Raw genomic sequence first — 55750 nt, 5'->3', positions numbered from 1 at the left:
CCAAAAGGTGCGCCATTCCCGCAACATCCGGCCGAAACGGCGGGCGGGCCTAGAGTCCCAGGAGATGGGAACGGTGGGCGCTTTCGACGATGGCGCGAAGTCCGGGCGTCAGCTTCTGCTGTTCGGCCAGGGCCTCCAGCTCGGCCACCTCGACGAACCGGCAGGCGAGCGCATCGTCCCCGGCGACGGGATCCTGCCCGACCGGGATCTCCCGGGCGCCGCGGTGCACGGCGATGACGGCGTGGAAGTCGGGCTCCACCACCTCGTGCAGGCAGAAGAAGGGATAATGCGGCAGGTCGAGTCCGGTCTCTTCCAAGACCTCGCGCCGCACCGCCGCCTCCAGCCGCTCGCCGAAGTTCAGGCTTCCGCCGGGAAGGCTGAGGAGGCCCGCATAGGGCGCCGCGCGCCGCTCGACGAGCAGCACCTTGCCGGCGCGGAACAGGCAGGCGGAAACGCCGAGGATGGGGTGCGTGTCGGTCATGAGGATCGAGGTAACACGGCGGCAGGGATTGGCAAGGGCGCGCCTTGCGCCGAATGGCCTCACCGGGCGTTCCGGCCGGCCCGGGACGATGTCCGGACCGGTCTGCGACGGCTTGACATGGTGGGCTCCCGCGGGCTGATCGGAGCCATGTGTCCGCGCTTCTGCCTCACCGCCACGCCCCGCGAGACCGCGGATCTTCTCGGCCTTGCTGCGCTCGACGGCTTTCCGCCGCGCTACAACATCGCGCCGGCGCAGCCGATCCTGGTCGCCCTCGGCGGCGCGGAGGACCGGCCCGATGCCGGCCGCCCCGGCCGGGCCGGGCTGCTGGTGCGCTGGGGCTTCATCCCGGCCTGGGTCAGGGATCTCAAAGGCTTTCCGCTGCTGTTCAACGCTGCGGCCGAGACCGCGGGCGAAAAGAACGCCTTCCGCGCCGCGCTGCGTTATCGCCGCTGCCTCGTGCCGGCGAGCGGCTGGTACGAATGGCGCCGGGACGATCGCGGCCGCAAGCACCAGGCTTTCTTCATCCGGCCGCGAACGGCCGGACCGATCGCCTTCGCCGGCCTGATGGAGACCTGGCTTTCGCCCGACGGCTCGGAACTCGACACGGCCGCCATCCTCACCACCACCGCCAACCGCACGCTCCGGCCAATCCGCGACCGCACGCCCGTGGTGCTCGAAGAGGCCGATTTTCAGCGCTGGTTGGATTGCCGCAGCCATGATGGGGCGGATGTCGCAGATCTCCTGCGCCCCGCGCCGGACGCGCTGGTCGAAGCCGTGCCGATCTCCGACCGGGTGAACCGCATCGCCGATACCAGCCCCGAGATCCAGGCTCCCATCAAGCTTGCCGAGACGCCGTCCGGCGGCGATAAGACGAGGGACCCGCCGGATCAGCCGAGCCTCTTCTGATCCGCCCCCCCCTCACTTCGTGGAGCCGCCCCGTGAACATCGATCTGCTCAAGCGCCTGTGTGAGACCCCCGGCGTCGCCGGCCGCGAGGAGCGCGTGCGCGACCTGATCGAGTCGGAGGCGAAATCGCTGTTCGACGAAATCCGCACCGATGCGATGGGCTCGCTCGTCTGCACCCGGAAGGGCAAGGGCAAGAACCCGGAAAAGATCATGCTCGCCTGTCATATGGACGAGATCGGCTTCATCGTCAGCCATGTCACCGACAAGGGATTCCTGCACGTCCAGCCGCTCGGCGGCTTCGACCCGCGCAACCTGTTCTCGCGCCGCGTCCTCGTCGTCACCGACAAGGGCGATCATCGCGGCGTCATGAATCCCGAGGGCAAGCCGATCCACATCCAGGCCGCCGAGGACCGCAAGAAGGTGCCCGAGCCCGGCGACTTCATCATCGACACCGGCCATGGCGCTTCGGCCAAGGACATTTTTCGCGTCGGCGATACCGTGGTGATGGACGAGCCCTTCATCGAGATGGGCGACAAGCTGGTGTCGAAGGCGCTCGACAACCGCGTCGCCTGCTGGCTCGGGCTGGAAGCCGTGCGCCGGCTCGTCGCCAAGGGCCGCAGCCATGATTGCGAACTCACCGTCGCCTTCACCGTGCAGGAGGAAGTCGGCCTTCGCGGCGCGCGCACCGTCGCCTTCCAGGTGAAGCCCGACATCGGCATCGGCGTCGACACTACGCTCTGCTGCGACACGCCCGGCGTGCCGGAGAAGGACCGCACCACGGTCAGCGGCGCCGGCTTCGGCCTCCACATCAAGGACGGCTCCTTCATCGCCGACACAAGGCTCGTCGCCGAGTTCGAGACGCTGGCCAAGCAGAAGGACATCCCCTTCCAGCGTACCGTGCTGGCGAGCGGCGGCCAGGATGGCGCGGCCCTGCAGCAGGCGGCGAGCGGCGCCCGCGCCATCGGCATCGTCGTCGGCACCCGCTACATCCACACCGTGACGGAGATGGTCGATCGCACCGACCTGAAGGCGGCGCGCGACATTTTGACGGCGTTCATCGCGGCGCATTGAAGAAGCGGCGCAAGCCGGGCATCGGCCCTTTGACGGCGGCTACACCGATGTCCGCGCCGGCCGGCGATCCAGGTCCTTGGCTCGGGCATCCCGGACGGGCGGCAGGCCGAACAGCCGCCCATACTCTCGCGTGAACTGAGGCACGCTCTCGTATCCGACGGCATAGGCCGCCGTGCTGGCGGAGGCTGCTTCGGACACCATCAATCGCCGGGCCTCGATCAACCGAAGCTGCTTCTGGAACTGAAGCGGCGACAGCGAGGTCACTGTGCGAAAATGGTGGTGGAAGGAGGATTCCCCCATTCCGGCCTCCGCTGCGAGCCGCTGGATCGACAGCGGTCGTGCGAATTCGGTGCGGATCAGCGCGACGGCGCGCGCGATTCGGGCGACATGGCTGTCCGGGAGTCCGAGCTGACGAATGGCCTGTCCGTGCCGGCCGGCGAGAAGCCAGTAGTGCATCTCGCGCATCAGGGAGGCCTGGAGGATCGGGACGGAATGCGGTCGCTCGAACAGCCGCATCAGTCGAAGGGCCGCGTCGGCCACCTCGGCATCGGTCGGATAAACATGCACCGGCGCGGCCTCGGACACCGCAACCGCCGTCATCTCGAGCGCCAGCTCCGCAATGACCGTCCGGTCGAGTTCCATCACCAGCGCGTAGTAGGGCACGGCCAGGCTAGCCCGCGTGATCTGGCTGACAGTCGCGACATCCGCGGTAATCAACAGCGACTCGCCTGCCGAGAAGGCGAATTGCCGCGTCCCCATGGTCACCGTCTTGCTGCCTTGCACGACGAGACAGACCAGCGGGCGGGCACAATCATGCAACAGGCCGCTGGGTGTCGTGGCGCGGACCGTCGACAGGCCGTCGATGGGCGTCGGCGCTATTCCGGTCTTGGAGCCATGCGCGTCGGCATGATGGCGAATGACGTCGAGAAGCGGGTTCATGGCGATGACGATAGGCGCGTCGCGTGCCGGCGCCTATCCCCCTTGGAGTTTCAGGCAAGAGTCGGCGACCTTCAGGCAACAACGGCCGGCGGTCCGGCGCGATAACGGCGCCATGCCACGGAGACGTGGCGATCCCGCCATCGCACCCAGGAATTTGCACCATGTCCAAGATCACTCTCGTCACCGGCGGCAGCCGCGGCCTTGGTCGCAGCACCGCGCTCAGCATCGCCCGCCATGGCGGCGATGTCGTCGTCACCTACCAGAGCCGGGCGGAGGATGCCGAGGCCGTCGTCGCGGACATCCGCGCGCTCGGCCGCAACGCCGTCGCCCTGCAGCTCGACGCCGGCAAGGTTTCGACCTTCGCCGCCTTCACTGAACACCTGAAACAGGTTTTGCGCGACACCTGGCAGCGCGACACCTTCGACGGCCTCGTGAACAATGCTGGCCATGGCGACTATGCCCTGATCTCCGAGACCACCGAGGCGCAATTCGACAGGCTCGTCGACGTGCATTTCAAGGGCGTGTTCTTCCTGACGCAGGCGCTGCTGCCCCTGCTCGAAGATGGCGGGCGCATCGTCAACCTGTCATCGGGCCTGACGCGCGTTTCCGCCCCGGGCTGGTCGGCCTACTCGGCGGTGAAGGGCGCGATCGAAGTTCTCAGCGTCTACATGGCAAAGGAATTCGGCAGCCGCGGCATTGCGGTCAACACGGTCGCGCCGGGCGCGATCGAGACCGACTTCTTCGGCGGCGCCGTCCGCGACACGCCGGACTTCAACAAGTTCTTCGCCGGCATGACGGCGCTTGGCCGCGTCGGCCTGCCGGACGACATCGGCCCGATGATCGCCAGCCTCCTCTCCGAGGACAACCGTTGGATCAACGCACAGCGCATCGAAGTCTCCGGCGGCCAGGGCATCTAAAGCTCTCCGACCTGCCGGGCCGCCCCTGCCATCGGGCGTCCCGGCCTGGCCCGTCACCGGATCCTATCCGGTAGCTTTCGTCGCCCGATGCGTCTTGACCGCAGGTCGCACGGCCCCTAGAGCGGCCTTCGTCGGGAACGGGTTCGTCTCCCCGGGTTGCGCCCTGAAGGAGACCAAGCATCGTGTTGGAAGCGGGTCTGCGCGGCTTTGCGCTGGGTCTCAGCCTGATCGTCGCGATCGGCGCGCAGAATGCCTTCATCCTGGAGCGGGGGCTGGTGCGCAGCCACGTCTTCGTGCTGTGCCTCGTCTGCGCGCTGGCCGATGCGCTGCTGATTGCCGCCGGCGTCGCCGGACTCGGCACGCTGATCGCGGCGAGGCCGGGACTGATTTTCGCGGTGACGATCGGCGGGGCGCTGTTTCTGGCGGCCTATGCCGCGATCGCGCTGCGCCGGGCGCTCAGGCCGGACGCCATGGTCGTGCGCGGTGGCCGCGCCATGTCGCTGAAGACGGCGCTCGCCACGGTGCTGGCGCTGACCTTCCTCAACCCGCATGTCTATCTCGACACGGTGGTGCTGCTCGGCAGCCTGTCGGCGCGCTACCCGGAAGAAATACTACGCGTTGCTTATGGAAGCGGCGCCATGGCGGCGTCCTTCCTGTGGTTCTTCGCGCTCGGCTACGGGGCGCGACTGCTCGCCCCGCTGTTCGCCAGACCGTCCGCCTGGCGCATTCTCGATGCCGTCATCGCCGCCGTGATGGCGCTCCTGGCACTGTCGCTGCTGGCCAGCCTCCTGTGAGGCGCGCCCGGAACAACGGCAGAATCAGACGCCTAGCGGCTCAGTCGGCATAGGCCTCGACGGCCGGGCGGCGGACCTCGGTCTTCTTCGCGGCCGTGCCACGGAAGGACTGGTTGGCGGCCGCGATGGCCGCGATCCCGATCGCGCTGTATTTCGCCAGGAGATCGACTTCCCCGGCGCGGTCGCGCTTGGAGCGGAATTGGGTGGAGGTCTCGGACATGTTGCTTTCCATTCAACTTAAGGCACTGACCAGATAAGACGGCAATTGAGACAGATTAGCGGCGGAAGCCAACTAAAACTCGCGCACGATTTTTTACAGTCAGTATTGATTCCGTCAAGTTGCCGAAAAGCGACAATTGTCTGTATTCATGGTGAACGAAGCCTGAACGAGGGCGGACCTGCCCGACAGCGCCGAATTGTCAATGCCGAGAATTCAGGGTAGCGGCTGCAGCGACCGACCCGCATGGCCGATCGCCCGAAGGCGGGTGGCCGGGGGCACGAGAAGGAATTGAGGCGATGGACGACGGATTTCGCGGCCTGCGGCTGACGAACACGATGACCCGGGTGAAGGAGGAGTTCCGGCCGCTCGACTGGCAGGACGAGAGCATCCCGGCGGCGGACAGACGCGTGCGCCTCTATGTCTGCGGCCCGACCGTCTATGATTTCGCCCATATCGGCAATGCGCGCCCGGTGATCGTGTTCGACGTGCTGTTTCGGCTGCTGCGCCATCTCTATGGCGAAGCGGCCGTCACCTATGTCCGCAACATCACGGACGTCGACGACAAGATCAACGCCCGCGCCGCCCGCGATTTTCCCGGGCTGCCGCTGAACGAGGCGATCCGCCGCGTTACCGAGGCGACCGCCGCGCAGTTCCAGAAGGATGCCACGGCGCTCGGCAATCTCGCCCCGACGCACCAGCCGCGGGCGACCGATTTCGTCGCCGCGCGCGGCGACGGGCTGCCGGACATGGTGTCGATGATTTCGGCGCTGATCGAGCGCGGCCATGCCTATGCCGCCGGCGGCGAGGTGCTGTTCGACGTCGGCTCGATGCCGGACTATGGCCGCCTGTCCAACCGCAAGCTGGACGAGCAGCAGGCCGGCGCGCGCGTTGCCGTCGACGCGCACAAAAAGAACCCCGCGGACTTCGTCTTATGGAAGCTCTCGGACGCCGACGAGCCCGGCTGGGACAGCCCCTGGGGCCGCGGCCGGCCGGGCTGGCACATCGAATGCTCGGTCATGTCGGAAGCCTATCTCGGCCAGACCTTCGACATCCATGGCGGCGGGCTCGACCTCATCTTCCCGCACCACGAGAACGAGATCGCCCAGTCGCGCTGCGCCCACGGCACCGCCGCGATGGCGCAGATCTGGATGCACAACGGCTTCCTGCAGCTCGAGGGGAAGAAGATGTCGAAGTCCGACGGCAATTTCATCACCATTTCCGAGCTCTTGGAGACGGAAAAGTTCGGCGGCCGGAAATGGCCGGGCGAGGTGCTGCGGCTGGCCATGCTGATGACGCATTACCGCGAGCCGATCGACTTTTCGGTGAAGCGGCTGGAGGAGGCCGACGAGGCGCTCGCCGCCTGGAGCCGCGCGGCCGAGGGCGTCATGCCGTCCGAACCCTCGCAGCGTTTCCTCGACGCCCTTGCCGACGATCTCGGCGGCTCGGCCGCCATCGCCGAGCTGCACGCCCTGCGCAAGAGCGATCCCTCCGCCCTGAAGGCCTCAGCCGCCCTGATCGGCTTCACCCTCGCGCCCGTCGCGGCCGTCGCCCCGACGGTCTCCGCCGACACTATCGCGGCCCGAATCGCGGAGCGACTGGAATTGTTCAGGGTGAAGGATTTCGCGCAGGCCGACGCCATCCGCGACGCCCTCCTCGCCGAAGGCATCCAGCTGAAGGACGGCAAGGACCCGACGACCGGCGAGCGCATCACCACCTGGGAGGTGAAGCGCTAACGCCAACGCCGATTTTCTTCTCCCCTTGGGGGAGAAGGTGGCGCGAAGCGCCGGATGAGGGGCCGGCGCCAGACCAGCCTGGTGTCGGCGCCGCCCCTCTCCCGTCTGCTCGCTCCGCTCGCATCCACCCTCTCCCCTCCGGGGCGAGGAATGGCGCCAGGCCGACTGCCGTCCACTCACTGACAGACTGCGGCGCCCTCGCTTCACTGAGCGATCCACGCGCTTTGAAGGATATGCTCCAACGTCAATGCCGATTTTCTTCTCCCCTTGGGGGGAGAAGGTGGCGCGAAGCGCCGGATGAGGGTCGGCGCCGCACCAGCCGGCGCCGCTCCTTACGCCGGCAGGCGCTGGTCGTAGTCCGCCTTCAGCCGGGTCCACCCGTCCCAGAACGGCCCGGGTTCTCGGCCCGTCATGCGGGCGACGAGGATGTCGAGATGGGCGTGCCAGCCGGCGCTGACGTTGAGGAGCGTCGGGCGGTCGCACAGGCGGTGGTGGACCAGCGTCAGGAGCACCTTGTCGCCCCGCGGCTCCAGGGTGAAGGAGACGCCGCCGGTGCTCCCCCAGCTGATGGCGAGGGTGCGGGGCGGGTCCAGTTCGGTGATGCGGGATTCCAGCCGGTGTTCGTCGGTCGCCCAGGCCGGCCGCTGGCCGGGCGGGTCGGTCAGTTCGTCGTTGCGCCAGACGAGCTCGAAGGGCGCGCCGACCTCCATCGGCATGTCGCCCGAGGCCAGCCACTGACGGCGAAGCTCGCTCTTTACGAGATAATCCCAGACCCGTTCGATGGGGCCGGGCAGAATGCGCTGGATCGTCAACGTGGCAGGCTCGGTGAGAACGCCATAGGCATCGAGGGGGGCAAGCTCGTTCATGGGTCTTCTCCTTTCACAGGTTGGGATTTGCGGGCGTCTTCCTCGCAAAGGCGCCGCTCCAGTTCATCCAGACGCTCTGTCCAGAAGATTTCGTAGAAGCTCAGCCAGTGATGCGCGCTGGCGAGCGGCCCGGGTTCGAGCCGGCAGAGATGCACGCGCCCCCGCACCTCGCGGCGGATCAGCCCGGCGTTTTCCAAAGTCTTGATGTGTTTCGAGGCGGCGGCGAGCGAGATCGCAAACGGCTCGGCCAGTTCCCCCACCGTCCGCTCGCCGGCGGCCAACGCGGCGATCATGCGCCGGCGGGTCGGGTCGCCGAGGGCCTGGAACAGGGTATCGAGTTCGGGGGCGCTATATTCAACCATGGGGTTGAATATAGTCCCATGGCGGATGGATAGTCAACCGATCGGTTGAATGATCATGATCTTTTTCTCTTCGCCGGAGCGGGCAATTGCGCCATGCTCGGTGACGTCTCTTCAGAACGCGACCGTCTCTCTGCATGCGCGCACGAGCAGGCGACTCCATCGACGATGACGTGCAGACGCCAATGCCAATTTTCTTCTCCCCGCCGGGGAGAAGGTGGCGCGAAGCGCCGGATGAGGGGGCGACGCCGAACCTGTCTGGCGCCGGCGCCTCCCCTCTCCCGTCTGCTCGCTCCCGCTCGCAGCCACCCTCTCCCCTGCGGGGCGAGGAATGGCGCCCGGCTCGCTGACCCCGCTTTCCAACTCCAACGTCTCTCTGCATGCTCCGCCGAGCAGGGGGCGACGCTGAACCATCTTGGTATCGGCGCCGCCCAGCGCGCCCTCACTCCCGCGGCAGCGCCTCGCCGAACCGCAGCGCCTCGCCCTGCGCGGCCTCGACGATCTCGCCTTCCCACATCACCCGCCGCCCGCGGACGATGGTGCCGACCGGCCAGCCGGTGACGGACTTGCCGTCATAGGGCGTCCACTGCGATTTCGAGCCGATCCAGGCATTGCGGATGGTCTCGCGGCGCTTGAGGTCGACGACGGTGAAGTCGGCGTCGTAGCCGGCGGCGATCCGGCCCTTGCCGGCAATGCCGAAGATGCGCTGCGGGCCGGCGGAGGTCAGGTCGACGAAGCGCTGCAGCGACAGGCGGCCGTTGGCGACATGGTCGAGCATGATCGGCACCAGAGTCTGCACGCCGGTCATGCCCGAGGGCGAGGCCGGGTATTCCTTCTGCTTCTCTTCCAGCGTGTGCGGCGCGTGGTCGGAGCCGAGCACGTCGATCACCCCTTGCGCGATGCCCTGCCAGAGGCCGTCGCGGTGGCGGGCGTCGCGCACCGGCGGGTTCATCTGCAGGAGCGTGCCGAGCCGGGCATAGTCGCCCGACGACATCGTCAGGTGATGCGGCGTCGCCTCGGCGGTGGCGACGTCCTTGTGCAGAGCCAGATAGTCGATCTCCTCCGCCGTCGAGATGTGCAGGACGTGGATGCGCGCGCCGACCTCTTCGGCGATCGAGACCAGACGCTGCGTGCACATCAGCGCGGCGATTTCGTCGCGCCAGACCGGGTGAGACGACGGATCGCCGGGGACTCGCTTGTCCAGCCGGTCGCGGAGGCGAAATTCGTCCTCGGAGTGGAAGGCGGCCCGCCGCCGCGTCCTCTTCAGGATCTCGCGCACGCCAAAATCGTCCTCGACGAGCAGGCTGCCGGTCGACGAGCCCATGAACACCTTGATGCCGGCGGCGCCCGGCAGACATTCGAGTTCGGCGACGTCGGCCGCGTTCTCGCGCGTGCCGCCGACCCAGAAGGCGAAGTCGCCATGCATGCGGTGGTGGGCTCGCGCAACCTTGTCGGCGAGCGCCGCCTCGCTGGTCGTCAGCGGATCGGTGTTCGGCATCTCGAACACGGCGGTGACGCCGCCGAGCACGGCCGCGCGCGACCCCGATTCCAGGTCTTCCTTGTGGGTCGGGCCGGGCTCGCGAAAATGCACCTGGCTGTCGATGACGCCGGGCAGGATGTGCAGGCCCGTGCAATCGATCACCTCGCCGGCCGCTTCCGGCGCGATCGTGCCGATATGGGCGATGCGGCCGGCAAGGATGCCGATGTCGCGCAGGCCCTCGCCGTCCTGGTTGACGACGGTGCCGCCGCGCAGCACGCGGTCGAAGGTCGGAGTGGCCAAGAGCGTGATCCTTGCTTGTTCCTCGGGTGCTTGCGGCTTAGTTAAGCCAGGAGCCCCTGACAAGCCACGCGCGACAACGGCGAAAGCGAGTTTCATGCCCTACGCCCGACTGCAGGACCGCACGGTCCTCGACCTCACCGGCGAGGCGGCCGAGCCTTTTCTGCAGAACCTCGTCACGTCCGATCTCGACCTCCTCGGGCCCGGCGAAGTCCGCCCGTCGGCGCTTTTGACGCCGCAGGGCAAGATCCTGTTCGACTTCCTGGTCGGCCGGATCGAAGGCGGGCTGAGGCTCGACGTCGCCGCCGCCGCGCGCGACGCGCTGGTGAAGCGGCTGACGCTCTATCGTCTCCGGGCGAAGGTCGCCTTCGAGGCCGCGGACCTTCCGGTCTTCGCCGTCTGGGACGCGCCCGCTGTCGGCGTCTCGGTCGACCGACGCTTTGCCTCCGGCACGGTCGGCCGCACCTATGGCGAGGCCCCCGCCGGGCTGGAGGAGGTCGCGCCCACACATTTCGAGGCGCTCAGGCTGCGCGCCGGCGTCGCCGAGGCGGAGAGCGAATTTCCCGGTTCGGAGATGTTCCCGCACGACGTTCTACTCGACCAGAACGGCGGCGTGTCGTTCAAGAAGGGCTGCTATATCGGCCAGGAAGTGGTGTCGCGCATGCAGCACCGGGGCACCGCGCGCCGGCGCCTGATGCTCGTCCAGGCCGAGGGGCATCTGACGCCCGGCGCCGTGATCCTGGCCGCGGAGAGGCCGATCGGCACCGTGCTCTCGGCGGTCGCCGGCGAGGGCGGCGATGGCGGCGAGGGCATCGGCCTCCTGCGCATCGACAAGCTCGCGGCGGCGCTGGCGAACGATCTCGTTCTTTCGGCCGATGGCGTCCCGGTGGATATTTCGATCCCCGCCTGGGCCGGCTACGACCTGCCGATGCCGGCCGCCGCCTTGCTCGACGGGGACGAGGCGTGAGCCGGACGAAAGCCCCGCCGCGCGTCTGGCAGCGCATGCTGTCCGGCCGGCGGCTCGACCTCCTCGACCCCTCGCCGCTCGACGTCGAGATCGAGGACATCGCGCATGGCCTCGCCCGCGTCGCCCGCTGGAACGGCCAGACCGCCGGCGAGCATGCCTTCTCGGTCGCCCAGCACTCGCTGATCGTCGAGGCGCTGGTGGCGGAAAAGGAGAGCGACCCGCGCTGGCGGCTGGCGGCGCTGCTGCACGACGCGCCCGAATACGTCATCGGCGACATGATCTCGCCCTTCAAGAGCGTCATGGGCGGCGACTACAAGCTGGTCGAGGAGCGCTTGCACGTCGCCGTGCACCGGCGTTTCGGCCTGCCGACGACGTTGCCGCCAGCGATCGCCAAGGCGATCAAGGCCGCCGACCGGCTGTCGGCCTATTTCGAGGCGACGCTGATCGCCGGCTTCCGCGCCGACGAGGCCTCGGCCTTCTTCGGCGCACCGGACGGCGCCGCGCTGCCGGAAAGCGATTTCGCCGCCCGCCCCGCCGGCGAGGTCGGCCGGGCCTTCGTCGCCCGCTTCGAGGAACTGGACCGCCTGCTTCATCCCGCCACTGCCGCCGCCCGAAGGTCGCGATGACCTTTCCGCGGTCGTGCCGCTGACCCAGATACTTGCATTCGCCCGATCTCCACGCGCGCCGGCTTTCCCGGGCCGAGATCGGGCCGCCGGAGCCTCCCATGACCTATCTCGTCGTCTCTTCCCTCGCGGACCTGCCGGCCACCGTCGCTGAGCACGGCGCGCTCGACGTGGTGACGCTGATCAACATCGACACCCCCGTCGAACGGCCCGTGACCATCACCGCCGAGCGTCACCTGTTTCTCGGCATGAACGACATCGTCGCCCCGATCGACGGCATGACCGCGCCGGCCGAAGACCATCTCGATCAGCTCCTCGCTTTCGGCCATCGCTGGGACCGCGCGACGCCGCTCGCCGTCCACTGCTGGGCCGGGATCAGCCGCTCGACGGCCGCCGCCTACATCCTGGCGCTGGCGATCAATCCCGATCTCGACGAGGAAGCGCTGGCGAAGGAGCTGCGCCGCCGCGCCCCCTCGGCGACGCCGAACGCCCGCCTCGTGGCGCTCGCCGACGCGAAGCTGGCGCGCGACGGCCGCATGACCCGCGCCATCGCCGCCATCGGCCGCGGCGCCGACGCCTACAGCGGCACGCCTTTCATCCTGCCGCTGACGCTGTAGGGCAGGCCTGGGTTGATGCCGGGCTTTGTGCCGTTGCGCGTGTCGCGCCCAGCCAAGGTGCCACCCTCTCAGATTAGTTATCCCGGGCTTGACCCGAAACCCATGCCGAGGCGCTGTCCCTGCCCAATCGGGTCAGGATCGGGAATGTCCGCCGTCCTCGATCATGTTCAGCGATTTGGAATGGGTCCCGGATCAAGTCCGGGATGACGATTCGGAGAGGACGTGCTCTTCGTTCGGCAGGCGGTGACATCGTCTGCCACCCTACAAAATTCGTCATTGCAGGCTTCACCCAGTACCCATGCCCCAGCGATGACGCGGCATTTTGGTACCGGATTGGCGCGTTGAAGCCCCGGCATGGTTCCCCGGGGCCGGGGCCCGAGGATGACGAAACTGAGAAGTCTGCGGCTCGGGGAACGATGTAGAGCGCAGCCGCTCGACGAGATCGGCGTGCCTCGCGACATCGATGGACGTCCCTGCCGCCCCGCCCTCCGTGGCCGCAGCCGCGCGCCGGCGCGTCGGAGCCTGCCGTCAGGCCTCAGCCGGCCTTCGGCTGGTAGACGTTCGCCTCGCCTGGAAACGCCTTCGTGCGCACAGCCTCGGCATAGGCTTCGACGGCCGCAGTGACGGCCTCGCCGATGGCGCCGAAGCGGTGGACGAAGCGGGGCACGCGCGGCGAGAGGCCCAGCATATCCTCCAGCACCAGGATCTGCCCGTCGCACTCGGCCGAGGCGCCGATGCCGATGGTCGGGATGTCGAGGTTTTGCGTGATCTTCGCCGCCAGCGGCTCGACGACGCCCTCCAGCACCACGGCAAAGGCGCCGGCCTCGGCGACGGCGGCGGCGTCCGCCTCGATCGCCGCCCATTGCTCGCGTTCGCGCCCTTGCGTCTTGAAGCCGCCAAAGGTGTTCACGGCCTGCGGGGTGAGCCCGACATGCGCCATCACGGGAATGCCGCGGGTCGTCAGGAACCGAATGGTCTCGGCCATGTGCGCGCCGCCCTCGAGCTTCACCGCGCCGCAGCCGGTCTCGGCCATGAGCCGCGCCGCGTGGCGGAAGGCCGTCTCGGGGCTCGCCTCGTAGCTGCCGAAGGGCAGATCGACGACGACGAGCGACCGGGCCGAGCCGCGCACCACGCTGGCGCCGTGCAGGATCATCATCTCCAGCGTCGCCGAGAGGGTCGAGCCGAGGCCGTGCTCGACCATGGCGAGGCTGTCGCCGACCAGCAGCAGGTCGCAGAAGGGATCGACGAGACGGGCGGTACCGGCGCTGTAGCTGGTCAGCGCGACGATCTTCTCGCCGCCCTTGCGGGCCCGGATCGAGGGCGCGCTCTGGCGCTTGGTGATGATCTCGGCGCTCATGCCGTTTTCCTCTTCTGGTTTGCGCCGGCAGCGCCGGCCATCTCCCGCTGGTCGAGCAGGAGGACGCTGCCGAAGGGCACGGTGACGAGGACGACGACCGGCGCCGCGCCGATGACGTCGAGTTCGCCCAGCGTCGCCGCCAGCCGCACGTCGACCGCGGGCGTGCCGGCCCGGGATTCCCCGGCAATCGTCTGCCGCACGGCCTGTGCCACTGCGGCTGGATCGCGCTCGCCGCCGGCGACCATCGCCTCGGCGAGATCCAGCGCCCGCGACACCACGGCGGCGGCGGAGCGGTCTTCCGGCGACAGCCGGACATTGCGCGAGGAGGCGGCGAGCCCGTCGGCCTCGCGCACCGTCGGCACGCCGACGATCGCGATATCGAAGGAGAGGTCGCGCACCATCCGGCGCACCACCGTCAGCTGCTGAAAATCCTTCTCGCCGAAATAGGCGCGGGAGGGCTGGACGATGTTGAAGAGTTTGGCGACGACCGTCGCCACGCCCTGAAAATGCCCGGGCCGCTGCGCCCCGATGAGGATCGTCGAGAGCGGCGCCACGTCGATCGTGGTCGCCATGGATTCGGGATACATGTCGGCGACATCCGGCGCGAAGACGATGTCGACCCCATGCTCGGCGCAGAGTTTGAGGTCCCCTTCGAGATCGCGCGGATAGGTGTCGAGATCCTCGTTCGGGCCGAACTGCGTCGGATTGACGAAGATCGAGACGACGACGAGGCCGTTCTCGCCCCTCGCCTGGTCGACCAGCGCCATGTGCCCGCGGTGGAGATAGCCCATGGTCGGCACCAGCCCGATCGACTGCCCCTCGCGGCGGGGCGCAGACAGGGCCGCGCGCAGATCGGCGATGCGGGAAATCAGGATCGGTTTCATCATGCTGCCGTAGGGTGCCAAAGCTTTCGGCACGCTTTGCCATTTTTGCAGGCGTTCGTCACGCGGCAATGGCGGCGGGGGCGCTACCCGGCCGCGAAGGCGCTCCCCGATGGAGGGGGACTGACGGCTTTCCTGACGCTTTCTGTGAACCAGACCTTGGCGCCATCGCATGATGCAGGGCTGCCTTGCCGGAAAGGCTATGGAACGTCGGCCGTTCGCTCCGAAGAATTCTCGTTCCTCAAACCCAGGCTGGATGCCGATCTTCGCGCTTCCTCGGCCAGCGTCTCGAAGTGATGCCGTCGGCCACTGTTCTCGCGAAAATACAGGCCGATGGGGCGTGTCTCCCGCCAGTCCTCGATGGTGATCAGCCGCACGTCATCGGTGGGCCGGAACTCGGCACGGGCATAGAGTTCCGGAAAAAGCGAGCACCCCATTCCGATGGCGATCATCTGCCGGATCGCGTCGAGGCTTGTTCCCTGGTAATCGTCGACGATGACAGCGCCGGAAGCCTCCGCCAGATGCTGGACATTCTCCAGCAGGCGATTGCCGCTTCCCAAGGCCAGAAGCTGTTCACCCCTTAAGTCCCCGATGCCGACACGGCTTGCGGACGCCAGGCGATGGTCGGCCGGAACGCCGAGATACAGGCGCTCGACGCCGATTGCGATCTCGCTGAGGCCCGGCATGTCGCAGGCCGGGCCTATGCCGCAGTCGAGCGTGCCTTCAAAAACCGCGGACTCAATGGCGGCCGGACGGTCCTCCTGAATATGGATCCGGAGGGCGGGATAAGCACGGTGGATCGGCGGCAGGAAGGTGGGAAGGAAATAGGGCCCGAAGCTGGGGGGTGTGCCGATCCTCACCAGTCCGCCGAGGTTGCGGCGGTCCTTCCCTGCGGCATCCACAAGGTCTGTCAACGCGGCCAGCGTCAGGCGTGCGCCGCGGACGAAACGTTCTCCGGTCGGCGTGAGCAGGATCGCCGAGGGGGTCCGCTCGAAGAGCTGAACATCGAGCCCGTCCTCGACGCTGGCGATCTGAACGGAGAGCGTCGGCTGGGACACGTTGCAGCGTCGTGCCGCCTTGCCGAAATGGCCGCACTCGGCCACAGCGACGATGTACTCCAATTGCCGGAACGTCGGACGGAAAGGCATTGGCGATAGCTTCGGACTAACGCAGTCATTGGGACAATGAATTAGAACTATCGAGGCGCGATGCCGACATCAACCGTGTCTTCAACATGGAGGTTCCCATGGACACGTTCCTGGTTTCGCTACAAAAACACCGCGATGCCCTTCAGGACAAGATCGACGAGGAGCATGCGCGCCCGGCTCCCGATAGCCTTCGGCTCCGGAGCTTGAAGAAGCTGAGGCTGTATCTTCGCGAACGCATCGAGTTTCTCGAGCACCGCAGCCGCAGCGGCACCATACGAAAGATCCCGGTCGTGAGCCGCCGGTCGTTCCGCGTGCCCGTCGCCCCGTCATCGGCGTGACGATTCTCCACGAACGGCATCACCGGACGGCAATGTCGGTCGCCGTGGTTTCCTGGATCGGTGCGGCCTTGTTCGTCATCTGGACCGTCTCTGCGCTCGCGATCTATGCCGCCATCGCTTGGACTGACGAGCGAGCCGTCAGCGGTTTCTGGCTGGCGGGTTCGGCGCTCATTGCCCTCACCACGATGCTTCTTCGTCGCTTCGTGGTGCGTGTCGGCTGACGACGGGCCCGGCCGTTCGCGCAAGCTGCGAGCGGCCGGGTTCCGGCCCTCGGGTCCTTCTGACGAGAGCCGCCGGCTCTCGTCATATCGACCCTCGCCCCCATCGGCCGCGCGCTCGAACGCACCCCATCACCGCAATTGATCCCTCCCATCACCCAAACGCGCTTGCCCCGCCGCCGCCGGCGGCTCAACATCGGTCGTCGCCTTGCTGGAGCCCGCCCATGACGCTTTCCGCCACCCAGCGTGCCCCTGCGACCGTGCCGTGGCTGGCCATCGGCGCCGGCTGCCTGATCGCCATGCTGACCTTCGGGCCGCGCTCGGCGATCGGCTTCTTCCAGCTGCCGATGCTGGCCGACAGGGGCTGGAGCCGCGAGGATTTCGCCATCGCCATCGCCCTCCAGAACCTGTTCTGGGGCGCCGGGCAGCCTTTGTTCGGGGCGGTCGCCGACAAGTTCGGGACCGCGAAAGTGCTGGTCCTGTCGGGCCTTCTCTATGCGACGGGCCTTGCCGTCACGGCCTTTGCGCCCTCGCCGCTGTGGCTGACGATCGGCTCCGGCGTGCTCGTCGGCCTGGCCGTCGCCGCCGGCTCCTTCGGCATCGTGCTCGCGGCCTTCGCCCGACGGGTGGCGCCGGAGCAGCGCTCCTTCGTCTTCGGGCTCGGCACCGCCGCCGGCTCGCTCGGCATGTTCGTCTTCGCGCCGCTGAGCCAGGGCCTGATCGACACTTTCGGCTGGGCCGATTCGCTGCTCGTGCTCTCGGCGATGATGCTGCTCGTGCCGGTGCTCGCCATCGGCCTGCGCGGCAACGGTTCCCGGCCGAAGCTCGGAAAGGCCGAGATCGAGCAGACCATGGGCGCGGCGCTGCGCGAGGCGTTCGCGACGAAAAGCTATCTTCTCCTCACCTCGGGCTTCTTCGTCTGCGGTTTCCAGGTCGCCTTCATCACCGCGCATTTTCCCGCCTACATCGCCGATCTCGGCATCGCCCCGGTCTGGGCGGTGACGGCGCTGGCGCTGATCGGCTTCTTCAACGTCATCGGCTCGATCGCGTCCGGCATGATCGGCCAGCGCTATTCCAAGCCGATCTTCCTCGCGCTGATCTATCTCGGCCGCTCGGTGGTGGTGACGATCTTCCTGCTGGTGCCGGCCTCGCCGGCGACGGTGGTGGTGTTCTCGATTGTCATGGGCCTGCTCTGGCTCTCCACCGTGCCGCCGACGAACGCCCTCGTCGCGATCATGTTCGGCACGAAATATCTCGGCCTGCTCGGCGGGTTGGTGTTCTTCTCGCACCAGATCGGCTCGTTCCTCGGCGTCTGGCTGGGGGGAAAACTCTATGCGCAGACGGGCAGCTACGACGTCGTCTGGTGGCTCGGCGTCGGCATGGGGATTTTTGCGGCGCTCGTGCACTGGCCGATCCGCGAGGTGCCGGTCCAGCGCGCGCTCGGGCCGGCCTGAGGGCGAGGTTCACCCGGGGCGGTCCATCCCCTGCCCCGCCCGCCGCGCGCGGCATAGCTTCCGCCGAGCTGAACACAGGCCGGAGAGCGTCGGCGGGTCACGGGGCACCTGCGACGTCGCGGCCCGAAGGGCCAAAACCCTCAGCCCGGCAGGTCGGCCAAAACCTCATCGTCCCGCGGCAGCCGCGCCGCGCCGTTCTGCCGCGCGATGGCGGCGATCAGCGGCTCGCGCGAGGGCGGCTCGGCGATGGCGCGGGCCGACCAGACGTGGCGGGCGAGAAAATAGCGCGTCATGGCAAAGCCGTCGGCGAGCGCCGCGGCATCGGCCCGGCCGCCCGTCGCACCGAGAAAACCCGGCAGCGCCAGCAGCTTGTCGTGCCAGGGCAGGCCCGCCTCGGCCGAGACGGCACGGCCGGATTTCGGCGAGACGTAGACGAGATTGTCCCGCGTGCCCGTCGCCGCACAGGTCTCGAGGTCGAGGCCGAAGCCGAGCTCCTCCAAAAGCGCGATCTCGAAGCGCAGCACGAGTTCGCCCGCCTGCACGGGATCGTCGAGATGGTCGACGATGATCTTCAGCCCATCATAGAGCCGGGGATGGGCGTCGCGCTCGGGCAGCAGGCGGAGATGCGCGGCCAGCAGCTGGATGCCGTGCAGGCCGACGGGCGTCTCCATCAGGCGGGCGGCGCGCAGCTCGATCGGCTCGATGGTCATCGTGCCCATGTGCTCGTCGAGCCGGGCGTGCCAGGTCGCCTCGACCTGGTTGCCGGGCTGCAGCACCGGCTGCTGCTTGCGCGAGCGGCCGCCGCGCACGAGGCCGAGATGGCGGCCGCGATCGCGCGTCATCAGCTCCACGACGACGCTGGTCTCGCCGAGCTTGCGAACGCCGAGGACGATCCCCTGCTCACGCCATTCCATGGAAGGCCTTTCTCAGGTCGAGAAGTCGAGGCCCATTTCGCGGTAGCGCTCGGGGTCATCACCCCAGTTCTCGCGCACCTTGACGAAGAGGAAGAGGTGGACCTTTTCCTCCGCGACTTCGCCGATTTCGCGCCGTGCCGCCGAGCCGATGGCCTTGATGGTCTCGCCCTTGTGGCCGATGACGATCTTCTTCTGGCTCTCGCGCTCGACGAAAATGGTCTGCTCGATGCGGATCGAGCCGTCTTCGCGCTTTTCCCAGAGCTCGGTTTCGACATGGCTCGCATAGGGAAGTTCCTGGTGCAGGCGCAGGAACAGCTTTTCCCTAGTGATCTCGGCGGCGAGCTGGCGGATCGGCAGATCGGTGATCTGGTCTTCCGGATAGTACCAGGGACCGGGAGGCAGGCGGGTGGCGAGCCAGGCCATCAGGTCGGCGCAGCCAAAGGCCTTCAGCGCCGAGATCATGAACACTTTTTCGAACTCGACGCCGCGCTCGGTGAGATCCTTGGTCAGCGCCAGCAGCTTTTCGCGGGGAACGGCGTCGATCTTGTTGAGGAGGAGGACGACCGGGCGCTTGGATTCCTTCAGCCGGTCGAGGATGGATTCGACGTCGCCGGAAATGCCGCGCTCGGCGTCGATGATCGCCATCACGACGTCGGCGTCCTTGGCGCCGCTCCAGGCGGTCTTCACCATGGCGCGGTCAAGCCGGCGCTTGGGCTGGAAGACGCCGGGCGTGTCGACGAAGACGATCTGGGTGCGGTCCTCGATGGCGATGCCGCGCACCAGCGCGCGCGTCGTCTGCACCTTGTGGGTGACGATCGAGACCTTCGTGCCGACCAGCTGGTTGACCAGCGTCGACTTGCCGGCGTTCGGCGCGCCGAGGAGGGCGACGAAGCCCGAGCGCGTGCCGGCCTCGACGGCGGCGGCGGTCGCGGCTTCCGCGGCGGTTTCGGCGGGTTTTGCCGTTTCGCTGATGTCTGGTTCTTCGCTCACGTCTCGTCCTTCCAGACACCTTCGCGGATCAAGACCGCGGTCGCGGCCTCCTGCTCCGCCAGCCGCTTGGAGCGGCCAGTTCCCTCGGCGGGGTCGACATTCTCGATCACCGCCTTGACGGTGAACAACGGATCATGGTCGGGGCCGGTGCGCGCCGTGATCTCGTAGCGCGGCACCACGGTGGTGCGCGTGTGCACCCATTCCTGCAGCGCCGTCTTGGCGTCGCGCCGGGCCGATACCGCGGCGGCGAGCCTTGGCCCCCAGAGCCGGTGGATCACCGCACGGGCATCCTCCAGGCCGTTGCCGAGATAGATCGCCGCGATCAGCGACTCTACCACGTCGGCGCGGATGTTGCGGCTCTTCTCGCCCTTCACCTTCTTGACGTCGCCGCCATGCCGGATGAAGTCGCCGAGGCCGATCTCGTCGGCGACCTCGGCGCAGGCCTCGGCCGAGACCAGCGAGTTGAGCCGGAGCGACATCTCGCCCTCGCTCGCTTGCGGAAACATCTCGAACAGCTTTTCGGCGATGACGAGGCCGAGGACGCGGTCGCCCAGGAATTCGAGCCGCTCGTAGCTCGAGGCGGCGCCGCCCTGGCGCATGCTGGCATGCGTCAGGGCACGCTCCAGCCGGGGGCGGTCCAGCGGCTCGACGCCGAGGCGCCGCTCGAGTTCGTCGAGCCCCGGCCTCTGCTTCAGCTTAGCCATGAGAAGAAGCGGCTCGGGCGCAGCTCGGTCGGCCAGTCCCAGATCTTCAGCGGCGAGGAATTGCCGCCGATGGAGAAGAAGATGACCTGCGCCTTGCCGACGAGATTTTCGGCGGGCACGTAGCCGACGTCGAAACGGCTGTCGAGCGAGTTGTCGCGGTTGTCGCCCATCATGAAATAGTGGTCCGGCGGGACGACGAATTCGCGCGTGTTGTCACCGGTCGAATTGGGGCTGAGGTCGAGGGTGAGATAGGAGACGCCGTTCGGCAGGGTCTCGGTGAACTGCTGGACCTTGGAGCCATCCTCGGCGGTGAACTCGCCGGCGGCCTCGCGCGGCACCGCGACGTCGTTGAGGAAAAGAATGCCGTCCCGCACCTGGATGCGATCGCCGGGCAGGCCGATCAGCCGCTTGATGTAGTCGGTCTCCTCGTCGCCCGGCTTGCGGAAGACGATGACGTCGCCGCGCGTCGGCGCCATGGCGATGATCCGGCCCTCGAAGGGCAGATAGCCGATCCACGGCTTCAGCGAGGGAAAGGAATATTTGCTGTAGCCGTAGCTCCACTTCGAGACGAAGAGGTAGTCGCCCTGCACCAGGGTCGGCATCATCGAGCCCGAGGGAATCGAGAAGGGCTGGAACAGCACGGTGCGGATGACCAGCGCCAGCAGCAGCGCCTGGACGATGACCTTCACCGTCTCGCCGAAGCCGCCGCTCGTCTTCGTTTCGGCCTGATCGACCATGGACTTTCCTTCGATGTAACGGGCGGCGGGGCCGCTTTTGGCGCTGTACTAGCGGCTCAGCCCAGTCGGGGCAATGGAAACCGGCGGGGAGTGTCGGCCAGCCCCGCGCGGGCGCCGCCACGGCCTGACATCACGACGGCTCGCGCGCGGCCGCGGCAGCCGGCGCACGGTCCCGGCGCCGCAGTTCGGCGCGGGCCAGGAGGTTGCGCGTGCGCCGTTCCTGGAAGCTCTTGGCGGCGACATAGATGATGGCGTAGCTGACGACGCCGAAGAACAGGCCGAGCGGCACCGAGCCGACGAGCATCGGCTTGATGAAGGGATCCCAGACCGCCCAGAAGTCGCCATGCGTCAGCGCATGGCCGAGACCGACCGGCGCCGTCCCGTCGATCGTCTCGGCCTTCAGGAGATAGCGCCCGACCTCGTAGGTGCTGGCCCAGATCGCCGGAAAGGTCAGCGGATTGCCGACGATGCAGCCGAGCGCGGCCGCCGCCATGTTGCCGGCGATGACATAGGCGACCGCGAAGGACAAAAGGAAGTGGAAGCCGATCAGCGGCGTGAACGAGGCGAAGGCGCCGGCGGCGAACCCGGCGGCGATCGCATGCGGCGTCGCCTGCAGCCTGAGGACGCGCTTCTGCAGGTAGCGCAGCGAGCGCGCAAACGAGCGCTTCGGCCAGAACATTGCGCGTGTCTTGGCCCAGAAGCCGAGCTTTTCCCGTCGTCGAAACAGCATGGCGGTTCCTATCGCGGGACGGCGCTGCCAAAGCACCCGTCCCCTTTCCCAATTGCAGCGCGCGCGATCCGTCGCGAAAGCCCGCGGCCGCCTCCCGCGATCGCGTCCCGCCGCCGACCAGCCATCTTATAGTGGCGACGACGGGCCAAAGGCGCTTCCGATCTGGGCAGGCTCATCGATGCCACCGGGAAGATCCGTGAACTTGCGGGCATCGGACGCCGTCCGGCCCGGCAGCGTCGGATGGGTCATCGCCCGAACGATCTCTTCCGCCGACTCGATCACGCCGACCCTCTCCAGGCCATGGAGCATGCCGATGGTCGAGATCAGATGAAGATTGGGCGGCCTGTTGATCACGCGGAACCCCGAATCCTTGAACAGGATCGCCACAGGGTCGCCCGCGGCGACATAGGCCGACAGTCCGTCCTCGGAGGACATGAAATCGACGATCGCCAGTTCCCCTGCGTTTTTCTTCAGCTTCGCGCCTTCGGCGCGCTTGGTCCGCTCCATCGTGCCGATGTCGGTCGTCTCGACGATAAAGGGGGGCTGGTTGGTGTCGATGAAGGCCTTCACCTCGCGGTCCTTCAAATAGGCCGGATCACTGGTCATCTCGTCATAGACCGCATCCACCACGACGATGCGCATGTCGAGGCGGAGCAGGAGGTCGAGCCGGCCCGCGACCCAGAGACTGTTGAACGGCCCGGCATCCGCCATGACGATCGTGCAACGCTTCACCCCTGTCTCCAGAGCTTCTCGAACAGCGCGGCCTGATCCTCGATCTCCTGCGCGGAAGGACGCGGAATCGGGAGATCGGCATCGCCGAGCAGGATGAGCAATCCTGTGTAGTCGCGCAGCCCCAGGAGTTTGATCGCATCCCTTCTCGACAGCCTTCTCATGGAATAGGCGAGCAAGGGGTCATCGTCCGGCGGGGAGGTGCCGCCGCTCGTGACCGCCTCGAGATGAGAGCGCACGAGCGCGGTCATCGTCGTTCCATGCGAGGCGGCGTAGGCCTCTGCCTTCGAGACCAATTCTTCGGGAAGGTTCAACGTCGTCTGGCGCATCACGCTTCCCTCCGTCCACCGTCCGTATCCTGTATAGGCGAGCGCGGGGGAGCCGCAAACGCGCCGACGCACGGCGCCGCTTCCGTTGCCCGTCAGAGCGAGCGGCTACCCGGCTTGATCGGCGAAATTGCGGCGAGTTCGGGCGGCAGGTCGTCCGGCGCATAGGACGGCACGGCATGTTCGGCGAGCGCGATCAGCGGCACGCCGACATCGGCGACGCCGGCCGAGCGGTCGATGATGCAGGCGGCGGCCAGGACCTCGGTGCCCAGCGCCTTCATGCAGGTGATCGTCTCGCGGATCGACAGGCCTGTCGTGACGATGTCCTCGACGATCACCACGCGCGCGCCCTTGGGCACCTCGAAGCGGCGCAGCTGGAAGACGCCGTTCTCGCGCTCGACCCAGATCGCCGGGACCTTCAGGTGGCGCGAGGTCTCGTAGGCCGGGATGAGACCGCCGACGGCCGGGCCGACGACATAGTCGATCTCGCCGGGGATCTCGGCCCGGATGCGCGCCGCCAGCGCCCGGCAGAGCGTCTCCGTCAGGTCGGCATGCATGAAGACCCGCGCCTTCTGCAGGAAGACCGGGCTGCGGCGGCCGGAGCTCAGGATGAAATGCCCCTCCAGATAGGCGCCGGCCTGGCGGAAGATGTCGAGCACCTCGGCGCTGGTCATCGGGCTGCCGGTCGGGGCGCTGCTCATCGGGGCGCTGGTCGGGGGGATGGCGGTCACGCGTCTTCCTTTCGGGGCAGGTCGGGCTTTCGGGCCAGGTCGGCTTTCGGCGCAGGGTCGGCCGGAGCCTCAGTCGTTCATCCGCACGGCCTGCGAGACGCAGGCCTTGGCGCGCAGCTGGTTCAGCGTGCGCGTCAGGTGCTGCAGGTCCCACACCTCGAGATCGATCACCATGGTCGTGAAGTCCGGCGCCGTCTTGACGGTGGAAAGGCTGTGGATATTGGCGTCGTTGGCGGCGATCGTCTCGGCGATCTCGGCGAGCGTGCCGGGCTCGTTCGAGACGGAGACCTGGATGCGGGCGGGAAAGCGGATGTTCATCTCGGCATCGAGATCCCAGCGCACGTCGACCCAGCGCTCCGGCTCGTCGTCGAACAGGGTCAGCGCCGGGGCGTGGATGGGGTAAATGGTGATGCCCTTGCCGGGGTCCAGAATGCCGACGATCCGGTCGCCGGGCACGGCGCCTTCGGGGCCGAAATGCACGGGGGTGTCGGTACCGCCGCCGCGGATCGGTATGGCGAGCCCGCGCTTTTCCGCCTCGGCGACACTCGGGATGCGGAACATCATGCCGACGCCCGAGCGCAGGTTGAACCAGCCGTCCTCCTCGCCGCGCGGGGGCAGCCGCGTGACGCGGCTGTCCTGAAAATCGGGATAGACCGCCTTCAGGACATCGCCGGCGGCCAGCTCCCCGCGCCCGACCGCCGCCATGGCATCGTCGACATCCTTGTGCCCGAGCTTGCCGAGATAGGGTTTTAGCGCCTCGCGGGTGAAGGTCTTGCCGGAGCGGGTGAAGCTGCGCGTCAGCATCTGCTGGCCGAGGCCAGAATACTGCCGGCGGATCGCCAGGCGCGTCGCCCGCCGGATGGCCGAGCGCGCCTTGCCGGTGACGGCGACGGTCTCCCAGGCCGCCGGGGGCGTCGCCCCCTTGGAGCGGATGATCTCGACCTCGTCGCCATTGGCGAGTTCGGTCACCACCGGCATGATGCGGCCGTCGATCTTGACGCCGACACAGGTGTCGCCGACGTCGGTATGGACGGCATAGGCGAAATCGATCGGCGTCGCGCCGCGCGGCAGCGCGATCAGCCGGCCCTTCGGCGTGAAGCAGAAGACCTGGTCCTGGAACAGTTCGAGCTTGGTGTGCTCGAGGAATTCCTCCGGATTGTCGCCCTCGGCGAGGAGATCGATGGTGCGCCTGAGCCAGGCATAGGCGTTGCTTTCGGTCGACAGGACGACGCGGCCGTCCGCGCCCTCCGTCTCCTCGAAGGCGCCGTCCTTGTAGAGCGCGTGCGCCGCCACGCCCTGCTCGGCGATCTGGTGCATCTCGTGGGTGCGGATCTGCAGCTCGACGCGCTGGCGCGACGGCCCGACGATGGTCGTGTGGATCGAGCGGTAGTCGTTCTGCTTGGGGATCGAGATGTAGTCCTTGAACCGGCCGGGCACGAGCGGCCAAGTGCGGTGGACGATGCCGAGCGTGCGGTAGCAGTCGTCTTCAGTGGCCACCAGCACGCGAAAACCGAAGATGTCGGAGAGCTGCTCCAAGGACAGCGCCTTGCGCTGCATCTTGTTGAACACCGAATAGGGCTTCTTCTGCCGGCCCTTCACGGTCGCGGCGATGCCCTTCTCGGCCAGGCGCTCGGCGAGGTCCTTCTCGATCCGGGCGATGGTGTCGGCATGCTTGTCGCGAAGGTCGGCGAGGCGCGCCGTGATCGTCTCGTAGGCCTCGAAATTCACATAGCGGAAGGACAGGTCCTCCAGTTCCTCGCGCATGTCCTGCATGCCCATGCGCCCGGCGAGCGGGGCATAGATGTCCATGGTCTCCTGCGCGATGCGCTCCTGCTTGTCGGAGCGCATGTGGCCGAGCGTGCGCATGTTGTGCAGGCGGTCGGCGAGCTTGACGAGGAGGACGCGGATGTCGTCGGCGATGGCGAGCAGCAGCTTGCGCAGGTTCTCGGCCTGCTCGGCCTTCTTGGAGACGAGGTCGAGGCGCTTCAGCTTGGTCAGGCCCTCGACGAGCTGGCCGATCTTGGCGCCGAAGAGCTGTTCGATCTCCTTGCGGGTGGCGTCGGTGTCCTCGATCGTGTCGTGCAGCAGAGCGACGGCGATAGTCGCCTCGTCGAGCCGCATCGAGGTGAGGATCGCCGCCACTTCCAGGGGATGCGAGAAATACGGATCGCCCGAGGCACGCTTCTGGGCACCATGCTTCTGCATGGCATAGACATAGGCGCGGTTGAGGAGCGCTTCGTCGACATCGGGCTTGTAGCTCGCCACCCGCTCGACGAGTTCATATTGACGCATCATGGTTTCAGGAACGGGTCCTTTGGGGCATGCCGGGCCATGGAATGGCAAAAGGGCGCTTCGCAACTGCGAAACGCCCTTTCAATATAGGTGCTAAACCCCGTCAGCCGAAAGGCTGAACTGCGGATGCGCTTTAGAAATCGTCGCTTTTCTCCGGCGCGATCAGGCCTTCGATGCCCGAAAGAAGCTCGTCCTCGCTCATGCGGTCGAAGGCGATGTTGTCGTCGCCATCGTCCGCGGCGATCGCGGCGCGGCTGTCATCGGCGCGTTCGGCCGAGGTCGGGGCCTGCGGCTCCGGCTCGTCGACCTCGACATGCTTCTGCAGCGAATGGATCAGGTCTTCCTTCAGGTCGCCCGGCGACAGCGTCTCGTCGGCGATCTCGCGCAGCGCGACGACGGGGTTCTTGTCGTTGTCGCGATCGATGGTGATCTGCTGGCCCTGGGCGATCTGGCGGGCGCGATGACTGGCGAGCAGGACGAGCTCGAACCGGTTCTCGATCTTATCGACGCAATCTTCTACGGTGACGCGGGCCATGCCTGTCTCCTCAACGACAATTTTGAGCAATGAAGCTCGTGCCATAGCGGTTTCGCCGGCGGGGCACAAGGCACCGGCGGCAAGTTTGCCGCACCGCCCTCGCCGCGCCGCGCCGTCCCAGCGGGCGGATTTCGGCGTTGCGGCCTTGCCCGGCTACGGAAACAACGCGATTGGCATATTGGCCATCCATGCTTATGATCGCCGCCGTAGATCGACGCATGACGATGGCCAGTCACCGCATGCAGAACTGACCAGTTGCGAGATTCTGCCGAATACGATATTCCGTAGCTATGACTTGTTTAGACAGAGCGCAACTGCATTTCAGCTCCATTCATTTCCTTTGAAAGACCCTGATGTTCGACTCACGAGAAAAGATTGCCCTGTTCATCGACGGGGCCAATCTTTATGCCGCCTCCCGCAGCCTCGGTTTTGATATCGACTACAAGAAGCTGCTGCTTGCTTTTCAGAAGCGCGGCTATCTCCTGCGCGCCTACTATTACACGGCGCTGCTCGAAGATCAGGAATACTCCTCGATCCGACCGCTGATCGACTGGCTCGACTATAACGGCTACAGCCTGGTGACCAAGCCGGCGAAAGAGTTCACCGATGCCAGCGGGCGCCGCAAGGTCAAGGGCAATATGGACATCGAGCTCGCCGTCGACGCCATGGAATTGTCCGACACGGTCGACCATTTCGTCCTGTTTTCCGGCGACGGCGATTTCCGCTCGCTGGTCGAGGCGCTGCAGCGCAAGGGCCGCAAGGTCTCCGTGGTGTCGACGCTGACGACCAATCCGCCGATGATCGCCGACGATCTGCGCCGCCAGGCCGATCATTTCATCGACCTCGTCAGCCTGAGGACCGAGATCGGCCGCAGCCCTGCCGAGCGCGAGGCGCGACTCGCCCGCCGCGCCGAAGCCGATTCCGAACCGGGCCCGGATGCCGACGACGATTACTGAGCCGTCGCGCGACTGCCCGCTCTGCCCCCGCCTTGCCGCCTTCCGTGAGGCCTGGCGGGCGAAGGAGCCGTCCTGGCACAACGCGCCGGTCCCCGCTTTCCTGCCTTCAGCCGGCGCCGATGCGGTGCGGCTGGCGATCGTCGGCCTCGCGCCCGGCGTGCGCGGCGCCAATCGCACCGGGCGGCCGTTCACCGGCGACTATGCGGGCATGCTGCTCTATCGCACGCTTTCGGACTTCGGCTTCGCCAACGACCGCTTCGACGCGCGGACGGACGACGGGCTGGAGCTCTTCGGCACGGCCATCGTCAACGCGGTGCGCTGCGTGCCGCCGGAGAACAAGCCCGTGCCGGCCGAGATCCACACCTGCCGGCAGTTCCTGACGCCGACGATCCTCGGCTTCCCGAAACTCGCCGTGATCGTCACGCTCGGCCGCATCGCGCACGAGTCGACGCTGCGGGCCCTCGCGACCCCGCTCAAGGCCGCCCCGTTCTCGCATGGCGGCGGCCACGACGTGGGCGGCATAAGGATCATCTCGAGCTATCACTGCTCGCGCTACAACACGAACACCGGGCGACTGACCGAGGAAATGTTCCGCAACGTCTTCGCCGCGGCGGCCGAGCATCTGGCCGGCTGAAACGGGCCCTGTCCTTCCCGGGCAAGCTGACGCCGCCGCGAACCACCGGGTGCCCTTGCGCTCCCTAACCCTTTATTCAACATAATCGGCCAACCTCCCGGCATAAAATACGGGGGGGAATAGCACATGCTCGGGATGTTCAAGAAAACCAGGACCTATCGCGAGCAGTTCGCCGATGCGGTCATCCAGATATCGCCCGACGGATACTACGTGCTCCAGGACGGCGTGATCCGGGACTGCAATCCGGCGACGGAAGCCATGCTGCGCGGCAGCCGCGAGCAGATCGTCGGCCTCACCCCGAATGCGATCTCGCCCGATGTCCAGTCCTGCGGCAGCCGCAGCGACGCGCGCACGCTCGAGGTTCTGGCGGAGGCGGCGAAGAACGGCTGCGCCCGCTTCGAGTGGACGACCCAGCGGCTCGACGGCTCGACCTTCCCCGGCTTCGTGACCATCATGGCGACCGAAATCGACGGCAAGCCGGCCTTCGTCACCTTTCTCGTCGACCTCAGCGTCATGGTCGCCATGCGCGAGGAAGGCGCCAAGGCCAGGGCCGCCGAGGAAAAGGCCGCGGCCGAGCAGAACCAGGCGATCGACACGCTGGCACAGGCGCTGAGCCGCGTCGCCAAGGGCGACCTGCGGGCGCGGCTCTCGGGCACGCTGCCTTCGGGCTTCACCAAGATCGGGACGGATTTCGACACCGCCATCGGCGCGTTGGCCGAGGCCATGGCCGACGTCGCCTCGACGGTCGTCAACGTCGAGGCGGCCACCAACGGCATCGCCGCCTCCTCCGACGATCTCGCCCGCCGCACCGAGCAGCAGGCCGCCTCGCTGGAGGAAACGGTCGCCGCGCTCGGCGAGGTCACCGGCGCGGTGAACCAGACGGCCGACAGTTCCAGCCACGCCCAGAAGGTCGCGACCTCCGCCCGGCTGAAGGCCGAGAAGGGCGGCCAGATCGTCGCCCAGGCCGTCGAGGCGATGAGCCGCATCGAGAGCTCGTCGCATGAGATCGGCAACATCATCGGCGTCATCGACGAGATCGCCTTCCAGACCAATCTCCTGGCGCTGAATGCCGGCGTCGAAGCGGCGCGGGCGGGCGAGGCGGGCCGCGGCTTCGCCGTGGTGGCGCAGGAGGTCCGTGGCCTCGCCCAGCGCTCGGCCGAGGCGGCCAAGCAGATCAAGAGCCTGATCTCGACCTCGGGCAACGAGGTCCGCACCGGCGTCGATCTGGTGACGGCCTCCGGCCAGAGCCTCGAGGAGATCGTCGAGGAGGTCTCGACCATGACGAACGTGATCGCCCGGATCGCCGAATCCGCCAAGGAACAGGCCAGCAGCCTGAAGAGCGTCTCGTCCGCCGCCGCCCAGATGGACAAGGCGACGCAGCACAATGCGGCCCTGGTCGGCGAGACCTCGGCCGCCGTCCAGGCGCTGGCCGACGACGCAAGGCGCCTCGGCGAGATCGTCGAGCGGTTTTCGATCGACGGCGCGCCGACGTCCCGCCACCCGGCAAGGGCGGCGTCCTGGGGCCGGGCGGCCTGACAGGGCAGCGACCCTTCCCCGCGGCGGGCCGACCGCCGCGGCACACTCGCCTAAAATAGCGGGAGCTACGGACGCGGCCCGCCCGTCTGAACGGGGGGGCCTACAGCCGCGGCATGCTCGCCTAGATGGGCGGGCCTAGGGCCGCGCCAGGCCTTCGAGATAGTCGACGACGTCCGCGGCGTTCCGGTCAGGCGGGAAGACGGGATAGAACACCTTCTCGATCTCGCCGTCGCGTGCCACCAGGGTCAGCCGCTTCAATAGCGTATCGCCGTCCACGTCAAAGGTCGGAAGCTCCAGCATCTCGGCCAGTTCGCCATGGCTGTCGGACAGGAGCGGAAACGGCAGGTGCAGGCGCTCGGCCGCCTCGCGCTGATAGGCCGTGGTCTGAGTCGAGATGCCGAAGACATGGGAAACCCCCAGCGCCTTCAGATCCGCGAAATGGTCGCGAAAACCGCAGGTCTGCGGGGTGCAGCCGCGGGCTCCCGGAATCTCGTCCCAGCCGCCGGGCAAGGGGGCGCCGGGCCGGCCCGTCATCGGATAGGCGTAGAGCACGGCAAGGCCGGCCAGCTGCGACAGGTCGACCTCTCCCCCGGCGGTCGAGGCCAGTCGCACCGCCGGCAGCCGCATGCCGAAGAGATGGCTGCCGCCGCCGTCGTCCAAGGGAGCCACCAGCCCCTCGGGCAATCTCGTCAGGTCCGTCATCCCAGGCCTCCGCGTTTCTGCCGAATCGCCATGGTCCTGCGAAAGGCAGCGTAAGGCAAGTATGCGATCGTCGGCGGGGAGGCCACGGAGCCGGAAGCCCCGCCGCATCAAAGCCTGGCGGGTCAGCGGTTGTCCTTCAGGAGCCGCTCCTTCTGGCGGTTCCAGTCCTTCTGCTTCTCGGCCTCGCGCTTGTCCGGCGCGTTCTTGCCCTTGGCCACGGCGATCTCGATCTTGGCCATGCCGCGGTCGGTGAAGAAGATCTTCAAGGGCACGATGGTCATGCCGTCGCGGTTGACCGCGCTCGCCAGCCGGTTCAGCTGCGCCCGGTGGACGAGGAGTTTTCGCCGGCGTTTCGGCTCGTGGTTGTTGCGGTTGGCCTGCAGATATTCCGGCACGTAGGAATTGATCAGCCAGAGCTCGCCGCCCTCTTCGGCGGCATAGGATTCGGCGATGGTCGAGCGGCCGAGGCGCAGCGACTTCACCTCGGTGCCGGTCAGCACCATGCCGGCCTCGATCGTATCGATGATCGAATAGTTGTGACGCGCCTTGCGGTTCTCCGCGACGATGCCGGTCTTGGCCTTGGGTTTCTTTGCCATTGCTGTGTCGACAGTGCCTGTTGCGGGCGCTCCTTGCAGGAAGGCGCGGCCGAGGTCGTGAACCCCGTCAGATGAGGATCGAGGGCGCCGTTTCAAGCGCCGCCGATGCGAGGGCCGGTGAGCCGCGCGCCGCGCGGCCCGCCGCAAGGCGCGCCGGCTGCGCCCGGCTCGGCCGGCTCAGTTCAGGAGGCCGGCGTGCCGCAGCGCCGCGTCGATCGCCGCCTCGGTCGATTTCTCGATGGTGACGAGCGGCGAACGCAGCGTGTTGCCCATCTTGCCGAGGCGCGACAGGGCGTATTTCGGGCCGCCGGGATTGGGCTCGATGAACAGCGCCTTGTGCAGCGGCATCAGCTTGTCCTGAATGGCGAGGGCCGCCGCGAAGTCGCCGGCGAGCGTCGCGGTCTGGAACTCGGCGCAGAGCCGTGGCGCGACATTGGCCGTCACCGAGATGCAGCCGCGCCCGCCATGGGCGTTGAAGCCGAGCGCCGTGGCATCCTCTCCCGACAGCTGCAGGAAATCCGGGCCGCATTGCAGACGCTGGTCGGAGACGCGGTCGAGCTTGGCGGTCGCATCCTTGACGCCGACGATGTTGTCGAAATCGGCGGCGAGTTTGGCCATGGTCTCGACGGTCATGTCGATCACCGAGCGCGGCGGGATGTTGTAGATGATGATCGGCAGCTTCACCGCCTTGGCGATGGCGGAATAATGCGCGTAGAGGCCGCGCTGGTTCGGCTTGTTGTAGTAGGGCGTGACGACGAGGAGGCCGTCCGCGCCAGCATTTTCGGCAAACAGCGCCAGGTCGATCGCCTCGGCGGTGTTGTTCGACCCGGCCCCGGCGATGACCGGCACGCGGCCGCCGGCGACCCCGACGCAGAGCTCGACCACGCGCTTGTGCTCGGCATGGCTGAGCGTCGGGCTCTCGCCCGTCGTGCCGACCGGCACCAGGCCGTGCGAGCCCTCGGCGATCTGCCATTCGACGAAGGCCTGGAAGGCCGCCTCGTCGAGCGCGCCGCTCTCGGCAAATGGCGTCACCAGCGCCGGCATCGAACCCTTGAACATTCCCGTCTCGCTCCCGCCGTCTGCAAGCTCTTGTCGGCCGGCACCGGACTTCTCATCTGTGGTGACTGCCCCGGTCGCGCCCGGCCCTGGGACCTTCGGCATTGCGGGACATAAAACCGGCGGCATCGTCCGGCATGAAGGCCGGCACCATAGTGAAGGGCCGCTGGCGAGACAAGCCGACATGGCGGGGGCGAAAGTCCGTGGCGGGGTGTCGCATCGGGGATGGGTTTACGATGTCTTCATGCCGTCCGTGAGAGATTTGGTGACCATGTCGTCACTCACGCGGGGAACGGGCCATCCCACGGGGATCGCCTTTCGAAAGGTTGCCATGACTGCGCCGGGAATTGCCAAGAGCCTGATCGTCCAGGGAATGCTGCTGGTGCTCCTCGGACAGTCGGCGAGCGCGCAGCAGCTGCTGCCGCCGGTCGGCCCGATGCCGTCGCTGCGGCCGATGGCCCGGAGCACCGGCGTCGATCTCGACCCCTCGCGTTTCGGCACGCCGCCGGCGCCATCGCGCAATCCCGTGGCGACACGGGCCCCCGCTCCGGCCCGCGTCGATTCGAGCGCCAGCGCCTTCACCGCCTCGATCACCGCCATCACTGCCCGGCCGGCCAATCTCAACGCGGTCGCCGGCAGCCTGAACGACGGGCTGAAGGCGATCTCGTCCGGCAATCTGATCAAGGCCCGCGCCATCCGCCAGGGCATGCCCGGCCGCTCGCTCGACCGCAACATCCTGACCTGGGCGATCGCCCTCAACGGCGGCCGCGACGTGCCCGCCCACGAGATCGCCGAGGCCTCGGCGGCGCTGCAGGGCTGGCCGGGCCTTGCCAAGCTGCGCGCCAATCTGGAACGGGCGCTCCTGCGCGAGGAGCCGTCGGCCAGCGCCGTCGTCAACGCCTTCGCCGGGACGAAGCCAGAGACGCCGGAGGGGGCGATGTCGCTCGCCCGCGCTCTGCTCGAACTCGGCCATGCCGCCGAGGCCAAGCGCCTGATCGCCAATGTCTGGCACAAGGAGCGTCTCGACGCGGCCCTGGAGCAGCGGATCCTGAAGCAGTTCGGCACGCTGCTCACGCGCGCCGACCACAAGCGCCGCATGGACATGCAGCTCTATGCCGAGCGCGTCACCGATGCCGGCCGGATGAAGAAGCTCGCCGGCGCCGAAAGCCTCTATGCCGCCCGCGCCGCCGCCGTGCGCGGCGAGAGCAATGCCGCCAAGCTGCTCGCCGCGGTTCCCGCCTCGCAGCGCTCGGACCCCGGCTACCTCTTCGCCATGGTCGAGGTGCAGCGCAAGGCCGGCAAGGTCGACCAGGCCGCCGCCACGCTTTTGAAGGCGCCGCGCGACGCCGCCTCGCTGGTCGATCTCGACGCCTGGTGGAACGAGCGGCGCATCGTCGCCCGCGACCTCCTCGACGTCGGCCGCTACAAGGACGCCTACCGCGTCGCCAGCGCGATCTCGGCCGAGAGCCCGGCGGACGCGGCGGAAGCGGAATTCCATGCCGGCTGGATCGCCCTGCGCTTCCTCAAGGACCCGCGCACCGCGGGCCAGCATTTCGCCAAGATCGCCGAGGCCTCGAGCCGGCCGCTGTCGCAGTCGCGCGCCTATTACTGGCTGGGGCGGACCGCCGAGGCCTCGGGCTCGGGCAATGCCGCCCGCTACTACGGTCGCGCCGCCGCCCATCCCACCACCTATTACGGCCTGCTCGCCGCGGCCCGGCTCGGCACGCGTCCCCCGGCGGTCGACTACCCCCGGCCGACGGCCGCCGAACGCCAGCGCTTCGAGAGCCGCGAGCCAGTGCGCGCCATCAAGCGGCTGCAGCAGCTCGACATGGACAGCCGCGCCGCCACGATCTACCGGAGCCTCGCGGACGAGCTGACCAGCCCCGGCGAGCTCGCCCTTCTCGCCGTCATGGCCGAGAGCCAGAACAACCACTATCTCGCGCTGAAGGTCGGCAAGCAGGCGAATTACCGCGGCATCGACGCGGCCGCCCTCGCCTTCCCGGTCGGCGTCATCCCCGCCTCCGCCAACATCTCCGCCTCCGGCAAGGCGCTGGCCTACGCCATCGCGCGGCAGGAGAGCGAGTTCAACCCGGCGGCGAAATCCGGCGCCGGCGCGCTCGGCCTCCTTCAGCTGATGCCGGGGACGGCCAAGGCGGTGGCCGCCAAGGTCGGCGTCAGCTATTCGCTCGCCCGCCTCACCTCCGACCCCGGCTACAACGCCACCCTCGGCGCGCGCTTCCTCGGCGACCAGATCGCCAATTTCAACGGCTCCTACATCCTGACCTTCGTCGCCTACAATGCCGGACCGCGGCGCGCCCGCGAATGGATCGAGCGGTTCGGCGACCCGCGCGGCAAGTCGATCGACGAGGTCGTCGACTGGGTCGAGCGCATCCCCTTCACCGAGACGCGCAACTACGTCCAGCGGGTGATGGAAAACTACCAGATCTACAAGATCCGCCTCGGCGCCCCCGGCAGCATCGAACAGGACCTGCTCAACGGCCGGCGCAGCTAGAACGATAACGGAGATGAAAGCGCTTCGGCCGATGTCGCGCCAACGCGGCCGCGCGCCCGGCCGGTTGACTTCAGCTTACCCGCCCCATTCGCCGCCTTTCCAACTTCTGCGGTCTGCTCACCCATCAGGCATGTAGCAGCTTCATCAAACCCGCCGGATGGATGGTGCTGAGCTGTCAGCAAATGGCCGGCATGGGTGGAAACCGGCCATTCGCGTAGCGGCGGACGAACGGCAGCTACGCGCCAAGAGCGGGCATTAATTGCTTTCAGATTGGATGCTATAAGGTGCCGGCTCGCAGGCCGTCAGATCCTGGAGTTCGAGCATTAGATGGGTACCATTAGTGCGGCGGCCCTCATGCCCGCTTCCGACCCTCAAAATCAGAAATGCGTGGGGGATATAGCTTCATCTTTCGTAACGATGTTGATATCGGCTCCGGGAAAGAGGTTCGCCAGCGTAGTCATTTCAATGCCTGTCGCGGTGTCTAAGAACACGCTCTTCTCCAGACCTGTAATTCGGGCCGCACGCATCGCGAACAACATAGAATCCCAAGGTCGAAAGACCTGAGATTCTCCGTTCTCTAGTGCAGAATTTGTGAATGGCCGTACATATTGCTGCTCGATAGTTAGATGAGTTTGCGTCTCTGAGCTAAGGTAAAAATGAGTAGCATCACGCAGCGATGCTTTGGTATGCACGCGAGCTGCGAGTTCGCCGAACTGGTGGGGTAGAACTGTCGCCCCCTCTAATTCATAGGGCCCCTTTTGACCGTGAATCATCTGAAGCCCGCCATCGTTTACAAAGGCGACCCCTAACTTGCCCATATGCACCGCAATTGATTGGCCCAGAATGTCCGTCGACAGATCAAAAGCGTTGTCGGAACCGTCAATACGATACCAATAAAGGGTAAAGGGAAAAGTGCTGTGCAGAGCACGGAACCGCGTTTGCTTACGGGAACTTTGCAGCATTAGCTGACAGTGGGCAAACTGATCGATGAAATCAGCCGGCACAATCTTGCCTGACACCGGATTCTTTCGATCCAGAAGGAGAGCAGTCTCCTTGACCAAAATTCCGACAAGAATCTTGGCCAACCAACGCGCCACGGAAAGCCTGTGTTCGCTGGTTTCAATACATCCGCGTTGAAATACCTCCTGCACTTCGGTCTCGATTTTGGAAAGAAAGCCCGTATTGCATTCAACACAGCAGGGAACAGTTAGGATACGATAGGGTATCGAACTGCCATTCAACAGCGTTAGCCGTTTGTTGAACAGCCCACACTTTCTTTGAAGCCACTTTGGCAGCACGTGCTCGCCAACTCCGGTCGTCGGCGCGCCTCCGCAAACGAAACAGCGCCCAGTACGGATGTTTTCGCTGTCTACGGCACGCTCGACACTTTTCATGATGTAGTGGTTGTGGGGATCAGAGTCCCTAACCTCTAACATGCGCCCTTGCCCCTACCACTCGAAGAACGAAAGCCTTTCAGCATTCTGGCCTAGACGCCATCGAGCGGCAAGCCACACCAAACGGGGCATTCAGCCCAAGTTGACCAAGCGGCCCCTGTGAAGGAATTCTTGCGACAGAGTGAGCGACCGAGGCGGAGGCGCAAAGCCGCACTTGGCTTAGGGTCGCCAATGTCCGCAAAGGGTCGATAGCGGTCCGGCAGCGTCGGGGGCTTCCGCTTCGACGCCGAACGGCTCGGCCGGGGGTGAGCTGCCTGTCAGCTTGTCGGAGTGCGTCGTTCAAAACCGGACGGCGGCTCGACGCCCTCTGGGCAGTCCACCCCGTTCAGTGGCTGGGCCGCGGCCCTACTTGGCGGCGCAAAAGGGCGGCCTCGAAGCTTCGATCGACGAAGGGTTAGCGCGCCTTCCGGAGCGCCTGCTTCATATTCCTTTTGACGTCGTCGAACGCACTTCTGACAACCTCGATCCGATCGACGCTGAGCCGGTCGGCGATGTCTTCGCCCACCATCCTGTAGACCGTGGAAATATGCGATCGGGTATCCATGCCGGATTGTGTCAGCAGGACCATGTTACCCCTGATCTCGACGAGATTTCGGACACGCAACCGATCGTACGAGACGGCAAGCGCGGTCGGGTGAACACCCAGTTCCTCAGCCGCCTCGCCGAGGTCGGTTGGCTCGCGCGGGTTCAGTGCGAGCATGTAGTCGTCCTCGCCGGGCGACAGCGCGATCGTTGCCAGGTGCATCGCGAGCAGGTCACGCGTGAGTTTGGCGACCTCGATCATCGACGTCGCCAAACGTTCTTTCTCAGTGTCGTCAGTGCGGTTTTCTTCGAAAACTGTCGCGGACATGAATTACCCCTTTGCGGCCACTACTTGTGTGCAGTTGTCCAACCAAATGCTGGCGCGAAGCTGGATTGATGGGTCGAGACACGCGATTTGGGGATTGCGCTGACGCAGAAAACGTCGGGGGCCAACGGAAATTCGCCGATCGGCACTTGGTCGACGGCTTCCTGGCGTGCCCCGGAGGCGTAACAGGGCAACTCCCGCCTCTTGCTCCACGTGCAGGAGGCCGGACTGGGCCGAGGCGAGAGGGCCTGATGGAGTGGCAGCGCGCTCAACGGTTGGCGGCGTCCGCGCTCGGGTCAGCATGCTGCGACGCGCTGCCGCGACATCGGGTCGAGAGCTGGCGGAACATATCGTCGCTTCCGAGACCAGATGCCTGACCCGATCGGAGACTGCCGCACCCCTCCGGACGGGCTCAGCCGAACTTGTTCGACTTCGGGAAGCCGTTCGGCACCAGCCGGCCGGCGAGGCCTCGATCGGTGCGCCACTCGAACAGCTCTTCCGCCGAGCGGTGGAACGAGCGCCCGCCGGCGCCCTGCCAGGTGAGGCCGCCGTCGATCGAAAAGATCTTGAGGTCGGAGAGGCCGCCATCCTTGTAGCGCTGCAGGCGCACGCCCTTGCCGCGGGTCATCTCCGGCACCTGGATCAGCGGGAAGACGACCATCTTGCGGTTCTCGCCGACGACCGCGACGGTGTCGCCCTCGACCACGGCGGCAAGGCGCAGCCGCGTCGTGCCGGAGAGGTTCAGGAGCTGTTTGCCCTTGCGCGTCGAGGACAGCATCTCGGCCTCGGTGATGCGGAAGCCGTTGCCGTCCGAGGAGGCGAGCAGGCGCTGGCGCGTCGGCACGGCGACGAAGCCGAGGACGATATCGGCGGCGTCCTCCAGCTCGAAGGCGAGACGGATCGGCTCCCCCTGCCCGCGCCCGCCGGCCAGCTTATCGGCGCCCAGCGTATAGGCGCGGCCGTCGGTCGAGAGAAACACCAGCTTGTCCGTCGTCTGCGCGGGAAAACCGAGCTTCAGCGAGTCGCCTTCCTTGAAGGCGAGTGTCGAGAGATCGGCGACGTGTCCCCTGAGCGAGCGCAGGAATCCCTTCTGCGACAGGACGACGGTGATCGGCTCGCGCTCGATGAAGGCGACGTTGAGGTCGTCGAGATTGTGGTTCGGCGCATCGGCGAAATCGGTGCGCCGCTTGCCGAGCTTGGTCTTCTTGGAGAAGGTCTTGCCGACGGCGCGCACTTCCGCCGAGATCGCCGACCACTGCAGTTCGCCCGAGCCGAGCAGCGCCTCCTTCTCGGCCTTCTCCTCGGCCAGCGTGTCGTATTCACGCTTCAGCTCGAATTCCTCGAGTTTGCGCAGCGAGCGCAGGCGCATGTTGAGGATCGCCTCGGCCTGCACGTCGGTCAGCGCGAAGGCCGCGATCAGGACGGGCTTCGGCTCGTCCTCGCTGCGGATGATGCGGATCACCTCATCGAGGTTGAGGAAGGCGATGAGGTAGCCGGAGAGGATCTCCAGCCGCCGCTCGATCTGGTCGAGCCGGAAACGCGCGCGGCGCACGAGCACCTCGCGCTGGTGCGCCAGCCATTCCTGCAGCACTTCCTTGAGGTTCATCACCCGCGGAATCTTGCCCTGCGACAGGACGTTCATGTTGAGCGGAATGCGCGCCTCGAGATCGGTGAGGCGGAACAGCGATTCCATCATCAGAGCGGGATCGACCGTGCGGCTCTTCGGCTCGAACACCACGCGCACGTCCTCGGCCGACTCGTCGCGCACGTCGGCGAGCAGCGGCAGGCGCTTGGCCATCAGGAGATCGGCGATCTTCTCGATCAGCCGCGATTTCTGCACCTGGTAGGGGATCTCGGTGACGACGACGACGTAGCCGCCCCTCCCCTGCTCCTCCCGCTCCCAGCGCGCCCGCACCCGGAACGAGCCGCGCCCGGTGGCATAGGCTTCGCGGATCTGCTCCTGGGTGTCGACGACGATGCCCCCGGTCGGGAAATCCGGGCCCTGGACGGCCTTCAGAAGCTTGTCGAGACCGGTCTCGGGGTCGTCGATCAGCATCAGCGCCGCTTCGCAGAGCTCAGCGGCATTGTGCGGCGGAATGGCCGTGGCCATGCCGACGGCGATGCCCGAGGCACCGTTGGCGAGGAGGTTCGGGAAGGCGCCGGGAAGCACGATCGGCTCCTGGTCCTCCTCGTTGTAGGTCGGGCGGAAGTCGACGGCGTTCTCGTCGATGCCGCGCAGGAGCAGCATCGCGACGTCGGTCATCCGCGCCTCGGTGTAGCGCATGGCCGCGGCACTATCGCCGTCGATATTGCCGAAATTGCCCTGGCCGTCGATCAGCGGATAGCGGATCGCGAAATCCTGGCTGAGACGCACCAGCGCGTCGTAGATCGAGGCGTCGCCATGCGGGTGGAACTTGCCCATGACGTCGCCGACGATGCGCGCCGACTTCTTGTAGCCCTGGCCGGGATCGAGGCGCAGCACGCGCATGGCGTGGACGATGCGCCGATGCACCGGCTTCAGGCCGTCGCGCACGTCCGGCAGCGCACGGCCCATGATCGTCGACAGCGCATAGGCGAGGTAGCGCTCCTCGAGCGCGTCCTTCAGGTCGACCGGTTCGATATCGCCGCCGCCTGGTGGCGGATCCGCTGCCTTGCCCATGCCTCGCGTTTAGAGCAGGCGGCGGGCAAGAACAAGAACGGAACACGGCTTTTCCCAAGGCATTTTTCACCGCGGACATGCTGGCGCCGTAAAGCTTGTCGCGAACTCCCTCTTGACCCGGCGGGTCAGCCGCAGGCAAGCCCTCTCAAACCGGGCATTCGGGCCCTCGCCGGGACGGTGAAGTTTGCGCCAGGCCCTTGCCCTGGCGGACTTCCAACCCATCTGCGTCGCACCCCTTTGCCGAGAGACTGCTCCGCCGCCGTTCCGCCCATCGTTCCGTGAGAGGACATTTCATGACACATCCGTCCAGCCACGCCCTCGCCGGCATCGCCTTCCTGCTTCTGGGCAGCACGTCTGCCCTGGCCGCCGACGCCCAGGCCTTCGGCGACCGGCTGAAGCAGCTGTCGGCCGAGAGCGACATGCCGATCAACTTTACCGCCGCCGAATCGGACGGCGACAACGTCATCCTGAAGGGCGTCACCCTCGGCGCCGGCCCGGAGGCCGGCGCGGTCGGCGACGTCACGTTCCAGAACGTCACGGGTTCGACGGCGGCGGGCTGGCAGGTCGAGGCGATCCCGTTCGAGGATTTCAAGAAGATCGAGGACGGCAAGGAGGCGACCGTCAGCGGCATGGCGATCAGCGGCCTGCAGCTCGCCGGTTCCGAGGGCGAATCCACGCTGCCGGGCGGGACGCCGATCTTCTTCGACGAAGCCAGCGTCGACTCCGTCGCCATCAGCGACCAGGGCAAGCAGCTGTTCAGCCTCAGCGGCACCCAGTGGACCAATGCGGTCGAGAGCGGCAGCGGCACCATCACGTCCAGCTTCAACCTCGGCGACTTCACCCTCGATTTCGCCGCCATGCCGGCGGACGAGACCACCAAGGCGATGCAGGACGTCGGCTATCCCCAGATCGCCGGCAACGGCTCGGTCGAGATGAACTGGGATCCGAAGAAGGGCGAACTCAGCCTCTCGCCCTTCGACCTGTCGGTGAAGGACGCCGGCGATTTCTCGTTCAGCTACCAGATCAACGGCTACACCCCGTCCTTCGTGCAGTCACTGCAGCAGATCCAGGCGCAGATGGCGGCCGATCCCGCGGGGGCGTCGAATTCCGGCATGGCTATCATCGGCCTCGTCTCGCAGCTCAGCCTCGCCTCGCTGGAAATCGGCTTCACCGACTCCTCGCTCACCAACAAGCTGCTCGACTATTACGCCAAGAAGAACGGCCAGACCCGTGAGCAGCTGATCGACCAGCTCATCGGCACGCTGCCGCCGATGCTGGCCATGCTGCAGAACCCGGACTTCCAGGGCACGGTGACGACGGCTGTATCGACCTTCCTGAAGGATCCGCAGTCGCTGACGATCTCGGTCGATCCGGACGCGCCGGTTGCCGCCACGCAGATCATCGGCGCCGCCATGGGCGCGCCGCAGACGCTGCCGCAGGTCCTGCAGCTCGAAGTCACCGCCAACGAGCAGTAGTCTCCATCGACCGTCGCCGCCGATCTCCGGCGGCGGCGGTCGCCCGCGTCGTCAGCCCCAGCGATCGCGAGCCGGTTCTCGCGCCGGGCGTCGGGAGGCATGCAACGCTGGGGTTTCGAGCCGTGCCATCGCCTTCCGATCAGGCGCAGCAGCAGGCATAGCAGTAGCACATCGTCGCCCCGCGCGCGCCGACGGTGAACTCGTACTTCTCGCCGGCCGGCACATACATCCAGTCGCCCGCCGTCAGCTCCATGTCCTTGTAGTGGATGGATCCCGAGATCATGATCCGGATGCCCGGGCCCTCGTCATGGCTGTGGCTGGGAACGACCGCGTGCGGCGCGCCCGACGAGATGTAGAGCGTCGTCGGCCCGTCGAAGTAGAGCGGCAGCATCTCCTTGGTGAAGCCGTCCGGGATGTTCTTGACCGCGAGGCGATCGGCGACGGACCGCACCGACTTGGATTTGGACGTCATGATGCGGCCGGGTTCGATGCCGCCGGCCTTCTGGATGGACCGGATATTCTCCAGGCAAGCGGCCAGAGTGGACTGGTTTGGGTTAAAGGCCATGTCTTCCTCCACAGGTTGAAAAACAACCTATGGTAACATGACACTCAATCCCTACAACTGAAATTTGAGACGCCGGGGCGCGCCGCTTGGCGTTTCCGCAGTCCACCACCGGCGATCATCATCCTTTTCAGGCGACGAGGTCGTCCCCCTCACGTCCCTGTGCAGCCGAACGGGCTTTGTCCGTCGCGTGGCTCGGTATCGGCGGCGACACGCCCGAACTTCCCCATCGGGGCCTCGGCATGCCGGCTCTCCTCTTCGCAGGTGAAAAGGAGACGGGCAGGCTGCCCTCCGGGGGCGGCCTGCCCGCGCTCACGCGGCGGTTGCAGTCACGGCGTGATGGCGGGAGATGTCGCCTCGCGCCGGCGGCGATCGACCGACTCGGCGGAGTAGTATTCCTTCTTCTTCTCGTACATGGCCGCGTCGGCGCGCTTGACCACTTCCTCCAGCCTTTCGCCGCTGACGCCGGTGGCGCGGCCGATGGAGAAGCTGAGGGCGTTGCCCGCGTAGAACTGGTTGTTGATCTCGACCAGCTTCTCGATGCTCTCGACCATCGCCTTGGCCTCCTCGTCCGAGGTCGCCGGCATCAGCACGCAGAACTCGTCGCCGCCGATCCGCGCGGCGTGGTGCGGCTTCGACACCGCACCGCTCAGCACCTCGCCGGCCCGCCGCAGCATGGCGTCGCCGGCGGCATGGCCGAGCTCGTCGTTGATCGGCTTCAGGCCGTTCATGTCGGCGATGATGACGCTGACGGGATAGGGGCCCATGCGTTCCAGCCGGTTCAGCTCGTCGGCGTAGAAGGAGCGGTTGTAGAGCTTCGTCAGCACCTCGTGCTTGCCGAGATATTCCAGATAGGCCTCGGCCTTCTTGCGCGCGGTGATGTCGGTCAGCGCGACCTGCACCAGCGTCCAGTCGCGCTCGCGCCCGGGCAGAACCGAGAACTGCATGTGGACATGCAGCGTGTCGCCGTCGAGCGAGTAGTTCACCACCTCGCGCTGCTGGAACAGCTTGCCGTTCCACAGGTCGATCAGCTGTTCCTTGAAATGCTGTTGCATGGCATCGCGGAACACCTCGCCGAGCCGGCGCAGCAGCGTCGCCTTGTCGGCAGCGCGGAAGAGGTCGAGCGTATGCCGGTTGACGTCGATGACGCGGATCTCGGTCATGCAGCGCGTGACGAATTCCGGATGGACGTCGAGGAAGGTGCGGAAATCGTCGACGCCGCGGTCGCGCACGCCGTCGATGAGATTCTTGACGGCGGAAAAATCCTCGACCCAGAGCGAGACCGGCGAGTGCTCGAAGAGGCCCCGCGCATAGCTTTCGCTGAGATGGGCGCGGCGCCGTGCGTCCTCGCGCGCGGTCACGTCCTCGGTGGCGATGAGGATGCGCGTCCAGTCGCGCTCGTGGCCCGGCAGCATCTGGGCCTTCAGCTGGATGTCCAGCCGGCGCCCGGTCAGCGTGTGGTTCACCGCCTGGCTGGTGAATTCCGGCGACCCGTTCCAGAGCTGGACCAGTTCATCGACATGGCTGTCCAGCATCTCGTCGCTGAACACCGTGCCGAGATTGGCGATGAGATCCGGCAGGTCCGCCGCCTCGAACAGCGTCAACGTCCGCTTGTTGACACCGAGGACGCGGATCAGCGCGGTGCATTCACGCACCCGCCCGCGATCCTCGGCCAGAAAGGCCTGGAGATCGGTGACGCCCGCCGCGCGCCAGGCATCGAACTTCGCCTTGATCCCGGAAAAATCTTCCAACCACAGCGGCACCGGCGCCATGTCGAAATCGAAGGCGGGCTCTTCCGTGGGCAAAGGGGACGGGGTGAGGCTTTCCATGGTGTGTCCCTGGTTCATCCCGTCCCCGTCCGTCTCATGATGCAAGCGCTGCTGCGCAAGTTGTCTAGTGGCTCACCCTTAGCAACAAATCTCTTATGCGGGTTAACTTACTGTGAGGCAGGTGGAGAATAACGCCGCCCTGCTGTCGCGATGCCATCCCTAGGTGATCTTCGCCGCCGCGGCCACACGGATGCCGAGTTCCTTCAGCTGCACCGGCGAGGCCTCGTTCGGCGCGGCCATCAGCAGGTCGTAGGCCTGCTGATTCATCGGGAACATGGTGATCTCGCGCAGGTTCTTGACGCCGCAGAGCAGCATGACGATGCGGTCGACACCGGCCGCCATGCCGCCATGCGGCGGCGCGCCGTACTGGAAGGCGCGGTAGAGGCCGCCGAAACGCTGCTCGACCTCTTCGCGCGAGTAGCCGGCGATCTCGAAGGCCTTGACCATGGTCTCCGGCTGCTGGTTGCGGATGCCGCCCGACGCGATCTCGAAGCCGTTGCAGACGATGTCGTACTGGAAAGCCTTCAGCGACAGCGGATCCTGCGTCTGCAGCGCCTCCATCCCGCCCTGCGGCATCGAGAAGGGGTTGTGCGCGAAATCGACCTTCTTCAGCTCCTCGTCCCATTCGTAGAAGGGAAAGTCGATGATCCAGGCGAGCTTGAACTGGTCGCGGTCGACGAGATCGAGCTCCTCACCGACCTGCGTGCGCGCCGCACCCGCGAAGGAGACGAAGGTCTTCGGCTTGCCGGCCACGAAGAAGCAGGCGTCGCCCGTGCCGAGGCCGAGCTTTTCGCGCAAGCCTTCCGTGCGCTCGGGGCCGATGTTCTTGGCGAGCGGACCGGCGCCGGCGACGGCACCCTCCTCCTCGCGCCAGAAGATGTAGCCGAGGCCGGGCTGGCCCTGGCCCTGCGCCCAGGAATTCATCCGGTCGCAGAAGGCGCGGCCGATCGCGTCCTGGCCGTCCTTGCGCTTGGCCGGGATCGCCCAGACCTCGACCTCGGGATCGGCGGCGATCATGCCGGCAAACACCTTGAAGCCCGAGCCGGCGAAGGCGTCGGTGACGGCAGACATCTCGATCGGGTTGCGCAGGTCCGGCTTGTCGGAGCCGTATTTGCGCATGGCTTCCGCGTGCGGGATGCGCTCGAACGTCTGGCTGACCGGCTTGCCGTCGGCGAAATCCTCGAACACGCCGCGGATCACCGGTTCCATGGTCTGAAAGATGTCCTCCTGCTCGACGAAGCTCATCTCGACGTCGAGCTGGTAGAACTCGCCCGGAAGGCGGTCGGCGCGCGGATCCTCGTCGCGGAAGCAGGGCGCGATCTGGAAGTAGCGGTCGAAGCCGGACATCATGATCAGCTGCTTGTACTGCTGCGGCGCCTGCGGCAGGGCGTAGAACTTGCCCTGGTGGATGCGGGAGGGCACCAGGAAGTCGCGCGCGCCTTCCGGCGAGGAGGCGGTCAGGATCGGCGTCGAGAACTCGGTGAAGGCGGATTCCGTCATCCGCCGGCGCATCGCCGCGATGATCTGGGTGCGGCGCATGATGTTGCGGTGCAGGGTCTCGCGACGCAGGTCGAGGAAGCGGTAGGTGAGACGCACGTCCTCGGGATAGTCGAGCTCGCCGAACACCGGCAGCGGCAGTTCCTTCGACGCCGACAGGATCTCGATGTCCTCGGCGAAGAGCTCGACCGCGCCGGTCGGCAGTTTCGGGTTCACCGTCTCGGGGCTGCGCGCCTTCACCGTGCCGGTGATCTTCACCACCCATTCCGAGCGAATCGTCTCGGCCGTCTTGAAGGCGGGCGAATCGGGATCGACGACGATTTGCGTCAGGCCGTAATGGTCGCGCAGATCGATAAAGAGCAGGCCGCCATGGTCGCGGACGCGGTGGGCCCAGCCGGAAAGCCGGACCGTCTCGCCGACGTTCGTGTCGCGGAGGGCGGCGCAGGTGTGGCTGCGGTAGCGGTGCATGGCGGTTCTTCCTGGCTTTTCGTCCCTGCGCATGGCGGGCAGGCGCTCTGATCCGGTGCGCCGAGGCGGCCGGTTCGATATCGGCGGAAAAGCGCACGGGACCCCCGCGCTGTCAAGATTTGCGCCCCTTTCATCGCCCCGATCTTCGCATTGCGGAATGGCCGTCAGGCGGGGTTCGCAGGTGCCGCGACATCGGCTATGAAAAGATCATGGAGCCTATCACCACCACCGACGGCCTCGCTGAGGCCTGCCGCGTCTTCGCCAAGGCGCCCTTCGTCACCGTCGACACCGAGTTCATCCGGGAGACGACCTTCTGGCCGGAGCTCTGCCTCATCCAGATGGCCTCGGACGATCTCGCGGTGATCGTCGATCCGCTGGCCCCCGGCATCGATCTCGCCCCCTTCTTCGCGCTGATGGCCGACGAGAACGTCATCAAGGTCTTCCATGCCGCGCGGCAGGATCTGGAAATCGTCTACAAGCTCGGCGGCATGCTGCCGGCGCCGATGTTCGACACCCAGATCGCCGCCATGGTCTGCGGCTTCGGCGAATCGATCGCCTACGACCAGCTCGTCGCCAAGACGACGGAGGGCCGGATCGACAAGACCTCGCGCTTCACCGACTGGCGCCGCCGGCCGCTGTCGGAACAGCAGCTGGTCTATGCGCTGGCCGACGTCACCTTCCTGCGCGACGTCTACAAGGTGCTGAAGGCGCGCATCGCCGCCGAGGGGCGCGACGACTGGCTGGACGACGAGATGGCCGTGCTCGCCAATCCCGAGACCTACGACGTCCACCCCGACGACGTGTGGAAGCGGCTGAAGCTCCGGGTGCGCAAGCCGATCGAGCTCGCCATCCTGAAAGAGGTCGCCGCCTGGCGCGAGCGCGAGGCGCGCACCCGCGACCAGCCCCGCGGCCGGATCATGAAGGACGACACGATCTACGAGATCGCGCAGCAGCAGCCGCGAGACGAGCAGACCCTGTCGCGCCTGCGCACGATCCCCAAGGGTTTCGAGCGCTCGCACAACGGCAAGGAGATCCTCGCCGCCATCGAGCGCGCCATGGCGATCCCCAAGAGCGAGCTGCCAGCGCTGCCGAAGCTCCCGAACCTCCCCGAAGGCACCGCCGCGGCAGTGGAGTTCCTGAAGGTTCTCCTGAAGATCGTCGTCGACGAGGAGGGCGTCGCCGGCAAGATGATCGCCTCCGGCGACGACCTGGAACAGCTCGCCGCCTTCGGCGCCAACGCCGAGATTCCCGCCATGTCCGGCTGGCGCCGCCAGATTTTTGGCGACCGCGCGCTGGAACTGCTGGAAGGCAAGGCGGCGCTGTGTTTTCGCGACCGCAAGGTGGCGGTGGTGGAGCTGGGCTAAGCCGCCCTGGTGGCCGCGCCCGCCGCCGCCCGGCACCATAGCGCAACCGCGGCCCTGTGAGAGACGCGGACCTCCCTGGCGTCGTCATCCTCGCGCGAAGCGCGGGGATCCATGCCCAGACGATGACGCAGGTCATTCGGTGCCGAAACGGGCACGTTCGACGTCACGGCATGGATCCCGGCTCAAGGCCGGGATGACGAAGTTGAGGGGTCGGCGGCTGGATGCATGAGCGGCCGGGTCCCGACCACTCTCTATCCCTATCGCCAGCCGCCGCCTTCCGCCGCGCAACCGAGCGGCGGCAGCGCGCCGGGGAAACGCGCGTGCAGGCGGGCGCAGGCCCAGGCGTTCAGGGGGGCGGGCATGGTGCCGTTGAGGGCGATGCCGACCTCGTCGTAGGGCGTCGCGCTGTACTCGGCGTAGACGTACCAGCGGCCGACCGCGAAGATCCCGCCGCCGATGAGGGCGGCGAGGAGGATGGACAGAAATTTCAGCATGGATGTCTCCGCGAGGCCGCGGACGGCTCGCCAGTAATCGGCACGCCTTTCACCGCACCTCGAAGCGCAGCGTGCGCTCGACGACCTTGCCGAACTGCTCCAGCCGGCCGATCGGGCGCTCGCCGACGAGGCCGCCAAGTTCGGGCGGGATCACCAGCGCGAAGCCGCCGCGCGGATCCTGCGCCCATTTGAACGTCGGCAGGATGCCGGGCATCGAGGCCGTCATCAGATAGGTCGCGCGGAACAAAGCGGCGAGGATGCGGGCGCGCTGCAGGAGGCGCGGGGTCAGGAGGTTTTCGATGTCGGGCACCGCCACCTGCTCGAAATTGCCCTCGTGCCGGTAGTAGTTGGCGAGACCGAGGAAGGCCCGGCCCTGATGGTCGATCGCCGGGAAGGCGGCATGCGCGATGATCGACAGGCTCTGCTTGCCGCGATAGTCGGGATGGGCGCGCCAGCCGATGTCGGCGAGAAGGCAGGCCGCCTCGCGCAGGCGCTCCTCATAGGGCGTCTCCTCGATGCCGAGGATCTCAAAACTGCGGCGGCTCCAGTCGACCAGCTCGGTGGAATGGCGCGGCGAGCGCGAGCGCAGGACCGACAGTTCGGACGCCGCCTCGATCAGCGGGTCCTTGGCCTTTTCCTCCTCGCTGAGGAGCGAATGCAAGAACCCCTCGCGCACGCCGAGGGCGGAGAGGACGATGCTCGACGGCTTGACGTAGCGGATGACGCTCTGCAGCGTCACCGCGCCATAGGCGAGCAGCGCGCGGCGGCTGCGCGAGACGGCGGCGATGCCCGGCAGCGTGTCGGGATCGCCCTTGGCGACCGCCTCCAGGAATTCCAGCGCGCCCTCGATCGGGATCTCGTAGCCGTGCATCACGTGCAGGGGATAACGGGCCTGTTCCATGTGCAGCTTGGCCAGGTTCCGCCAGGTGCCGCCGACGGCGAAGAACGGCCTGCCCTCGCCGGCGCCTGCCAAAGCGCAGCCGGCGATCTCCTTGTCGGCGATCTTGCGGGCCTTGGCGATGTCGTTGCCCGACATGTCCTGTAGCCGGAGGCCGCCGAGCGGCAGGGTCAGGCCCTCGCGGATCTCGCCGCGGGCGACGTCGACGAGTTCGAGACTGCCGCCGCCGAGATCGCCGGCGATGCCGTCCGGCGCATGGAAGCCGGCGACGACGCCCTCGGCGGCGTAGCGTGCCTCGTCGGCGCCCGACAGGATGTGGATCTTGCAACCGATGGCGGCCTCGGCGGCGGCGATGAAGTCCGGACCGTTCGTCGCCTCGCGGGCGGCGGCGGTGGCGATCGGATAGACCTCGGAAACGCCGGCCTGGGCGGCCAGTGCCCGGAAGCGCGCGAGCGCGGCCAGCGCGCTGGCGACCGAACGCTCGTCGAGCCGCTTGGTCTGGGTCAGGCCCTTGCCGAGGCCCGACAGCACCTTTTCGTTGAACAGCACCGTCAGCGAGCGGCTGTTGCCCTCGTAGATGACGAGACGCACCGAGTTCGAGCCGATGTCGACGACGGCGACCGGGGTTCTCCCCGGCAGCCGGCCCTGCACGGAAACGTCAGTCAAAACGGGAATGTTCGGCACGTTGTCTGGCAATCAATCTCGGGGCGTCCGATTTCAGGGCTTTGCCGCGGCCGGAGAGGCTGGGATTGGTCATGAAATAACGCTGGGTGTTGAAGGGTTGCTCGCCCTCGGCGACGACGATGCGGCGCGAGGTGCCGTCGGAAAGGACCGACCAGCTCTGCTGGTTGTCCAGGATGTTGCCCAGCATGATCTGCGACAGGATCTGGCTGTGCACGGTCGGGTTGGTGATCGGCACCATGGTCTCGACCCGCCGATCCAGGTTGCGCGGCATCATGTCGGCCGAGCCCATGTACACGGTGGCGTGATCGGAAGGCAAGCCGTAGCCGTTGCCGAAGCAGAAGATGCGGCTGTGTTCGAGGAACCTCCCGACGATGGATTTCACGCGGATATTGTCGGAAAGGCCCGGCACGCGGGGCCTCAGGCAGCAGATGCCGCGCACGATGAGATCGATCTCGACGCCCGCCTGGCTCGCCCGGTAGAGCGCATCGATGATCTTGGCATCGACCAGCGAGTTCATCTTCATCCAGATCTGGCCGGTCCGGCCCGCGTTCACATGCGCGACCTCCGCGGCGATGTCGTCGAGGATGCGCTTGCGCATGTTCAGCGGCGACACCGCCAGCTTGCGCAGATCCGCCGGCTCGGCATAGCCGGTGATGTAGTTGAAGACGAGGAGGACGTCGTGCGCGATGTCCGGATCGGTCGTGAAGTAGGACAGGTCCGTGTAGATCTTCGCGGTGATCGGATGGTAGTTGCCGGTGCCGATGTGCACGAAGTTGACGAGCTTGCCCTCCTCGCGCCGGACGACCAGCGAGAGTTTCGCATGCGTCTTCTTCTCGATGAAGCCGAAGACGACCTGCACGCCGGCGCGCTCTAGATCCCTCGCCCACTTGATGTTGGCTTCTTCGTCGAAGCGCGCCTTGATCTCGATCAGCGCCGTCACCGACTTGCCGGCCTCGGCCGCGTCGATCAGCGCGCGAACGATCGGCGAGTCGTTCGAAGTGCGGTAGAGCGTCTGCTTGATGGCGATGACGTGCGGATCGACCGAGGCCTGGCGGACGAACTGCGCCACCACGTCGAAGGATTCGTAGGGGTGGTGGACGACGATGTCCTTCTCGCGAATGGCGGCGAAGCAGTCGCCGTTGTGCTCGCGGATGCGCTCGGGAAAGCGCGGGATGTAGGGGGTGAACTTCAGGTCGTCGCGCGGCGCCTTGACGATCTGCGACACCGATTCCAGCGCCAGCATGCCGTCCATCACCGACACCCGGTTTTCCGGCACTTCGAGCTGGCCGGCGACGAAGCCGCGTAGGTCCTCGGGCATCACCGAATCGAACTCGATGCGGATCACCTGGCCACGGCGCCGCCGCTTCAGCGCCGATTCGAACAGGCGCACCAGGTCCTCGGCCTCCTCCTCGACCTCGATGTCACTGTCGCGGATGATGCGGAAGGTGCCGGCGCCGCGCACGCGGTAGCCGGGGAAGAGCCGCCCGATGAACAAAGCGACGACGCTTTCCAGCGGCACGAAGCGCAGCTGTCCGCTCTCGCTCTTCGGCATCTCGACGAAGCGCGGCAGCGCCACCGGCAGGCGCAGGAGCGCATTCATCTTCTGCTTGTCGCGGTCGCGGGCGAGCGCCAGCGCGATCGAGAAGCCGAGATTGGGAATGAACGGGAACGGGTGCGCCGGGTCGATCGACAAGGGCGTCAGCACCGGGAAGATCGCGTCGTCGAAATGCTGCTCCAGCCAGGCGCGCTCGTCCTTCTTCAATTCGCCGGCGCCGACGATCAGGATGTTCTCGGCCCGGAGCTCCTTGACGAGATCGGCGAGCGAGGCCTGTTGCTCCTCCTGCAGCCGGCCGACATCCTCGAGAATCTTGTCGAGCTGTTCCTGCGGCGTCAGCCCGTCGTCGCTGCGCGCGGTGATCTTCTCGCGCACCTGCGCGGCGATGGCGGCGACGCGGACCATGAAGAACTCGTCGAGATTGCCGGCCGAGATCGACAGGAAGCGGACGCGCTCCAGCAGCGGCTGGGCGGCGTTCTGCGATTCCTCGAGCACCCGGCGGTTGAACTGCAGCCAGGAGATCTCACGGTTGATGAAGCGGTCGGCCGGCAGTTCCTCGTTCTGCGGCGTGATCACCGTCTCGACCAGCGGCAGGTCGCTCGTCGAATTGGCCTCCAGGCGTTCGGCGATGCTGGCCACCGAGGTGTCGGCGGCCGTCGCCTCCGCCGCGGGTCCGGTCGGCATGGCCCCCTCGCCCGCGGCCTTCGGCGAGGACGGCTTGGTGCCGGCGGCAGTGCCGCGCGCAGCCGCAGCCGCCGGCGCCCGCTTCGCCCGCGGCGACGGGGCCGGCGCCCCGGCGTCCTTGCCGTTCTTGCCGACCGCCGGCTTGCGCGGCCGGGCGGCAGGTCTTGCCCGCGTCACGCGCTTGGCCGCCGGCTTCGCACCCGTCGGGGTCGCCGCCACGGTCGAGGCGTCGGCGGGCGTCCTGGCGGTGGGCGCGGCCGCGGGCGGCTTCGGGCTGGTCGCGCCCGCGCGCGTCAGGTCGGCGTGCGAAGGGGCTGGCTGGCTGCCTTCCTGATCGTCCAAGCGTCAATCCTCCTTTGGCGGCACCGGGCCGCGGGCGATGTCATCGTGCCGCGTCGCGGCCGCGGGTGGCGTCGAGCCGGATGCCTCGTCGGTCGCCGGCGAGAGGCCGGTGCGCTCCAGCACGCGCTGCAGCAGCGCCCGCGAAACCTTCTCCTTCGAGGCCAGCGCCTCGCGGTCGACGGCGGCGACGAGGCGGCTCGCCTGCTCCAGCGAACGCTCCATCCTCACGGACAGATAGTGCACCAGCTTGGGGTCGATGGCGATCTGGCGATCGGCGAAGAGTTTCGACAGCACGCCGACGAGCAGGGCATCGTCCGGCCGCCCCAGTTCGACCAGCGTCGCCGCCTGCAGGCGCGAGCGCAGGTCCGCCAGGCCGAGCGCCATCTCGGAGGGACGGACGCGGGCGGTGGCGAGGACGAAGCCGCCGCCGAGGCGGGCGGCGTTGACCGCCCCGAAGATCGCCGTCTCGTCGGCCGGCGCGCGATCGATGTCGTCGATCACCAGCCGGAAGGGGGACGCCGCGACACCGCCCGAAAAACCCGTGGCGCCCGACATTTCCGCCCAGGCGGCGGCGAGGTGCGACTTGCCGGAGCCGGGCGGCCCGACGATGAGGAGCACCGGATGTCCCCAGTCCGGCCAGCTGTCGATCGCCGAGACGGCCAGGCGGTTGGCGTCGGTGACGATCAGGTCGTCACGCGCCAGCGACGGCCGATGCGGCAGGTCGAAGGGAAGCTGGGCAGGTCTGGACGCGGTCACGGTTCGTCGGCCCTCTCCTGGCGGTGGTCCTGTCACGGGTCGGACAGGTCGATCGCAGAATGCGCAAATAGTGCGCCTTTTTCACCTGTCAGGCTAGTTTACGCCGGCCGCGACGCAAGCCCGATTGGCGGATATGCCCGCTATTCAAGGCTTTGGTCTGTCCGGCTTGAAGCCGTTCTCGACCATGACCTGCATGGAATGCCCCTCCAGCGTCTCGATCCGCGTCCCGGCCTGCCCAATGGTCCGGCCGAAATACATCTCGCTCTGCAGGTATTTGGTGATGGCAAAGCGCACCAGCACGCCGATCGCCGCCGAGGCCGGCACCGCGATCAACAGCCCGACGAAGCCGAAGAGCGCGCCGAAGGCGAAGAGCGCGAACATCAGCCAGACCGGATGCAGCCCGACCGAGGCGCCGACGAGCTTCGGCTGCAGGATGTTGCCCTCCAGAAACTGGCCGGCGAAGAAGATCACCATCGTCGCGATGATCCAGATGTAGTCGGGCCAGAACTGCACCAGGGCCACGCCGACCGCCAGGATCAGCCCGACGAAGGAGCCGACATAGGGGATGAAGGAGATCAGCCCCGCGAACATGCCGATCAGGAGCCCGAAATTCAGGCCGATCATCGTCAGGCCGATGGCGTAGAAACTGCCGAGGATGAGGCAGAGGCTGCCCTGCCCGCGGATGAAGCCGGCGACGGCCGCGTCGATCTCGCGGGCGAGGCGCCTGACGGTGTCGACATGCTGGCGCGGTGTCCAGGAATCGATCTTGGCGACCATCCGGTCCCAATCGAGCAGGAGGTAGAAGGCGACGACGGGCGTCACCACGAACAGCGACAGAAAATTCACCACCGCCATGCTCGAGGTCCAGAGCGAGCCGAGGACCGTGGTGACGACGCCCGAACTGTCGGCGACGATCTTGCTGTAGTCCTGCTGCAGCGGCTCGCTGCCCTCGAACAGCCAGGCCAGCGGGCCGGTTCGGGCGCTGTCCGCCAGCGCCTGGAGCCTGCCGAGATAGTCCGGCAGGCGCTGCACGAAGGAACCGACCTGGCCGCCGATCACCGGCACGAGGATCAACAGCACGGCGGCGATGACGACGATGAACAGGAGCAGGATGACGATGCTCGCCATCAGCCGCGACAGCCCTCGCTTTTCCATCCAGTCGGCGACGGGATCGAGGAAATAGGCGAGGCACATGCCGAAGACGAAGGGCAGGAGAACGCCGGAGAAGACATAGAGCATCGCCACCGTCAGCAGCGCGCCGATGCCCCAGAACATCAGCTGGCGGCGAAACAGCCGGCCGCGATTGGTTGTGATGTCCGACATGTCGATGCCCCCGGCAGTCGTCCCCGCCGCAATCCGGCACTCCGGGGGAGATAGGCAGCCTCCCGGGGCAAGGTCAAGAGAGCGGCGGCGGGCATTGCCCCGATGCCGGTCGGAAGCCTCGCAACCCCCCACGATATCGCCAGCGCGAGCGCCCAAGGTCTTGCCCCAAATGGTCGATCCGTGTCACTTCGCGGCAAAACGGGGCGCGAGACGATGACCGACAAGACCACGAACAACCTCACCTATCGCGACGCGGGTGTCGACATCGATGCCGGCAACGAGCTGGTGCGGCGGATCAAGCCGCTGGTGCGCTCGACGCGGCGGCCCGGGGCGGACGGCGAGATCGGCGGCTTCGGCGGCCTGTTCGACCTGAAGGCGGCCGGCTTCACCGATCCGGTGCTGGTGGCGGCGAACGACGGCGTCGGCACCAAGCTGAAGATCGCCATCGACACCGGCATCCACGACACGATCGGCATCGACCTCGTCGCCATGTGCGTCAACGACCTCGTCGTGCAGGGCGCCGAGCCCTTGTTCTTCCTCGACTATTTCGCCACCGGCAAGCTCGATCCGGCGCAGGGCGAGGCGATCGTCTCCGGCATCGCCGAGGGCTGCCGGCAGGCCGGCTGCGCCCTCATCGGTGGGGAGACGGCGGAAATGCCCGGCCTCTACGCCGAGAAGGACTATGACCTCGCAGGCTTCGCCGTGGGCGCCGCCGAACGCGGAAAGCTCTTGCCGAGCGCCGATCTTGCCGAGGGCGACATGATCCTCGGCCTCGCCTCCTCGGGCGTGCATTCCAACGGCTATTCGCTGGTCCGCCGCATCGTCGCTCTGTCGGGCGTCGCCTACGATGCCCCCGCCCCTTTCGAGACGGATGCCCCAAGCCTGGCGGCGGCGCTGATCGCGCCGACGCGCATCTACGTGAAGCCGCTGCTCGCCGCGATCCGCCAGTCCAATGACGGCATCAAGGCGCTCGCCCACATCACCGGCGGCGGCTTTGTCGAGAACATTCCGCGCGTCCTGCCCGACCACCTCTCGGCCGACATCGATCTCTTCGCCGTCGACACCCCGCCGGTCTTCCGCTGGCTGGCCAAGGCCGGCGGCGTCGCAGCGGAGGAGATGCTGCGCACCTTCAACTGCGGCATCGGCATGATCGTCGTCGTCTCCGCCGCCGAGGCCGCGACCGTTTCCGCGATCCTGCAGAGCGAGGGCGAGACCGTCGTGCCGCTCGGCCGCATCCTGCACCGCGAAGGTGCCGCGGTCACCTTCAACGGCGAGCTGGCGCTGTGAGAGCATTGCCGGCCGGGGCCGGCCGATGACGGCCGTCCAGCGCGTCGCCGTGCTGATCTCCGGGCGCGGCTCGAACATGGCGGCCCTGGTCGAGGCGGCCAAGGCGCCGGGCTATCCCGGCGCGATCGTCGCCGTCATCGCCGACCGCGCCGATGCCGCCGGGCTGGAGACGGCCCGGGCGGAGGGCATCGATGCCGTCGCCGTGCCGCGCAAGGGCTATCCGGACAAGGCCGCGCACGAGGCGGCGGTGATCGCCGCCATCGAGGCCTCGGGGGCCGACATCGTCTGCCTCGCCGGCTACATGCGGCTCCTCTCGGCCGATTTCGTCGACCGCTTCAAGGGCCGGATGATCAACATCCATCCCTCGCTGCTGCCGCTGTTTCCCGGGCTCGAGACCCACCGCCGGGCGATCGAGGCGGGCGTCCGGATCCACGGCGCGACGGTGCATTTCGTCACCTTCGAGATGGATGGCGGCCCGATCATCGCCCAGGCCGCGGTGCCGGTGGAGACCGGCGACACGCCGGACAGCCTGTCGGCCCGGGTGCTCCAGGCCGAGCACGCGCTCTATCCCCGGGCCTTGGCCATGGTGCTGCGCGGCGCAGTGCGGATGTCGGGCGAGAAGGCGGTTTTCGCCGACGCTGCGGAAAGGTGATGTTAGCAAGTCCCGGCGATACTCCGCCGGGATTGGAAGGATGCCTGCCGAATGAAACTACCGTCGTCGGTCCGGCGCCTGCGCGATCGCCTCAGCATCCGGCAGCAGTCGGCCGCGCTGACCGTGCTCTTGTCGCTGGCGACCGTGGCGGTGATGACCCTGGGGACCGCCACGGTGGTGCGCCACCACGCCCTCGACGCGGCCAATGGCGAGCTCCGCCTGCTGGCGCAGACCATGGCCTCGCGCCTCGACCGGCAGATGTTCGAACGCCATCGCGAAATCGTCAACCTCGCCAATCTGGCGCCGCTGACCGATGTCTGGCGGGACCGTCCCGGCGAGATCGGCACCTTCCTGGACCAGATGCAGGATTCGCTGCCGAGCTATGCCTGGATCGGCTACGCCGACGCGGACGGAACGGTGCGGGCGGCGACGCGGCGGATGCTGGAGGGCGCTTCGGTCGCGGCGCGCCCCTGGTTCATCGAGGGACTCAAGGGGCCCACCGTGCAGGACGTGCACGAGGCGAAGCTCCTGGCCAAGCTGGTGCCGCAGGCTGAGGGAGACGATCCCTTCCGCCT

53 protein-coding genes (1 of these 53 only partly in view) are annotated in these 55750 nt (G+C 67.1%); 20 read left to right on the top strand and 33 right to left on the bottom strand.

What is annotated here, in order from left to right:
• Positions 1–49 precede the first annotated feature (49 nt).
• A complete protein-coding gene (locus IEX88_RS07780) occupies positions 50–544 on the bottom strand; it encodes an NUDIX hydrolase (protein ID WP_188850024.1) in 495 nt (164 codons plus the stop codon).
• Between the two features lie 54 nt (positions 545–598).
• Between IEX88_RS07780 and IEX88_RS07775 the strand changes: the two genes are divergently transcribed.
• Both IEX88_RS07775 and IEX88_RS07770 read left to right on the top strand, forming a co-directional pair.
• Positions 599–1387 (top strand): SOS response-associated peptidase, encoded by a 789-nt coding sequence (locus tag IEX88_RS07775; protein WP_244639941.1) that lies wholly within the window; start codon positions 599–601, stop codon positions 1385–1387.
• Positions 1388–1419: 32 nt separating this feature from the next.
• A complete protein-coding gene (locus IEX88_RS07770) occupies positions 1420–2457 on the top strand; it encodes a M42 family metallopeptidase (RefSeq protein ID WP_188850023.1) in 1038 nt (345 codons plus the stop codon).
• Between the two features lie 39 nt (positions 2458–2496).
• Here IEX88_RS07770 and IEX88_RS07765 read toward each other — a convergent pair whose 3' ends face one another.
• On the bottom strand, positions 2497–3396 hold the full coding sequence (locus IEX88_RS07765) for an AraC family transcriptional regulator (RefSeq protein WP_188850022.1): 900 nt from the start codon (positions 3394–3396) through the stop codon (positions 2497–2499).
• Positions 3397–3557: 161 nt separating this feature from the next.
• On the opposite strand from IEX88_RS07765, the gene IEX88_RS07760 reads away from it, so the two are divergent.
• Together IEX88_RS07760 and IEX88_RS07755 are read left to right on the top strand one after the other, a co-directional pair.
• Entirely contained in the window at positions 3558–4313 is a 756-nt protein-coding gene (locus IEX88_RS07760; protein ID WP_188850021.1) for an SDR family NAD(P)-dependent oxidoreductase, read from the top strand.
• Positions 4314–4495: 182 nt separating this feature from the next.
• Entirely contained in the window at positions 4496–5107 is a 612-nt protein-coding gene (locus IEX88_RS07755; protein ID WP_188850020.1) for a LysE/ArgO family amino acid transporter, read from the top strand.
• A gap of 40 nt (positions 5108–5147) precedes the next feature.
• Here IEX88_RS07755 and IEX88_RS07750 read toward each other — a convergent pair whose 3' ends face one another.
• A complete protein-coding gene (locus IEX88_RS07750; protein WP_188850019.1) occupies positions 5148–5327 on the bottom strand; it encodes a hypothetical protein in 180 nt (59 codons plus the stop codon).
• Positions 5328–5623: 296 nt separating this feature from the next.
• Between IEX88_RS07750 and cysS the strand changes: the two genes are divergently transcribed.
• Positions 5624–7060 (top strand): cysteine--tRNA ligase, encoded by a 1437-nt coding sequence (cysS, locus tag IEX88_RS07745; RefSeq protein ID WP_188850018.1) that lies wholly within the window; start codon positions 5624–5626, stop codon positions 7058–7060.
• A 332-nt stretch (positions 7061–7392) separates the two neighbouring features.
• On the opposite strand, the gene IEX88_RS07740 is transcribed toward cysS, so the two are convergent.
• The 3 genes from IEX88_RS07740 to IEX88_RS07730 form a co-directional block, all read right to left on the bottom strand.
• A complete protein-coding gene (locus tag IEX88_RS07740; protein ID WP_188850017.1) occupies positions 7393–7926 on the bottom strand; it encodes an SRPBCC family protein in 534 nt (177 codons plus the stop codon).
• Complete coding sequence (locus tag IEX88_RS07735; RefSeq protein WP_188850016.1) at positions 7923–8288, bottom strand: ArsR/SmtB family transcription factor; 366 nt, start codon at positions 8286–8288, stop codon at positions 7923–7925. Before IEX88_RS07735 ends, IEX88_RS07740 begins: the two co-directional genes overlap by 4 nt.
• Before the next feature lie 439 nt (positions 8289–8727).
• Positions 8728–10065 carry a dihydroorotase gene (locus IEX88_RS07730; protein WP_244639939.1) on the bottom strand — a complete coding sequence of 446 codons (1338 nt, stop codon included), beginning with the start codon at positions 10063–10065 and terminating at the stop codon, positions 8728–8730.
• 94 nt (positions 10066–10159) lie between these two features.
• Here IEX88_RS07730 and ygfZ point away from each other — a divergent pair, with 94 nt between their 5' ends.
• The 3 genes from ygfZ (at position 10160) to IEX88_RS07715 (ending at position 12269) form a co-directional block, all read left to right on the top strand.
• On the top strand, positions 10160–11029 hold the full coding sequence (gene ygfZ / locus IEX88_RS07725; protein ID WP_188850014.1) for a CAF17-like 4Fe-4S cluster assembly/insertion protein YgfZ: 870 nt from the start codon (positions 10160–10162) through the stop codon (positions 11027–11029).
• Between the two features lie 35 nt (positions 11030–11064).
• Entirely contained in the window at positions 11065–11655 is a 591-nt protein-coding gene (locus IEX88_RS07720; RefSeq protein WP_188850320.1) for an HD domain-containing protein, read from the top strand.
• A 98-nt stretch (positions 11656–11753) separates the two neighbouring features.
• Entirely contained in the window at positions 11754–12269 is a 516-nt protein-coding gene (locus tag IEX88_RS07715) for a tyrosine phosphatase family protein (RefSeq protein ID WP_188850013.1), read from the top strand.
• Positions 12270–12804: 535 nt separating this feature from the next.
• On the opposite strand, the gene panB is transcribed toward IEX88_RS07715, so the two are convergent.
• The 3 genes from panB to IEX88_RS07700 all read right to left on the bottom strand — a co-directional run bounded on the left by panB (position 12805) and on the right by IEX88_RS07700 (position 15655).
• Positions 12805–13626: a 3-methyl-2-oxobutanoate hydroxymethyltransferase gene (gene panB / locus IEX88_RS07710; RefSeq protein ID WP_188850012.1), complete on the bottom strand. Its 822-nt coding sequence runs from the start codon at positions 13624–13626 to the stop codon at positions 12805–12807.
• Positions 13623–14510: a pantoate--beta-alanine ligase gene (panC, locus tag IEX88_RS07705; protein WP_188850319.1), complete on the bottom strand. Its 888-nt coding sequence runs from the start codon at positions 14508–14510 to the stop codon at positions 13623–13625. The genes panB and panC overlap by 4 nt, the downstream gene beginning before the upstream one ends.
• Before the next feature lie 197 nt (positions 14511–14707).
• On the bottom strand, positions 14708–15655 hold the full coding sequence (locus IEX88_RS07700; RefSeq protein ID WP_188850011.1) for a LysR substrate-binding domain-containing protein: 948 nt from the start codon (positions 15653–15655) through the stop codon (positions 14708–14710).
• A gap of 98 nt (positions 15656–15753) precedes the next feature.
• Here IEX88_RS07700 and IEX88_RS07695 point away from each other — a divergent pair, with 98 nt between their 5' ends.
• The 3 genes from IEX88_RS07695 (at position 15754) to IEX88_RS07685 (ending at position 17665) form a co-directional block, all read left to right on the top strand.
• The gene (locus tag IEX88_RS07695; RefSeq protein ID WP_188850010.1) at positions 15754–15993 is read left to right on the top strand and encodes an HP1242/YdcH family protein; all 240 of its coding nucleotides are present in this window, start codon (positions 15754–15756) and stop codon (positions 15991–15993) included.
• A complete protein-coding gene (locus IEX88_RS07690; protein WP_188850009.1) occupies positions 15990–16214 on the top strand; it encodes a hypothetical protein in 225 nt (74 codons plus the stop codon). The genes IEX88_RS07695 and IEX88_RS07690 overlap by 4 nt, the downstream gene beginning before the upstream one ends.
• 221 nt (positions 16215–16435) lie before the next feature.
• On the top strand, positions 16436–17665 hold the full coding sequence (locus IEX88_RS07685; protein ID WP_188850008.1) for an MFS transporter: 1230 nt from the start codon (positions 16436–16438) through the stop codon (positions 17663–17665).
• Between the two features lie 140 nt (positions 17666–17805).
• Here IEX88_RS07685 and recO read toward each other — a convergent pair whose 3' ends face one another.
• The 10 genes from recO to rpoZ form a co-directional block, all read right to left on the bottom strand.
• A complete protein-coding gene (gene recO, locus IEX88_RS07680) occupies positions 17806–18579 on the bottom strand; it encodes a DNA repair protein RecO (protein WP_188850007.1) in 774 nt (257 codons plus the stop codon).
• Positions 18580–18591: 12 nt separating this feature from the next.
• Positions 18592–19569: a GTPase Era gene (gene era / locus IEX88_RS07675; protein ID WP_188850006.1), complete on the bottom strand. Its 978-nt coding sequence runs from the start codon at positions 19567–19569 to the stop codon at positions 18592–18594.
• On the bottom strand, positions 19566–20273 hold the full coding sequence (gene rnc, locus IEX88_RS07670) for a ribonuclease III (RefSeq protein WP_188850005.1): 708 nt from the start codon (positions 20271–20273) through the stop codon (positions 19566–19568). The genes era and rnc overlap by 4 nt, the downstream gene beginning before the upstream one ends.
• Positions 20261–21010, bottom strand: a complete 750-nt coding sequence (gene lepB, locus IEX88_RS07665; RefSeq protein WP_188850004.1) for a signal peptidase I — start codon at positions 21008–21010, stop codon at positions 20261–20263. Before lepB ends, rnc begins: the two co-directional genes overlap by 13 nt.
• A gap of 130 nt (positions 21011–21140) precedes the next feature.
• Positions 21141–21740, bottom strand: coding sequence for a DUF2062 domain-containing protein (locus IEX88_RS07660; protein ID WP_188850003.1), 600 nt, complete (start codon positions 21738–21740; stop codon positions 21141–21143).
• Between the two features lie 126 nt (positions 21741–21866).
• Positions 21867–22382: a hypothetical protein gene (locus tag IEX88_RS07655; RefSeq protein WP_244639937.1), complete on the bottom strand. Its 516-nt coding sequence runs from the start codon at positions 22380–22382 to the stop codon at positions 21867–21869.
• Between the two features lie 86 nt (positions 22383–22468).
• Positions 22469–22798 carry a hypothetical protein gene (locus IEX88_RS07650; protein WP_244639935.1) on the bottom strand — a complete coding sequence of 110 codons (330 nt, stop codon included), beginning with the start codon at positions 22796–22798 and terminating at the stop codon, positions 22469–22471.
• Positions 22799–22890: 92 nt separating this feature from the next.
• Positions 22891–23469 (bottom strand): orotate phosphoribosyltransferase, encoded by a 579-nt coding sequence (gene pyrE, locus IEX88_RS07645; RefSeq protein ID WP_188850318.1) that lies wholly within the window; start codon positions 23467–23469, stop codon positions 22891–22893.
• A 126-nt stretch (positions 23470–23595) separates the two neighbouring features.
• Complete coding sequence (locus IEX88_RS07640; RefSeq protein ID WP_188850000.1) at positions 23596–25821, bottom strand: RelA/SpoT family protein; 2226 nt, start codon at positions 25819–25821, stop codon at positions 23596–23598.
• A 130-nt stretch (positions 25822–25951) separates the two neighbouring features.
• Entirely contained in the window at positions 25952–26353 is a 402-nt protein-coding gene (rpoZ, locus tag IEX88_RS07635; protein ID WP_188849999.1) for a DNA-directed RNA polymerase subunit omega, read from the bottom strand.
• Positions 26354–26706: 353 nt separating this feature from the next.
• Here rpoZ and IEX88_RS07630 point away from each other — a divergent pair, with 353 nt between their 5' ends.
• The 3 genes from IEX88_RS07630 (at position 26707) to IEX88_RS07620 (ending at position 29479) form a co-directional block, all read left to right on the top strand.
• Positions 26707–27309 (top strand): LabA-like NYN domain-containing protein, encoded by a 603-nt coding sequence (locus IEX88_RS07630; protein ID WP_188849998.1) that lies wholly within the window; start codon positions 26707–26709, stop codon positions 27307–27309.
• A complete protein-coding gene (locus IEX88_RS07625) occupies positions 27290–27943 on the top strand; it encodes a uracil-DNA glycosylase (protein ID WP_188849997.1) in 654 nt (217 codons plus the stop codon). The genes IEX88_RS07630 and IEX88_RS07625 overlap by 20 nt, the downstream gene beginning before the upstream one ends.
• A 126-nt stretch (positions 27944–28069) precedes the next feature.
• Positions 28070–29479 (top strand): methyl-accepting chemotaxis protein, encoded by a 1410-nt coding sequence (locus IEX88_RS07620; protein ID WP_188849996.1) that lies wholly within the window; start codon positions 28070–28072, stop codon positions 29477–29479.
• A gap of 135 nt (positions 29480–29614) precedes the next feature.
• Here IEX88_RS07620 and IEX88_RS07615 read toward each other — a convergent pair whose 3' ends face one another.
• The 3 genes from IEX88_RS07615 to dapA all read right to left on the bottom strand — a co-directional run bounded on the left by IEX88_RS07615 (position 29615) and on the right by dapA (position 31836).
• Positions 29615–30181, bottom strand: coding sequence for a peroxiredoxin (locus tag IEX88_RS07615; protein WP_188849995.1), 567 nt, complete (start codon positions 30179–30181; stop codon positions 29615–29617).
• A gap of 122 nt (positions 30182–30303) precedes the next feature.
• Positions 30304–30777, bottom strand: coding sequence for an SsrA-binding protein SmpB (smpB, locus tag IEX88_RS07610; RefSeq protein ID WP_188849994.1), 474 nt, complete (start codon positions 30775–30777; stop codon positions 30304–30306).
• Positions 30778–30954: 177 nt separating this feature from the next.
• Complete coding sequence (gene dapA, locus IEX88_RS07605; RefSeq protein WP_188849993.1) at positions 30955–31836, bottom strand: 4-hydroxy-tetrahydrodipicolinate synthase; 882 nt, start codon at positions 31834–31836, stop codon at positions 30955–30957.
• A 370-nt stretch (positions 31837–32206) separates the two neighbouring features.
• On the opposite strand from dapA, the gene IEX88_RS07600 reads away from it, so the two are divergent.
• Positions 32207–34345, top strand: a complete 2139-nt coding sequence (locus IEX88_RS07600; RefSeq protein WP_373289564.1) for a lytic transglycosylase domain-containing protein — start codon at positions 32207–32209, stop codon at positions 34343–34345.
• A gap of 377 nt (positions 34346–34722) precedes the next feature.
• Here the strand turns inward: IEX88_RS07600 and IEX88_RS07595 are convergent, their stop codons facing one another.
• From IEX88_RS07595 to parC, 3 genes are all read right to left on the bottom strand, one after another.
• A complete protein-coding gene (locus tag IEX88_RS07595; RefSeq protein WP_188849991.1) occupies positions 34723–35739 on the bottom strand; it encodes a hypothetical protein in 1017 nt (338 codons plus the stop codon).
• Positions 35740–36193: 454 nt separating this feature from the next.
• Entirely contained in the window at positions 36194–36649 is a 456-nt protein-coding gene (locus IEX88_RS07590; RefSeq protein WP_188849990.1) for a winged helix DNA-binding protein, read from the bottom strand.
• A gap of 409 nt (positions 36650–37058) precedes the next feature.
• Positions 37059–39305, bottom strand: a complete 2247-nt coding sequence (gene parC / locus IEX88_RS07585) for a DNA topoisomerase IV subunit A (RefSeq protein ID WP_188849989.1) — start codon at positions 39303–39305, stop codon at positions 37059–37061.
• Between the two features lie 293 nt (positions 39306–39598).
• Here parC and IEX88_RS07580 point away from each other — a divergent pair, with 293 nt between their 5' ends.
• Complete coding sequence (locus tag IEX88_RS07580; protein ID WP_188849988.1) at positions 39599–40780, top strand: aq_1923 C-terminal domain; 1182 nt, start codon at positions 39599–39601, stop codon at positions 40778–40780.
• A 139-nt stretch (positions 40781–40919) separates the two neighbouring features.
• Here the strand turns inward: IEX88_RS07580 and IEX88_RS07575 are convergent, their stop codons facing one another.
• The 3 genes from IEX88_RS07575 to aspS all read right to left on the bottom strand — a co-directional run bounded on the left by IEX88_RS07575 (position 40920) and on the right by aspS (position 45136).
• A complete protein-coding gene (locus IEX88_RS07575; protein WP_188849987.1) occupies positions 40920–41345 on the bottom strand; it encodes a cupin domain-containing protein in 426 nt (141 codons plus the stop codon).
• A gap of 326 nt (positions 41346–41671) precedes the next feature.
• Positions 41672–43171: a sensor domain-containing diguanylate cyclase gene (locus IEX88_RS07570; protein ID WP_188850317.1), complete on the bottom strand. Its 1500-nt coding sequence runs from the start codon at positions 43169–43171 to the stop codon at positions 41672–41674.
• A 159-nt stretch (positions 43172–43330) separates the two neighbouring features.
• Positions 43331–45136, bottom strand: a complete 1806-nt coding sequence (aspS, locus tag IEX88_RS07565) for an aspartate--tRNA ligase (RefSeq protein WP_188849986.1) — start codon at positions 45134–45136, stop codon at positions 43331–43333.
• Positions 45137–45345: 209 nt separating this feature from the next.
• Between aspS and rnd the strand changes: the two genes are divergently transcribed.
• The gene (gene rnd / locus IEX88_RS07560; RefSeq protein ID WP_188849985.1) at positions 45346–46500 is read left to right on the top strand and encodes a ribonuclease D; all 1155 of its coding nucleotides are present in this window, start codon (positions 45346–45348) and stop codon (positions 46498–46500) included.
• A 257-nt stretch (positions 46501–46757) separates the two neighbouring features.
• Here rnd and IEX88_RS07555 read toward each other — a convergent pair whose 3' ends face one another.
• The 5 genes from IEX88_RS07555 to IEX88_RS07535 all read right to left on the bottom strand — a co-directional run bounded on the left by IEX88_RS07555 (position 46758) and on the right by IEX88_RS07535 (position 53236).
• Positions 46758–46994: a hypothetical protein gene (locus tag IEX88_RS07555; RefSeq protein WP_188849984.1), complete on the bottom strand. Its 237-nt coding sequence runs from the start codon at positions 46992–46994 to the stop codon at positions 46758–46760.
• A gap of 49 nt (positions 46995–47043) precedes the next feature.
• The gene (gene ppx, locus IEX88_RS07550; RefSeq protein ID WP_188849983.1) at positions 47044–48558 is read right to left on the bottom strand and encodes an exopolyphosphatase; all 1515 of its coding nucleotides are present in this window, start codon (positions 48556–48558) and stop codon (positions 47044–47046) included.
• Positions 48551–50815, bottom strand: coding sequence for an RNA degradosome polyphosphate kinase (locus IEX88_RS07545; protein ID WP_188850316.1), 2265 nt, complete (start codon positions 50813–50815; stop codon positions 48551–48553). Before IEX88_RS07545 ends, ppx begins: the two co-directional genes overlap by 8 nt.
• 345 nt (positions 50816–51160) lie before the next feature.
• Positions 51161–51913: a P-loop NTPase family protein gene (locus tag IEX88_RS07540; protein ID WP_210319248.1), complete on the bottom strand. Its 753-nt coding sequence runs from the start codon at positions 51911–51913 to the stop codon at positions 51161–51163.
• 144 nt (positions 51914–52057) lie between these two features.
• Positions 52058–53236, bottom strand: coding sequence for an AI-2E family transporter (locus IEX88_RS07535; protein ID WP_188849982.1), 1179 nt, complete (start codon positions 53234–53236; stop codon positions 52058–52060).
• A gap of 213 nt (positions 53237–53449) precedes the next feature.
• Here IEX88_RS07535 and purM point away from each other — a divergent pair, with 213 nt between their 5' ends.
• The 3 genes in view from purM to IEX88_RS07520 are tightly spaced (at most 51 nt apart) and all read left to right on the top strand, a layout consistent with a single transcriptional unit that may run on beyond the window.
• On the top strand, positions 53450–54523 hold the full coding sequence (gene purM, locus IEX88_RS07530; protein WP_188849981.1) for a phosphoribosylformylglycinamidine cyclo-ligase: 1074 nt from the start codon (positions 53450–53452) through the stop codon (positions 54521–54523).
• A 25-nt stretch (positions 54524–54548) separates the two neighbouring features.
• On the top strand, positions 54549–55175 hold the full coding sequence (gene purN, locus IEX88_RS07525; RefSeq protein WP_188849980.1) for a phosphoribosylglycinamide formyltransferase: 627 nt from the start codon (positions 54549–54551) through the stop codon (positions 55173–55175).
• Positions 55176–55226: 51 nt separating this feature from the next.
• Positions 55227–55750 carry the 5' portion of a sensor domain-containing diguanylate cyclase gene (locus tag IEX88_RS07520; protein WP_188849979.1) on the top strand. 1198 nt of this gene lie beyond the right edge of the window, so the window shows 524 of its 1722 coding nt (coding positions 1–524); its start codon is at positions 55227–55229; its stop codon lies off the right edge, out of view.

The organism is Aureimonas glaciei, assembly GCF_014643375.1.
In the GTDB taxonomy this organism is placed as follows: domain Bacteria; phylum Pseudomonadota; class Alphaproteobacteria; order Rhizobiales; family Rhizobiaceae; genus Plantimonas; species Plantimonas glaciei.
This window is presented reverse-complemented; position numbering and strand designations above follow the sequence as displayed.

Bases quoted from the DNA above. Each gene is read 5' to 3' on its own strand.
- IEX88_RS07555 (WP_188849984.1), bottom strand. From the start codon at position 46,994: ATGCTGAAATTTCTGTCCATCCTCCTCGCCGCCCTCATCGGCGGCGGG.
- smpB (WP_188849994.1), bottom strand. From the start codon at position 30,777: ATGGCAAAGAAACCCAAGGCCAAGACCGGCATCGTCGCGGAGAACCGC.
- pyrE (WP_188850318.1), bottom strand. From the start codon at position 23,469: ATGACCAGCGCCGAGGTGCTCGACATCTTCCGCCAGGCCGGCGCCTAT.
- lepB (WP_188850004.1), bottom strand. From the start codon at position 21,010: ATGGTCGATCAGGCCGAAACGAAGACGAGCGGCGGCTTCGGCGAGACG.
- aspS (WP_188849986.1), bottom strand. From the start codon at position 45,136: ATGCACCGCTACCGCAGCCACACCTGCGCCGCCCTCCGCGACACGAAC.
- parC (WP_188849989.1), bottom strand. From the start codon at position 39,305: ATGGGCAAGGCAGCGGATCCGCCACCAGGCGGCGGCGATATCGAACCG.
- IEX88_RS07650 (WP_244639935.1), bottom strand. From the start codon at position 22,798: ATGCGCCAGACGACGTTGAACCTTCCCGAAGAATTGGTCTCGAAGGCA.
- IEX88_RS07580 (WP_188849988.1), top strand. From the start codon at position 39,599: ATGACACATCCGTCCAGCCACGCCCTCGCCGGCATCGCCTTCCTGCTT.
- IEX88_RS07695 (WP_188850010.1), top strand. From the start codon at position 15,754: ATGGACACGTTCCTGGTTTCGCTACAAAAACACCGCGATGCCCTTCAG.
- IEX88_RS07545 (WP_188850316.1), bottom strand. From the start codon at position 50,815: ATGCCGACCGGACCCGCGGCGGAGGCGACGGCCGCCGACACCTCGGTG.
- panC (WP_188850319.1), bottom strand. From the start codon at position 14,510: ATGAAACCGATCCTGATTTCCCGCATCGCCGATCTGCGCGCGGCCCTG.
- IEX88_RS07615 (WP_188849995.1), bottom strand. From the start codon at position 30,181: ATGACGGACCTGACGAGATTGCCCGAGGGGCTGGTGGCTCCCTTGGAC.
- IEX88_RS07640 (WP_188850000.1), bottom strand. From the start codon at position 25,821: ATGATGCGTCAATATGAACTCGTCGAGCGGGTGGCGAGCTACAAGCCC.
- IEX88_RS07715 (WP_188850013.1), top strand. From the start codon at position 11,754: ATGACCTATCTCGTCGTCTCTTCCCTCGCGGACCTGCCGGCCACCGTC.
- IEX88_RS07625 (WP_188849997.1), top strand. From the start codon at position 27,290: ATGCCGACGACGATTACTGAGCCGTCGCGCGACTGCCCGCTCTGCCCC.
- IEX88_RS07575 (WP_188849987.1), bottom strand. From the start codon at position 41,345: ATGGCCTTTAACCCAAACCAGTCCACTCTGGCCGCTTGCCTGGAGAAT.
- rpoZ (WP_188849999.1), bottom strand. From the start codon at position 26,353: ATGGCCCGCGTCACCGTAGAAGATTGCGTCGATAAGATCGAGAACCGG.
- IEX88_RS07765 (WP_188850022.1), bottom strand. From the start codon at position 3,396: ATGAACCCGCTTCTCGACGTCATTCGCCATCATGCCGACGCGCATGGC.
- recO (WP_188850007.1), bottom strand. From the start codon at position 18,579: ATGGAATGGCGTGAGCAGGGGATCGTCCTCGGCGTTCGCAAGCTCGGC.
- panB (WP_188850012.1), bottom strand. From the start codon at position 13,626: ATGAGCGCCGAGATCATCACCAAGCGCCAGAGCGCGCCCTCGATCCGG.
- IEX88_RS07735 (WP_188850016.1), bottom strand. From the start codon at position 8,288: ATGGTTGAATATAGCGCCCCCGAACTCGATACCCTGTTCCAGGCCCTC.
- IEX88_RS07760 (WP_188850021.1), top strand. From the start codon at position 3,558: ATGTCCAAGATCACTCTCGTCACCGGCGGCAGCCGCGGCCTTGGTCGC.
- IEX88_RS07595 (WP_188849991.1), bottom strand. From the start codon at position 35,739: ATGAAAAGTGTCGAGCGTGCCGTAGACAGCGAAAACATCCGTACTGGG.
- cysS (WP_188850018.1), top strand. From the start codon at position 5,624: ATGGACGACGGATTTCGCGGCCTGCGGCTGACGAACACGATGACCCGG.
- IEX88_RS07535 (WP_188849982.1), bottom strand. From the start codon at position 53,236: ATGTCGGACATCACAACCAATCGCGGCCGGCTGTTTCGCCGCCAGCTG.
- IEX88_RS07600 (WP_373289564.1), top strand. From the start codon at position 32,207: ATGCTGCTGGTGCTCCTCGGACAGTCGGCGAGCGCGCAGCAGCTGCTG.
- IEX88_RS07720 (WP_188850320.1), top strand. From the start codon at position 11,065: ATGCTGTCCGGCCGGCGGCTCGACCTCCTCGACCCCTCGCCGCTCGAC.
- IEX88_RS07630 (WP_188849998.1), top strand. From the start codon at position 26,707: ATGTTCGACTCACGAGAAAAGATTGCCCTGTTCATCGACGGGGCCAAT.
- IEX88_RS07750 (WP_188850019.1), bottom strand. From the start codon at position 5,327: ATGTCCGAGACCTCCACCCAATTCCGCTCCAAGCGCGACCGCGCCGGG.
- IEX88_RS07655 (WP_244639937.1), bottom strand. From the start codon at position 22,382: ATGCGCATCGTCGTGGTGGATGCGGTCTATGACGAGATGACCAGTGAT.
- IEX88_RS07570 (WP_188850317.1), bottom strand. From the start codon at position 43,171: ATGGAAAGCCTCACCCCGTCCCCTTTGCCCACGGAAGAGCCCGCCTTC.
- rnc (WP_188850005.1), bottom strand. From the start codon at position 20,273: ATGGCTAAGCTGAAGCAGAGGCCGGGGCTCGACGAACTCGAGCGGCGC.
- IEX88_RS07700 (WP_188850011.1), bottom strand. From the start codon at position 15,655: ATGCCTTTCCGTCCGACGTTCCGGCAATTGGAGTACATCGTCGCTGTG.
- ygfZ (WP_188850014.1), top strand. From the start codon at position 10,160: ATGCCCTACGCCCGACTGCAGGACCGCACGGTCCTCGACCTCACCGGC.
- IEX88_RS07620 (WP_188849996.1), top strand. From the start codon at position 28,070: ATGCTCGGGATGTTCAAGAAAACCAGGACCTATCGCGAGCAGTTCGCC.
- purN (WP_188849980.1), top strand. From the start codon at position 54,549: ATGACGGCCGTCCAGCGCGTCGCCGTGCTGATCTCCGGGCGCGGCTCG.
- IEX88_RS07740 (WP_188850017.1), bottom strand. From the start codon at position 7,926: ATGAACGAGCTTGCCCCCCTCGATGCCTATGGCGTTCTCACCGAGCCT.
- IEX88_RS07590 (WP_188849990.1), bottom strand. From the start codon at position 36,649: ATGTCCGCGACAGTTTTCGAAGAAAACCGCACTGACGACACTGAGAAA.
- dapA (WP_188849993.1), bottom strand. From the start codon at position 31,836: ATGTTCAAGGGTTCGATGCCGGCGCTGGTGACGCCATTTGCCGAGAGC.
- IEX88_RS07660 (WP_188850003.1), bottom strand. From the start codon at position 21,740: ATGCTGTTTCGACGACGGGAAAAGCTCGGCTTCTGGGCCAAGACACGC.
- IEX88_RS07775 (WP_244639941.1), top strand. From the start codon at position 599: ATGGTGGGCTCCCGCGGGCTGATCGGAGCCATGTGTCCGCGCTTCTGC.
- rnd (WP_188849985.1), top strand. From the start codon at position 45,346: ATGGAGCCTATCACCACCACCGACGGCCTCGCTGAGGCCTGCCGCGTC.
- IEX88_RS07685 (WP_188850008.1), top strand. From the start codon at position 16,436: ATGACGCTTTCCGCCACCCAGCGTGCCCCTGCGACCGTGCCGTGGCTG.
- purM (WP_188849981.1), top strand. From the start codon at position 53,450: ATGACCGACAAGACCACGAACAACCTCACCTATCGCGACGCGGGTGTC.